Source organism: Pseudomonas morbosilactucae, assembly GCF_023241665.1.
Classification (GTDB): Bacteria; Pseudomonadota; Gammaproteobacteria; order Pseudomonadales; family Pseudomonadaceae; genus Aquipseudomonas; species Aquipseudomonas morbosilactucae.
Map to the genome: position 1 here is coordinate 170,063 of NZ_JALQCX010000004.1, position 54,261 is coordinate 224,323.

General features: G+C 64.3%; 54 protein-coding genes and 1 pseudogene (1 of these 55 running past the window's edge). 17 read left to right on the forward strand and 38 right to left on the reverse strand.

The window, feature by feature from the left end; genetic code table 11:
* Positions 1–113: the final stretch of a Gfo/Idh/MocA family protein gene (locus M1B35_RS01685; RefSeq protein ID WP_268261053.1), read on the forward strand. The gene continues 994 nt to the left of window position 1, outside the view; the window shows 113 of its 1,107 coding nt (coding positions 995–1,107); its start codon lies off the left edge, out of view; the stop codon is at positions 111–113.
* A 21-nt stretch (positions 114–134) separates the two neighbouring features.
* Here M1B35_RS01685 and M1B35_RS01690 read toward each other — a convergent pair whose 3' ends face one another.
* From M1B35_RS01690 to M1B35_RS01740, 11 genes are all read right to left on the reverse strand, one after another.
* Positions 135–1,568, reverse strand: a complete 1,434-nt coding sequence (locus M1B35_RS01690) for an FAD/NAD(P)-binding protein (RefSeq protein WP_268261054.1) — start codon at positions 1,566–1,568, stop codon at positions 135–137.
* Positions 1,569–1,581: 13 nt separating this feature from the next.
* Positions 1,582–2,349, reverse strand: coding sequence for an ABC transporter ATP-binding protein (locus tag M1B35_RS01695; RefSeq protein WP_123332137.1), 768 nt, complete (start codon positions 2,347–2,349; stop codon positions 1,582–1,584).
* Between the two features lie 3 nt (positions 2,350–2,352).
* Positions 2,353–3,693, reverse strand: coding sequence for an ABC transporter substrate-binding protein (locus M1B35_RS01700; RefSeq protein WP_123332135.1), 1,341 nt, complete (start codon positions 3,691–3,693; stop codon positions 2,353–2,355).
* A 27-nt stretch (positions 3,694–3,720) separates the two neighbouring features.
* Complete coding sequence (locus M1B35_RS01705) at positions 3,721–4,770, reverse strand: branched-chain amino acid ABC transporter permease (protein WP_268261055.1); 1,050 nt, start codon at positions 4,768–4,770, stop codon at positions 3,721–3,723.
* Positions 4,771–4,774: 4 nt separating this feature from the next.
* Entirely contained in the window at positions 4,775–5,656 is an 882-nt protein-coding gene (locus tag M1B35_RS01710) for a branched-chain amino acid ABC transporter permease (RefSeq protein ID WP_268261056.1), read from the reverse strand.
* Entirely contained in the window at positions 5,656–6,432 is a 777-nt protein-coding gene (locus tag M1B35_RS01715; RefSeq protein ID WP_268261057.1) for an ABC transporter ATP-binding protein, read from the reverse strand. The genes M1B35_RS01710 and M1B35_RS01715 overlap by 1 nt, the downstream gene beginning before the upstream one ends.
* The gene (locus tag M1B35_RS01720; protein ID WP_268261058.1) at positions 6,429–7,418 is read right to left on the reverse strand and encodes an AMP-binding protein; all 990 of its coding nucleotides are present in this window, start codon (positions 7,416–7,418) and stop codon (positions 6,429–6,431) included. Before M1B35_RS01720 ends, M1B35_RS01715 begins: the two co-directional genes overlap by 4 nt.
* A gap of 129 nt (positions 7,419–7,547) precedes the next feature.
* The gene (locus M1B35_RS01725; protein ID WP_123332125.1) at positions 7,548–8,951 is read right to left on the reverse strand and encodes an LLM class flavin-dependent oxidoreductase; all 1,404 of its coding nucleotides are present in this window, start codon (positions 8,949–8,951) and stop codon (positions 7,548–7,550) included.
* Positions 8,951–9,415: an acyl-CoA dehydrogenase gene (locus M1B35_RS01730; protein WP_268261059.1), complete on the reverse strand. Its 465-nt coding sequence runs from the start codon at positions 9,413–9,415 to the stop codon at positions 8,951–8,953. Before M1B35_RS01730 ends, M1B35_RS01725 begins: the two co-directional genes overlap by 1 nt.
* Before the next feature lie 10 nt (positions 9,416–9,425).
* Entirely contained in the window at positions 9,426–10,628 is a 1,203-nt protein-coding gene (locus tag M1B35_RS01735) for an SfnB family sulfur acquisition oxidoreductase (protein ID WP_268261060.1), read from the reverse strand.
* A 195-nt stretch (positions 10,629–10,823) separates the two neighbouring features.
* Entirely contained in the window at positions 10,824–11,387 is a 564-nt protein-coding gene (locus M1B35_RS01740) for a helix-turn-helix domain-containing protein (protein ID WP_268261061.1), read from the reverse strand.
* 94 nt (positions 11,388–11,481) lie between these two features.
* Here M1B35_RS01740 and M1B35_RS01745 point away from each other — a divergent pair, with 94 nt between their 5' ends.
* Positions 11,482–12,408 carry a DMT family transporter gene (locus M1B35_RS01745; protein WP_268261062.1) on the forward strand — a complete coding sequence of 309 codons (927 nt, stop codon included), beginning with the start codon at positions 11,482–11,484 and terminating at the stop codon, positions 12,406–12,408.
* 49 nt (positions 12,409–12,457) lie between these two features.
* Here M1B35_RS01745 and M1B35_RS01750 read toward each other — a convergent pair whose 3' ends face one another.
* Positions 12,458–12,856: a hypothetical protein gene (locus tag M1B35_RS01750; RefSeq protein WP_268261063.1), complete on the reverse strand. Its 399-nt coding sequence runs from the start codon at positions 12,854–12,856 to the stop codon at positions 12,458–12,460.
* Between the two features lie 177 nt (positions 12,857–13,033).
* On the opposite strand from M1B35_RS01750, the gene M1B35_RS01755 reads away from it, so the two are divergent.
* The 6 genes from M1B35_RS01755 to M1B35_RS01780 are packed head-to-tail and all read left to right on the forward strand — an operon-like array spanning position 13,034 to position 19,106.
* Positions 13,034–15,955 (forward strand): monovalent cation/H+ antiporter subunit A, encoded by a 2,922-nt coding sequence (locus M1B35_RS01755; protein ID WP_268261064.1) that lies wholly within the window; start codon positions 13,034–13,036, stop codon positions 15,953–15,955.
* Complete coding sequence (locus M1B35_RS01760; protein ID WP_003202835.1) at positions 15,955–16,299, forward strand: Na+/H+ antiporter subunit C; 345 nt, start codon at positions 15,955–15,957, stop codon at positions 16,297–16,299. Before M1B35_RS01755 ends, M1B35_RS01760 begins: the two co-directional genes overlap by 1 nt.
* Positions 16,296–17,981: a monovalent cation/H+ antiporter subunit D gene (locus M1B35_RS01765; RefSeq protein ID WP_268261065.1), complete on the forward strand. Its 1,686-nt coding sequence runs from the start codon at positions 16,296–16,298 to the stop codon at positions 17,979–17,981. Before M1B35_RS01760 ends, M1B35_RS01765 begins: the two co-directional genes overlap by 4 nt.
* Positions 17,978–18,466, forward strand: coding sequence for a Na+/H+ antiporter subunit E (locus M1B35_RS01770; RefSeq protein ID WP_268261066.1), 489 nt, complete (start codon positions 17,978–17,980; stop codon positions 18,464–18,466). The genes M1B35_RS01765 and M1B35_RS01770 overlap by 4 nt, the downstream gene beginning before the upstream one ends.
* Positions 18,463–18,741: a K+/H+ antiporter subunit F gene (locus M1B35_RS01775; protein ID WP_123332107.1), complete on the forward strand. Its 279-nt coding sequence runs from the start codon at positions 18,463–18,465 to the stop codon at positions 18,739–18,741. Before M1B35_RS01770 ends, M1B35_RS01775 begins: the two co-directional genes overlap by 4 nt.
* Positions 18,738–19,106 carry a Na+/H+ antiporter subunit G gene (locus M1B35_RS01780; protein ID WP_268261067.1) on the forward strand — a complete coding sequence of 123 codons (369 nt, stop codon included), beginning with the start codon at positions 18,738–18,740 and terminating at the stop codon, positions 19,104–19,106. The genes M1B35_RS01775 and M1B35_RS01780 overlap by 4 nt, the downstream gene beginning before the upstream one ends.
* Positions 19,107–19,160: 54 nt before the next feature.
* On the opposite strand, the gene M1B35_RS01785 is transcribed toward M1B35_RS01780, so the two are convergent.
* The 4 genes from M1B35_RS01785 to M1B35_RS01800 all read right to left on the reverse strand — a co-directional run bounded on the left by M1B35_RS01785 (position 19,161) and on the right by M1B35_RS01800 (position 21,450).
* Positions 19,161–19,598, reverse strand: a complete 438-nt coding sequence (locus tag M1B35_RS01785; protein ID WP_123332103.1) for a DUF3995 domain-containing protein — start codon at positions 19,596–19,598, stop codon at positions 19,161–19,163.
* Between the two features lie 43 nt (positions 19,599–19,641).
* The gene (locus M1B35_RS01790) at positions 19,642–20,655 is read right to left on the reverse strand and encodes an ABC transporter substrate-binding protein (RefSeq protein WP_123332100.1); all 1,014 of its coding nucleotides are present in this window, start codon (positions 20,653–20,655) and stop codon (positions 19,642–19,644) included.
* 121 nt (positions 20,656–20,776) lie between these two features.
* On the reverse strand, positions 20,777–20,974 hold the full coding sequence (locus M1B35_RS01795) for a hypothetical protein (RefSeq protein ID WP_268261086.1): 198 nt from the start codon (positions 20,972–20,974) through the stop codon (positions 20,777–20,779).
* Positions 20,975–20,979: 5 nt separating this feature from the next.
* Entirely contained in the window at positions 20,980–21,450 is a 471-nt protein-coding gene (locus M1B35_RS01800) for a hypothetical protein (protein ID WP_268261068.1), read from the reverse strand.
* 656 nt (positions 21,451–22,106) lie between these two features.
* On the opposite strand from M1B35_RS01800, the gene M1B35_RS01805 reads away from it, so the two are divergent.
* From M1B35_RS01805 to M1B35_RS01815, 3 genes are all read left to right on the forward strand, one after another.
* Positions 22,107–22,337: a hypothetical protein gene (locus M1B35_RS01805; protein ID WP_123332096.1), complete on the forward strand. Its 231-nt coding sequence runs from the start codon at positions 22,107–22,109 to the stop codon at positions 22,335–22,337.
* 67 nt (positions 22,338–22,404) lie between these two features.
* Positions 22,405–22,782, forward strand: coding sequence for a hypothetical protein (locus M1B35_RS01810; protein ID WP_185039211.1), 378 nt, complete (start codon positions 22,405–22,407; stop codon positions 22,780–22,782).
* Between the two features lie 111 nt (positions 22,783–22,893).
* Positions 22,894–23,133 carry a DUF2789 domain-containing protein gene (locus M1B35_RS01815; RefSeq protein WP_123332094.1) on the forward strand — a complete coding sequence of 80 codons (240 nt, stop codon included), beginning with the start codon at positions 22,894–22,896 and terminating at the stop codon, positions 23,131–23,133.
* Between the two features lie 84 nt (positions 23,134–23,217).
* Here the strand turns inward: M1B35_RS01815 and M1B35_RS01820 are convergent, their stop codons facing one another.
* From M1B35_RS01820 to M1B35_RS01885, 14 genes are all read right to left on the reverse strand, one after another.
* Complete coding sequence (locus M1B35_RS01820; RefSeq protein ID WP_268261069.1) at positions 23,218–24,822, reverse strand: methyl-accepting chemotaxis protein; 1,605 nt, start codon at positions 24,820–24,822, stop codon at positions 23,218–23,220.
* A gap of 226 nt (positions 24,823–25,048) precedes the next feature.
* Positions 25,049–25,453, reverse strand: a complete 405-nt coding sequence (locus tag M1B35_RS01825) for a TraR/DksA family transcriptional regulator (protein ID WP_123332090.1) — start codon at positions 25,451–25,453, stop codon at positions 25,049–25,051.
* Between the two features lie 427 nt (positions 25,454–25,880).
* Complete coding sequence (locus M1B35_RS01830) at positions 25,881–26,903, reverse strand: ABC transporter permease (protein ID WP_123332087.1); 1,023 nt, start codon at positions 26,901–26,903, stop codon at positions 25,881–25,883.
* Between the two features lie 70 nt (positions 26,904–26,973).
* Positions 26,974–28,539: a sugar ABC transporter ATP-binding protein gene (locus M1B35_RS01835; RefSeq protein ID WP_268261070.1), complete on the reverse strand. Its 1,566-nt coding sequence runs from the start codon at positions 28,537–28,539 to the stop codon at positions 26,974–26,976.
* A gap of 84 nt (positions 28,540–28,623) precedes the next feature.
* Positions 28,624–29,550, reverse strand: coding sequence for a sugar ABC transporter substrate-binding protein (locus M1B35_RS01840; RefSeq protein ID WP_268261071.1), 927 nt, complete (start codon positions 29,548–29,550; stop codon positions 28,624–28,626).
* Positions 29,551–29,933: 383 nt separating this feature from the next.
* Positions 29,934–30,986, reverse strand: coding sequence for a Gfo/Idh/MocA family protein (locus M1B35_RS01845; RefSeq protein ID WP_268261072.1), 1,053 nt, complete (start codon positions 30,984–30,986; stop codon positions 29,934–29,936).
* Between the two features lie 250 nt (positions 30,987–31,236).
* A complete protein-coding gene (locus M1B35_RS01850; RefSeq protein ID WP_268261073.1) occupies positions 31,237–32,097 on the reverse strand; it encodes a sugar phosphate isomerase/epimerase family protein in 861 nt (286 codons plus the stop codon).
* 127 nt (positions 32,098–32,224) lie between these two features.
* Positions 32,225–33,235, reverse strand: a complete 1,011-nt coding sequence (gene iolG, locus M1B35_RS01855; protein WP_123332077.1) for a bifunctional inositol 2-dehydrogenase/D-chiro-inositol 1-dehydrogenase — start codon at positions 33,233–33,235, stop codon at positions 32,225–32,227.
* Positions 33,236–33,269: 34 nt separating this feature from the next.
* Entirely contained in the window at positions 33,270–35,207 is a 1,938-nt protein-coding gene (gene iolD / locus M1B35_RS01860; RefSeq protein ID WP_268261074.1) for a 3D-(3,5/4)-trihydroxycyclohexane-1,2-dione acylhydrolase (decyclizing), read from the reverse strand.
* A gap of 132 nt (positions 35,208–35,339) precedes the next feature.
* Positions 35,340–36,161, reverse strand: a complete 822-nt coding sequence (locus M1B35_RS01865; protein WP_268261075.1) for a TIM barrel protein — start codon at positions 36,159–36,161, stop codon at positions 35,340–35,342.
* A gap of 36 nt (positions 36,162–36,197) precedes the next feature.
* Positions 36,198–37,697 (reverse strand): CoA-acylating methylmalonate-semialdehyde dehydrogenase, encoded by a 1,500-nt coding sequence (locus M1B35_RS01870; RefSeq protein WP_123332071.1) that lies wholly within the window; start codon positions 37,695–37,697, stop codon positions 36,198–36,200.
* A gap of 82 nt (positions 37,698–37,779) precedes the next feature.
* The gene (iolB, locus tag M1B35_RS01875; protein WP_123332070.1) at positions 37,780–38,586 is read right to left on the reverse strand and encodes a 5-deoxy-glucuronate isomerase; all 807 of its coding nucleotides are present in this window, start codon (positions 38,584–38,586) and stop codon (positions 37,780–37,782) included.
* The gene (gene iolE / locus M1B35_RS01880) at positions 38,583–39,491 is read right to left on the reverse strand and encodes a myo-inosose-2 dehydratase (protein ID WP_268261076.1); all 909 of its coding nucleotides are present in this window, start codon (positions 39,489–39,491) and stop codon (positions 38,583–38,585) included. The genes iolB and iolE overlap by 4 nt, the downstream gene beginning before the upstream one ends.
* Before the next feature lie 134 nt (positions 39,492–39,625).
* Positions 39,626–41,566 carry a bifunctional 5-dehydro-2-deoxygluconokinase/5-dehydro-2-deoxyphosphogluconate aldolase gene (locus M1B35_RS01885; protein ID WP_123332066.1) on the reverse strand — a complete coding sequence of 647 codons (1,941 nt, stop codon included), beginning with the start codon at positions 41,564–41,566 and terminating at the stop codon, positions 39,626–39,628.
* Between M1B35_RS01885 and M1B35_RS01890 the strand changes: the two genes are divergently transcribed.
* Together M1B35_RS01890 and M1B35_RS01895 are read left to right on the forward strand one after the other, a co-directional pair.
* Positions 41,565–41,801 carry a hypothetical protein gene (locus M1B35_RS01890; protein WP_268261077.1) on the forward strand — a complete coding sequence of 79 codons (237 nt, stop codon included), beginning with the start codon at positions 41,565–41,567 and terminating at the stop codon, positions 41,799–41,801. The two genes, M1B35_RS01885 and M1B35_RS01890, sit on opposite strands and share 2 nt — an antisense overlap.
* A gap of 76 nt (positions 41,802–41,877) precedes the next feature.
* On the forward strand, positions 41,878–42,798 hold the full coding sequence (locus tag M1B35_RS01895) for a MurR/RpiR family transcriptional regulator (protein ID WP_123332064.1): 921 nt from the start codon (positions 41,878–41,880) through the stop codon (positions 42,796–42,798).
* Positions 42,799–42,808: 10 nt separating this feature from the next.
* Here M1B35_RS01895 and M1B35_RS01900 read toward each other — a convergent pair whose 3' ends face one another.
* The 5 genes from M1B35_RS01900 to M1B35_RS01920 form a co-directional block, all read right to left on the reverse strand.
* A complete protein-coding gene (locus M1B35_RS01900; protein ID WP_268261078.1) occupies positions 42,809–43,141 on the reverse strand; it encodes a DUF2388 domain-containing protein in 333 nt (110 codons plus the stop codon).
* Between the two features lie 100 nt (positions 43,142–43,241).
* Positions 43,242–44,504 carry a cyanide-forming glycine dehydrogenase subunit HcnC gene (gene hcnC / locus M1B35_RS01905; protein WP_268261079.1) on the reverse strand — a complete coding sequence of 421 codons (1,263 nt, stop codon included), beginning with the start codon at positions 44,502–44,504 and terminating at the stop codon, positions 43,242–43,244.
* A complete protein-coding gene (hcnB, locus tag M1B35_RS01910) occupies positions 44,497–45,906 on the reverse strand; it encodes a cyanide-forming glycine dehydrogenase subunit HcnB (protein WP_123332058.1) in 1,410 nt (469 codons plus the stop codon). Before hcnB ends, hcnC begins: the two co-directional genes overlap by 8 nt.
* Positions 45,903–46,220: a cyanide-forming glycine dehydrogenase subunit HcnA gene (gene hcnA / locus M1B35_RS01915; protein ID WP_078471483.1), complete on the reverse strand. Its 318-nt coding sequence runs from the start codon at positions 46,218–46,220 to the stop codon at positions 45,903–45,905. The genes hcnB and hcnA overlap by 4 nt, the downstream gene beginning before the upstream one ends.
* Positions 46,221–46,600: 380 nt before the next feature.
* The gene (locus M1B35_RS01920; RefSeq protein WP_268261080.1) at positions 46,601–47,530 is read right to left on the reverse strand and encodes a hypothetical protein; all 930 of its coding nucleotides are present in this window, start codon (positions 47,528–47,530) and stop codon (positions 46,601–46,603) included.
* Positions 47,531–47,893: 363 nt separating this feature from the next.
* On the opposite strand from M1B35_RS01920, the gene M1B35_RS01925 reads away from it, so the two are divergent.
* Positions 47,894–48,577 carry a response regulator transcription factor gene (locus M1B35_RS01925; RefSeq protein WP_123332054.1) on the forward strand — a complete coding sequence of 228 codons (684 nt, stop codon included), beginning with the start codon at positions 47,894–47,896 and terminating at the stop codon, positions 48,575–48,577.
* Positions 48,555–49,949, forward strand: coding sequence for a sensor histidine kinase (locus M1B35_RS01930; protein ID WP_123332052.1), 1,395 nt, complete (start codon positions 48,555–48,557; stop codon positions 49,947–49,949). Before M1B35_RS01925 ends, M1B35_RS01930 begins: the two co-directional genes overlap by 23 nt.
* Positions 49,950–49,989: 40 nt before the next feature.
* Here the strand turns inward: M1B35_RS01930 and M1B35_RS01935 are convergent, their stop codons facing one another.
* From M1B35_RS01935 to M1B35_RS01945, 3 genes are all read right to left on the reverse strand, one after another.
* Positions 49,990–50,265 (reverse strand): DUF1652 domain-containing protein, encoded by a 276-nt coding sequence (locus M1B35_RS01935; RefSeq protein ID WP_123332050.1) that lies wholly within the window; start codon positions 50,263–50,265, stop codon positions 49,990–49,992.
* An 11-nt stretch (positions 50,266–50,276) separates the two neighbouring features.
* Positions 50,277–50,528: a CsbD family protein gene (locus M1B35_RS01940; RefSeq protein WP_268261081.1), complete on the reverse strand. Its 252-nt coding sequence runs from the start codon at positions 50,526–50,528 to the stop codon at positions 50,277–50,279.
* Between the two features lie 129 nt (positions 50,529–50,657).
* Positions 50,658–52,154 (reverse strand): helix-turn-helix transcriptional regulator, encoded by a 1,497-nt coding sequence (locus tag M1B35_RS01945; RefSeq protein ID WP_268261082.1) that lies wholly within the window; start codon positions 52,152–52,154, stop codon positions 50,658–50,660.
* A gap of 256 nt (positions 52,155–52,410) precedes the next feature.
* On the opposite strand from M1B35_RS01945, the gene M1B35_RS01950 reads away from it, so the two are divergent.
* The gene (locus M1B35_RS01950; protein ID WP_268261083.1) at positions 52,411–53,295 is read left to right on the forward strand and encodes an MBL fold metallo-hydrolase; all 885 of its coding nucleotides are present in this window, start codon (positions 52,411–52,413) and stop codon (positions 53,293–53,295) included.
* Between the two features lie 108 nt (positions 53,296–53,403).
* Positions 53,404–54,221, forward strand: a pseudogene (locus M1B35_RS01955) (sulfite exporter TauE/SafE family protein).
* Positions 54,222–54,261 lie beyond the last annotated feature (40 nt).

Below are 54,261 nucleotides of genomic sequence, written 5' to 3' on the forward strand. Positions count from 1 at the left end.
CCCAAGTGGGCCAAGGCCAGCGCGGCACGGATTTCCAGGAAGCCCTGGAAGTCGAGCGCCTGGCCACGGCCATTCGTGTGGCCGCGCGGGAGCAACGCTGGGTCAACCTATAACCACCTGCTGGCCGCCGACGCCTAGGCCAGGGCGGCCAACCGGGCGGCCAGGGCCTTGGCCTGGAGGGCTACGTCGGTCACCGCGGTGCTCTCCCACCACAGGCCACGCAACGGCGGCCCCATGGCAAACAAACGCGCACTGACCTGCCCCTGGGCATCCCGCACGGCGCCACCGGGGTCTGCGGCAATCCCCAACGCCAACGGCCCCGGCTGGATCAACCCGCGCGCCAGCAATTGCCGGGGCAAAGGCCGCGCCACCCGCCGCCAGTCGTACTCGATGCCACTGGAGTTGATCAAGGCATCCCCGCTGACCCAACTCACCTCCTTTTCACCCCGCCGACGCAGGGCAATCGACAGGCGCCCATCGCCGCTCGGTTCCAGGCCCTTGAACGAAGCGGCATGAATGCGCAAACGTCCCTCATCGTGCAAACGCGCCACCAGCTCGGCACTCAAGGGCGGCGAACGATGGTGATGGCTCTCCCACCAGGGCCTGACATGGCGCACGAACTGCCGCCGTTGCAGGTCCGTGGCCTGGCTCCATAAACGGCCGATATGGGCGCGCACCGTGTCCAGCGGCGCTTGCCAATCCACACCCTGTGCCAGGGCCAGGCGACATTGCCGACGCAGTTCGCGCACCAGTTGCCGCGGGCTGCGCAAGCTGTGGTCGGCCGCCAGAAAGTCCTCCCAGGCCGGCGGCTGACGGCGCACATGGGGCAACAGGCCGTGACGGGAAAACACCTCGATCGGCCCGCGATGCCCGGCCTGCTCCAGGGACACCACTGCATCCACCATGGTCAGCCCGGAGCCGATGATCAGCACCGTGCCTTGCGGGTCCAACTGAGCCATGGCGTTCAGGTCCCAAGGGTCCACTGCCGCTGCGTTCAAGCCGCTGGATTGGGTCTGCGGGGTCCGCGCCGCCGGGAACATGCCCGTGGCCAGCACGGCCAAGGTGCCGTGCAGTTGCCGACCGTCACCCAGGCTCAACTGCGTCCCGTCCTCCGTCACTTGCAGGTCCACCACCTCGCCCTGCACATGTTCGACGCTGGAGCCGTATTGCGCGCCGACTTGCCGGGCCTCTTCCAGGCGTTGCTGGACATACAGGCCAAAGATCCCCCGGGGCGGAAACAACTCGCTGACCGGCACCGCCTGCTGCTGGGACTCCGGCCAGCCGCCTGCGTCGATATAGGCCTGCAACCACTGAGTCAGGTCGTCGGCGTTATCCGGGTCGACGCTCATGCGCGCCGCGTTGCCATTGAGGGTGTGCCCCAGCTCCACCGCACTGTAGGCCTCGCCACGCCCCAACTCGCTGCGCGGTTCGATCACCCGCAGCTGGCGCCGGCCCGGCAGGCGCAGCAACTGCAGCGCCAGCAAGGCACCGCTGAGGCCGCCGCCGACGATCAGGATCTCGTCGCCACGGGTGGCGGGGTTCGCCTGTCCGCTCTGTGTTTCGCTCATGGGGTTCTCACGGTCAGTGTTTGCCTAGGTAGAAATCGTGCAGGTCGCCCCGGGCCAACAAGGCCTCGGCCGTCCCGGACAGGGCCACGCGGCCGGTGTCGAGCACATAGGCATGGGAGGCGTACTTGAGCGCCACATTAATATTTTGCTCGGCAATCAGAAAGCTCACCTGAGCCTCGCGATTAAGCTGAGCCACGATCTGAAAAATCTCTTGGACGATAATAGGCGCCAAACCCATGGACGGTTCATCCAGCAGTACCAAAGTAGGACGGGTCATCAGCGCCCGGCCAATGGCGACCATCTGCTGCTCGCCGCCAGAGGTCAGCCCGGCCTGGGTCTTGCGCTTGGTCTTGAGCCGCGGGAACCAGGCATAGATCCGCTCCAGGTCCTGCTCCATTTCCCGCCGCCCCAGGCCACGGACAAAACCGCCGCTGCGCAGGTTGTCTTCCACCGTCAACTGGGAGAACACATGGCGCCCCTCCAGCACGTGGACCATGCCCTGGCGCACACGCTGGCTGGGGTCGGCGCTGGCGGTGTCCGCGCCCTGGAAGTGGATGCTGCCGCGGCTGACCTCGGCCCGTTCGGCCCGCAGCAACCCGGACACGGCCTTGAGGGTGGTGCTCTTGCCGGCGCCGTTGGCCCCCAGCAAGGCGACGATGCCGCCCTTGGGCACGCTCAGGGAAACACCGGCCACGGCGAGGATCGCCCCGTCGTAGATCACCTCGATATCCCGTACCTGCAACAGTTCATCGACCCCGGGGGCCGTGGCGGCGTGGTTCATGGTTTATTCATCCCCGGTGCAAGTGCGTGGCGTGAGGTTTTTCTCCTTGGCGAACGCTGCGGATTTCTCGTCGATCAACGGCCGCAGCAGCGCACGGTCGGCGGCGATCCAGTCGCTGACCAGGGTCCAGTTGGCCCCGTCCCACTGCTGCACCCGCGCCGAACCGCCACCTTCATGGTCGCTGCAAGACAGCTTGAGGTTCTGCATCAAACCCAGGTAGCCCATGTCCTTGAGGCGCGCATCGTCGATGTTCAGGTGTTCCAGGCCCCAGCGCCCTTCCTCGCCATTGAGTGGGCGCTTGCCGAACTTGCCCTGGGCGGTGCGGATGGCTTCCACCGCTACGGCCGCGTTCACCAGGCCGGAGTTGTAGTAGACGCTGCCGAAGTTCTTCTGGTCCTTGAGGTCGCTCAGGCCCTTGTCGAGGATGTATTGCTTGAGGCGCTTGTGAATCTCGAAATCCGCCCCGGCCGGGTACGGGGTCAACGCCAGGTAGCCTTTGGCCGCAGGGCCGGCGGGCAACACGTCTTCGCTGGAGCTGGCCCAGATGTCGCCGACGATGTGGTCCACCGGGAAGCCGAAACGGGCCGCCGTCTTCACCGCCACCGGAGTCGAGACGCCCCAGGTCCGCAGGAACACCCAATCCGGGTTCAGCTGGCGCACCTGGCGCCACTGGGCGGACTGTTCGTTGCCCGGGTCGGCCACAGGGATCTGGATGTTCTCGAAGCCGTACTTCTCGGCCAGCAGCTTCAGCGGCCCGAGGGTTTCCCGGCCATAGGCGGAGTCGTGGTAGACGGTGGCGATTTTCTTGCCCTTGAGCTTGTCGAACCCGCCCTCACGCTGGGCGATGTAGTTCACCAGGGCCGACGCTTCGCTGTAGAACGTCAGCATCACCGGGAAGTTGTAGGGGAACACCTTGCCGTCGGTGGCTTCGGTGCGCCCGTAACCCAAGGTAATCAGCGGGATCTTGTCCACCTCGGCCCGCTCGCTCAGGGCATAGGCCGCCGGCGCGCCATTGGGCTGGTAGACCGCCACCGGGGCGCCGTCCAGGCCCTTCTTGAAGCGCTCGTAGCATTCGATGCCCTTCTCTGCGGTCCACTCGGTCTCGCATTCCTGCCACACCAGCTTGACCCCGTTGATCCCCCCTTCAACCCGGTTGATGTAGTTCAGGTAGTCGATCATCCCGGCCCACACCTGCACGCCACTGGAGGCGTAGGCGCCCACCCGGTAGGTGGCCAGGGGGAAGAATTGCTGATCGGCCGCGGCCTGGGCCGCCGGCACCGCCGCGCCGAACACCGTCAGGGCCAGGGCAGCGCCGGCCAGGGATTTTTTCAAGGATGCACGCATAGGTTTTCTCGAATAAGGGTGAAGGATTCAGAAGCGCAGCGGCCACTGAGCCAAACGTTGAGCCAGGTTTTTCAACAGGCGAATCAGGCCTTCCGGCTCCTTGATCAGGAACAGGATGATCAACACGCCAAAAATGATTTTCTGCAGGTTCTGCAATTGCCCGGCATCCACCGAACCGCCCAGCAATGCTTGCCCGGCGTGGCTGAGGAAGATCGGCAGCAGGCTGATAAAGGCCGCACCGACGAAGTTGCCGGCCACGCTGCCCATGCCGCCGATAATGATGATGAAGAGGATCTGGAACGAGCGATTGATATCGAAGCTGCCGGCGCTGGCCGTGCCCAGGTAGGCGAAGGCCCACAGCGCCCCGGCGATCCCCAGGTAAAAGGAGCTGACGGCGAACGCCAGGCGCTTGTAGCGCGCCACCGGGATGCCGATCACCGCTGCGGCGGTGTCCATGTCGCGGATGGCCATCCAGTTGCGCCCGGTCTGGCTTTTCACCAGGTTCAGCGCCACCCAGGTCAGCAGCACCACCGTGACCAGGGTCAACAGGTAGCGGCCCTGGGGGGTGTTCAGGTCATGGCCGAACAGCTCCAGGCGCGGCGCGGAAATGGTCCCCGAGGAGCCGTAGTTGTAGAACCAGGGAAACTTGACGAACAGCCACTCCAGGAAGAACTGCGCCGCCAGGGTGGTGACCATCAGGTAGAAGCCTTTGATCCGCGAACTGGGCAAGCCGAACAGCAAGCCCACCACGGCGCTGATCAGGCCGCCGCCGAGCAGCGCCACCGGCAGGCCCAACTCCGGCAACCGCAGGAGAAAGCCATAAGTGGCGAAGGCCCCCACCGCCATGAAGCCGGCGGCACCCACCGAGGTCTGGCCGGTGTAGCCGGTCAGCAGGTTGAGGCCCAGGCCGGCCAGGGACAGCACCAGGAACGGAATCAAAATAGCGTTCAGCCAATAGTCGTTGCCCAACAGCGGCACCAGCACGAACGCCAGCAGCAACAGGCCGATCAAGCCCCAAGGCAGGCGGCGCTGGACCAGCAGCAGCGGCGCGGTGGGATGGGTCAAGGGAATGGACATGGGTTCACACTCGTTCGATGGCGCGCTCGCCGAACAGGCCGGCGGGACGGATATAGAGGAAGGCCAAGGCCAGTGCATAGGCGAACCAGGGGGTGATGCCGCCACCGATCAACGGGCCGATATACACCTCGGCGAGGTTCTCCGCAGCGCCGACGATCAGCCCGCCGACAATTGCCCCGCCAATCGAGGTGAAGCCGCCGATGATCAGCACCGGCAAGGCCTTGAGCACCACCAGCGACAGCGAGAACTGCACACCCTGGCGCGCGCCCCAGAGCAGCCCGGCCACCAGCCCCACCACCCCGGCCACCGCCCAGACGATCTGCCAGATGCGGTTGAGGTTGATGCCGATGGACAGCGCCGCCGTGGTGTCATCGGCCACCGCCCGCAGCGACACGCCGATCCGGGTCTTGTTGAACAGCAACGCCAGCACCGTCACCAGCACCACCGCCGACGCTGCGGCCACCAGGTCGAACTGGCTGACCATCAACGGCCCGAGAAACAGCGGCACGTCGTCGATGCCCAGATCCAGGGCGCGTACCTGGGAGCCCATCAGGCCCTGGGCCAGGCCTTCGATGATGAACGACAGGCCGAGGGTCGCCATGAACAGGGTGATCTGCGAGCGATTGACCAGGGGCCGCAGTACCAGGCGCTCGATCAGCCAGGCCCCGGCGATCATCACCAGCACCGTCAACAGCAGCGCCAGGACGAAGGGCACCCCTTGCTCGTGCAGGCTGACAAAGGTCAGGGCAGCGAACAGCAGCATCGCGCCCTGGGCGAAGTTGAACACTCCGCTGGCCTTGTAGATCAGCACAAAACCGATGGCCACCAGGGAATACAGGGTGCCGGCGAGCAAGCCGCCGAGCAGGGTTTCGAGGAAGAAATTCATTAATGCACCGCTCCCAGGTAAGCCGCGATCACCTCGGGGTTGGCCTGCACCTCGGCGGGCGTGCCGTCCCCCACTTTGCGTCCGTAGTCCAGCACCACCACGTGATCGGACAGTCCCATGACCACGCCCATGTCGTGCTCGATCAACACCACGGTGGTGCCCAGGTCGCGGTTGATGTCGGCGATAAAGCGCGCCATGTCCTGCTTCTCCTCGGCGTTCATGCCGGCCATGGGCTCATCGAGCAACAGCAACTGCGGCCCGGCGATCAGCGCCCGGCCCAGCTCCACGCGCTTTTGCAGGCCATAGGGCAGGTTGCCCACCAGCACGTCGCGCTGGGCCTGGAGGTCGAGGAACTCGAGAATGCCCTGGGCCTGCTCGCGAAACGCCTCGGCCTCGCGCCGCGCCCGGGGCAGCCCCAGGGCTTGCTCGATAAAGTGGCTGCGGCTGTGCCGCGACAGCCCGGTGAGGATGTTGTCGATCACGCTCATCTTCTTGAACAGTGCGTTGTTCTGGAACGTCCGGCCAATGCCCCGGCGCGCGGCGCGCAAAGGGTCGATGCGCTTGAAGGGTTCGCGGTCAAAGACAATCGAGCCTTCGTCGAAGCGATAGACCCCATTGAGCAGGTTGAGCAGCGAACTCTTGCCCGCTCCGTTGGGGCCGATCAGGGCGCAGATCTCGCCGCGCCGGACGTCGAACGACAGTTGGTTGATCGCCTTGACGCCCTTGAACGACAAGGACACGGCATTGACTTGAAGGATGGAGTCGGCTGCGCTCATGCGATATTCCGTTTGAATTCAGCCAGCCACACCGGCGCCGAAGATGTGCCGGGGCTGGCACTGGGGGCCTGCCAGATAAAGTGCAGGCGCTGGAAACCCAGCAGCCGGCGCACACGGTTCTTCAGGAGGCGTTGCAGGGGTTGTTCCGGGTGGGCAAGGGCCCATTCGCACAGCCGGCGCCGCCAACTGCCCTGGGGCGCCAGGCGACCCTCGATCTCGTCCGCCACCCCTTGCAGGCGTTCGGCGGACAGCAACAGGCCGCTGGGCGCCACTTCACGCCGATCTCGGCTGGCCGCGCTGCGGCTTTCCGGGAAGGCCAGGCTGTGGCCGCTGTTCAACCATTGCTCCAGCAGCACCCCGAGGCCGCCTTGCCATTCGGTGCCCTCCTCGCTCCACAGCTGGGCGGCCGGAGCGGAATGGCGCCAGCGGGTCTGGCGCTGGGGCGCTTCACTGGCGCCCAGCAATTCGGAGAACTCCAGCACCGCCTGTTGCACGCCTTCGGGCAGGCGCGGCGCCCGTTGATTGGCAATCAGCAACTGCGGGGCGACGCTGTTCTGCCCGACGCTCACCCATTGCAGCAGTTGTTGTCGGCTCTGGATAAACGCATGGCTGGGTTGCAGGCGCCACAGGGCCTGACGCAGGGCTTCGGGGCCCAATTGGTCGCTGACACTGAGGACCTGGGCACCGATGCTCTGGGCCGCCAGGGCCAGCAGCAACAGGTTGGGTTCGAAGGCGCCACTGAGCGCCAGCCGGGATTGCGCACTGAAGCCTTGCTGGCGCAGGCCATCGGCCAGGCGCTCGACGTCACGCAGGGCGTCGATCCAGCGCCAGGCGTACCACTGGCCGTGACGTTTGTGGCGCAGCGCGGTGTGCAGCGGGCTGATCTGCGCCCAGTGCTGCAACTGTTCCAGGGCCGCAGGCAGCCCCAGGTGGGTCGCCGCTGCCGAGTCCGCGACGGGCGAACGCTTGAGTTCATGCACGCTCATTGAGTACCTCGCTTACGTGGGCAAAAAGCGTGCGGTGGTCCGCTGGCTGAAATGGCAGGGGCTGCTCAGCCCCTGCCTGGGAAACCGGTGCCGACCCCGCCGGGGCCGGCGAATGGGCGCTGCCGGCAATCAGGCCGAGGCCGCGCGCTTTTCCTGCTCGCGCCAGGCCGCCAAGTCACGGTAGCCGGCGCCCGGGTGATTGGCCGCCAAGCGCGGCCCTTCGCCAAACAGCTTCTCGCGCAAGGTCCCGGGGGCGTATTCGGTCTTGTACACGCCGCGCTTCTGCAACTCCGGCACCAGCAACTCCACGGCATCGACAAAGGTTTCGTGGGTCAGCGCGTAGGCCAGGTTGAAACCATCGACGTCGGTGTCTTCCACCCACTCCTGAAGCAGGTCGGCCACGGTCTCCGGGCTGCCGACAAACAACGGCCCGAAACCACCGATGCCTACCCAGTCCGCCAATTCGTGCGGGGTCCAGACCTTGTTCGGGTCGGCCGTGGAGAACGCCTCCACCGCCGACTGAATGGCGTTGGTGTGCACGTGCTTGAGGGGCTCATCGGGCTTGAACTGGCTGAAGTCGATGCCGGTCCAGCCAGAGATCAGGGCCATGGCGCCCTCGTAGCTGACCCAGGATTTATATTCCTCGAACTTGGCCTTGGCCTTGGCGTCGGTCTCGCCGAGGATCACCGTTTGCAGGTTGAAGATGAGGATTTTCGACGGGTCGCGCCCGGCCTCGGCGGCACGCCGGCGGATGTCGGCCACGGTCTTTTTCAGCAGCACCTTCGACGGCGCGGCGACAAACACGCACTCGGCCTGCTCGGCGGCGAACTGCTTGCCACGGCTGGACGCACCGGCCTGGTAGAGCACCGGGGTGCGTTGCGGCGACGGTTCGCAGAGGTGGATGCCGGGCACTTGGAAGTGTTTGCCGACGTGCTGGATCTCGTGGATTTTGCTCGGGTCGCTGAAAATCCGCCGCTCGCGGTCGCGCAGGATCGCGCCGTCTTCCCAACTGCCTTCCCAGAGCTTGTAGCAAACCTCCAAGTACTCCTCGGCGAAGTCGTAGCGGGCGTCGTGCTCGGTGAGGCTTTTCTGCCCCAGGTTCTTCGCCCCGCTCTCCAGGTAGGAGGTGACGATGTTCCAGCCGGCGCGGCCCTTGGTCAGATGGTCCAGGGTCGACAGGCGTCGGGCGAAGGGATACGGGTGCTCGAACGACAAGGACGCGGTCAGGCCAAAACCCAGGTGCTCAGTGACCAGGGCCATGGGCGGGATCAGTTGCAGCGGGTCGTTGACCGGCACCTGGGTAGCCTGGCGGATCGCCGCGTCACCGTTGCCGTTGTAGACGTCGTAGATGCCCAGCACGTCAGCGATAAACAGGCCGTCGAATTTGCCGCGTTCGAGGATCTTCGCCAGGTCGGTCCAGTACTCCAGGTCCTTGTACTGCCAGGAGCGGTCCCGGGGGTGAGCCCAAAGACCCGGCGACTGGTGGCCGACGCAGTTCATGTCGAAAGCGTTGAGGCGGATTTCACGGGCCATCAGTGGGCGCCTCCGAGGTCAGCCGGCAGCACGTCGTTGAGGCGGTAGTTGCCGATCAATTGGTACTTCCAGCGCAGCGGGTCTTGCAACGCGCCCAACTGTGGGCTGCGTTGCCCGGTGAGTTCGAACTCGGCGTTACTGGCGGCGAGCAAGGCGTCGGCGCTGGCGATGGCCGCCTCGGCCTGGGCCACGGCGATCTCTGCCGGGTCCTGGCTGTTGCTGCGCAAGGCGTCGGCCCGCTCATGCAGGGCCGCCGCGACTTCGATACGGATATGCAGGTCACCGAAACGGCTGATGACATAGGGGTCGTCACTGGCGTTGGCCAGGCCGCTGCCGGGCCAGGGTTGGGCCTGCTCGCGGACGAATTCCAGGGTCTGCTGCAACAGCCGACGGGCGCGTTCCAGATCATTGCCGCTACGGGCCAGAGACGGCTGGGCGGCGGTGGATTGAGTCAATGCATTCATCGCGAATTCCTTAGTTCCAGGCGTGACGGGCCGGCTTGACGCCGTTGAGCAGGAAGTTGCCGATCAGGTGGTATTTCCAGCGGGCAGGGTCATGCAGGGTGTGAGTGCGGGCGTTGCGCCAGTAACGGTCGAGGTTGTATTTGCCCAGCACGGAGCGGGTCCCGGCCAGTTCGAACAGCTTGCTGCTGGCGAGCAACGCGCTTTCCGCCGACAGCACCTTGGCCTGGGCCACCACCACCGAAGCGTGGGCCACGGTGTCTTCATTGGGGTTGAGCAAGGCCTGGTCGATGGCCCGGCCGGATTTTTCGAGGATCGCCTCGGTGCCGTGCACCCGCCACTCCAGGTCGCCAATCGCGGCGATGGTGAACGGGTCCTGCCAGCCATGGTCCAGGCCGCTGTCGATCCAGGGCCGGGATTGCCGGGCGTAATGCTTGGTTTCTTCCAGGGCGCCAAGGGCGATGCCGGTGTCCACCGCGGCCTGGATGATCTGCGAGATCGGGCCATCGGCGGTGGGCTCGTCAAAGGCCCGGTGCGCCGGGATCACGGCACTCAGGGGCACCTTGACCGCGTTGAGGGTGACACCGCCGCTGGCGGTGGTGCGCTGGCCGAAGCCGTCCCAGCTGTCGATCACCGTCAGCCCCGGGTTGTCACGCTCGATAAAGGCGATAAACGCCTGGTTCTGCTCATTGACCGCCACCGCCGGCACGATGTGGGCGAACAAGGCGCCGGTGCAGTAGAACTTCTCGCCGTCGATTTGCGCACTGTCGCCGTCGAAGCGGATGGTGGTCTCAAACGCCCCGGCGTTCTTGCTCTTGGCTTCCGAGAAGGCGTTGCCGAAACGGTAGCCCTGCAAGACCTTGGCGAAGTAGTAGTGCTTCTGCTCTTCAGTGGCGGTCTGCAGCAAGATGTCGAGGACGCCGAGGTGGTTCTGCGGGATTTGGCCCAGGGACGAATCGACAGCGGAGATGATCTTGATCACCTCCGCCACGGTCACGTAGGACACCCCGGCGCCGCCGTAGGCTTTGGGAATGGTGATGCCCCACAGGCCGCTGGCGGAGAATTCGTCCAGCTCGGCGACCGGCAGGCGACGCTCGCGGTCGCGCACGCTGGCCTCGACGGCGAAACGTTGGGCGAGGTCCTTGGCGACCGCGATCGCCTCGGCATCCGAGCGGATGATGTGGGCAGTGCGGGTGGGTTGGGCAGAGGCTGTCATGGGCCGACTCCGAGTCCTGAAAGTGACGACTGAGGTCCGTGAGGACCGGTCTTCCAGGGGTATTGCAGAAGTCGTGCCGAAGTTTAAAAGCCTTGTTTATCAGGCTCTTGGCGAAGCCTCAGAGAAACGGACCGAAGTGAAAACAGGCAAAGTGTTCAAGCACTGTTGCTCAGCCAACAGTGCCCGCAGCAACACTCAGAACACCACGTTGCGCACAAACCGCGTGGCCACCGGGCCGTCATTGCGATAGGCGTGGGGCACATGGCTGGAGAACATGAAGAACTCGCCGGTGCCGATCTGCTGGTCGTGCGCTTCCAGCACCAGGGTCAGGCAGCCTTCGAATACATACAGCTGCTCGCTCCAGCCCTCGGCATCGCATTCCGAGTGGTAGGTCTCCCCCGGTTCCAGCCGCCACTCCCACAATTCCACCTCACGGGTCGCCACCGCCTTGGCCAGCAACACCGCCTTGCTCCCGGGGATGGTGCCGGCCCAGGCCAATTCGTTGATGCGGCTGGGATCGCGCACGTCCGGCGCCTGGATCAGGTCGCTGAACGCTACACCCAGGGCTGCGGCGACCCGGTCCAGGGTGCCGAGGCTGACGTTGGTTTCCCCCGACTCGATGGCCACCAGCATCCGCCGGCTGACCCCAGACTGTTCCGCCAGGGCGCTTTGACTGAGTTTTGCCGCGTGGCGCAGGCGCCGTACGTTGAGGCTGACGTGTTGCAGGACCGAAGCCCGCTGACCGATTTCTTTGTGCACTATATTGCTCGCTCCTGGGCATTGCGCAGTATACTGCCCAAATTTCGCGCCCAATTGTGCGTCCCACTCTCCCCGTACGCAAGGCCATGCCCCCGTGAACCCAGGTAAATCCCCCCTGCCATTGCTCAAACTCAGCAAAGCCGAATGCGTGCTGGTGCTGATCACCATGATCTGGGGCGGCACCTTCCTTATGGTGCAGCACGCCATGACCGTCAGCGGCCCGATGTTCTTCGTCGGCCTGCGCTTTGCCGCCGCAGCCGCCATCGTCGCCCTGTTTTCCTGGCGCCACCTGGCCGGGTTGACCCCACTTGAACTCAAGGCCGGGGGCTTTATCGGCACCGCGATCATGCTCGGCTACGGCTTGCAGACGGTGGGCCTGCAAACCATCCCCAGCAGCCAGTCGGCCTTTATCACCGCGCTCTACGTGCCCTTCGTGCCGCTGCTGCAATGGCTGTTCATGGGCAAGCGTCCGGGCCTGCTGCAGAGCATTGGCATCATGCTGGCCTTTACCGGGCTGATGCTGCTTTCGGGGCCCAACGGCGCATCCCTGAATTTCAGCCCTGGTGAGATCGCCACCTTGATCAGCACCGTGGCGATTGCCGCCGAGATCATCCTTATCAGCAGCTACGCCGGCCAGGTGGATGTACGCCGGGTCACCGTCGTGCAGTTGGCGGTGACTTCGGTGCTGGCATTTTTGATGGTGGTGCCGACCCAGGAAAGCCTGCCGGGGTTTTCCTGGCTGCTGTTGGGCAGTGCCCTGGGCCTGGGCGCGGCCAGCGCCGCGATCCAGGTGGCGATGAACTGGGCGCAGAAAAGCGTCTCGCCCACCCGCGCCACCCTGATCTACGCCGGGGAGCCGGTGTGGGCCGGCCTGGTCGGGCGCCTGGCCGGTGAGCGCCTGCCGGCGCTGGCCTTGCTGGGTGGCGGGCTGATTGTGGCGGCGGTGATCGTCAGCGAACTGAAGACCCGAGGCAAAGGCCAGGCCCAGGCCGAGACACAGGCTGCGGATTGCCGGGATTGAACACCGCACCCGGGCCAGCGGCCGAGGTGCGGTGTTCAGCGAACGGCGCTTAGTGTGGCGTGGTGACGCTTGGGGAGGCATCCGAATCGTCGGTCAGCGTCTCCAACCACAACGGCGCAAACAGCCTGCCGCCGTATTCCGGCTTCATCTCCACCGGCTCATGGGCAATCGGCCCCTTGTGGTTGAAGTAAGCGCGGTAGCGCACGTGCCCCTCGGCAAACGCCTGGTCGAAATACAGCACCGTGCCCGCCGGCAGCCGATAGTCGACGCCATCGTCCTGCGGCCCGTAGATCCGCAGCGCTTCAGTGGTGCGCATCATCTGAAAGCCCGACGGGTCGAAAAACCGCAGCCAGCCCGCCATCAGCCCCGCCCCCAGGGCCATCAACAATAAGGCGCTGAGCAGGCGGCGCAGCAAACGAAAGAAAAAGGCAGCCGGGGTCACGGGCACGGGAAGCAGTCCTTGCAAAGGGCGAATGGCGGGTTTTTTACCGGGCGCGAGGGGGCGTTGTCTCCTACTTTGAAAGCGTATGTAACATTCTTTGTAGGATTCTGGCACAGCTTGGCGGTTGGTGATCCGGGGTCCGGCACGTATTATTCCTCACTATTTTCCGCAGATTAGAAGCCTATGTCCCTGATAGTTCTACTGCTTCTGCCTTTCATTGGCAGCTGTCTGGCGGCCCTTTTGCCGCATAACGCGCGTAACAGCGAATCCTTGCTGGCCGGCCTGGTCGCCCTGGTGGGCACCATTCAAGTGGCCCTGCTGTACCCGCAAATCGCCGACGGTGGGGTCATTCGTGAAGAGTTCGCCTGGCTGCCCAGCCTGGGGCTGAACTTTGTCCTGCGCCTGGACGGCTTTGCCTGGCTGTTCTCGATCCTGGTCCTGGGCATCGGCACTCTGGTGTCGCTGTACGCCCGCTACTACATGTCGCCGCAAGACCCGGTGCCGCGTTTCTTCGCCTTTTTCCTGGCCTTTATGGGGGCCATGCTCGGCCTGGTGCTGTCCGGCAACCTGATCCAGATCGTGTTCTTCTGGGAACTCACCAGCCTCTTCTCCTTCCTGCTGATCGGCTACTGGCACCACCGCTCCGATGCCCGCCGCGGTGCCTACATGGCGCTGATGGTCACCGGTGCCGGTGGCTTGTGCCTGCTGGCGGGGGTCATGCTGCTCGGCCATGTGGTCGGCAGCTACGACCTGGATCAGGTTCTAGCTGCAGGCGATGCCATCAGGGCCCACGCGCTCTACCCGGTGTTGCTGCCTTTGATCCTGATCGGCGCCTTGAGCAAGAGCGCACAATTCCCCTTCCACTTCTGGCTTCCCCACGCCATGGCCGCACCGACTCCGGTCTCGGCCTACCTGCACTCGGCGACCATGGTCAAGGCCGGTGTATTCCTCCTGGCACGGCTCTGGCCATCGTTGTCCGGCACTGAAGAATGGTTCTGGATCGTCAGCGGCGCCGGGGCCTGCACCCTGTTGCTGGGCGCCTACTGCGCCATGTTCCAGAACGACCTCAAGGGCCTGCTGGCCTATTCCACCATCAGCCACCTGGGCCTGATTACCCTGCTGCTGGGCCTCAACAGCCCGCTGGCGGCGGTGGCCGCGGTGTTCCACATTCTCAACCACGCCACGTTCAAGGCCTCGCTGTTCATGGCCGCCGGGATCATCGACCACGAAAGCGGCAGCCGCGACATCCGCAAGCTCAACGGCCTGATCAAGCTGATGCCCTACACCGCGACCCTGGCCATGGTGGCCAGTGCGTCCATGGCCGGGGTGCCGCTGCTCAACGGTTTCCTGTCCAAGGAAATGTTCTTCGCCGAGACCGTGTTCATCTCTTCCAGCGCCTGGGTGGAAATCGCCCTGCCGGTGATCGCCACCCTGGCCGGCACCTTCAGCGTCGCCTACGCCCTGCGCTTCACCGTCGATGTGTTCTTCGGCGAACCAGCCACCGACCTGCCCCACACGCCCCACGAACCCCCGCGCTGGATGCGCGCGCCGGTGGAACTGCTGGTGTTCGCCTGCCTGCTGGTAGGCATCTTCCCGGCGCAGATCATCGGCCCGCTGCTGGCCGCTGCGGCCCTGCCGGTGGTCGGCGGAACCCTGCCCGAGTACAGCCTGGCCATCTGGCACGGCCTGAATGCGCCCATGATCATGAGCCTGCTGGCCATGTGCGGCGGCATCGTCCTCTACCTCCTGCTGCGCAAGCCCCTGGTGCGCGGCAGCTTCGCCTACCCGCCGGGCGTTGGGCGCTTCAACGGCAAGCGCCTGTTCGAGCGCAGCCTGGTGAGCATGACCCGCCTGGCGCGGCGTGTTGAACGACGCCTGAGCACCCGGCGCCTGCAGACCCAGTTGTTCCTGCTGGTGCTGGTGGCGGTGCTGGGCGGGCTGATCCCCATGCTCTACAGCAACAACCTGAGCTGGGGCGATCGCCCGAAGATCCCGGGTTCGATCGTCTTCGTGACCTTCTGGTTGCTGGCCATTGCCTGCGCCCTGGGCGCCGCCTGGCAAGCCAAGTACCACCGGCTGGCCGCCCTGACCATGGTCAGCGTCTGTGGCTTGATGACCTGCATCACCTTCGTCTGGTTCTCGGCGCCGGACCTGGCCCTGACCCAGTTGGTGGTGGAAGTGGTGACCACGGTGCTGATCCTGCTCGGCCTGCGCTGGCTGCCGCGACGCATCGAAGACGTCTCGCCGCTGCCCAGCAGCCTGGCCAAGGCGCGCATCCGCCGCCTGCGCGACCTGCTGCTGTCGATTGCCGTGGGCCTGGGCATGGCGGTGCTGTCTTACGCCATGCTGACCCGGCCGACGCCCAACGACATCTCCTCGTTCTACCTCAGCCGCGCCCTGCCCGAAGGCGGCGGCACCAACGTGGTCAACGTGACCCTGGTGGACTTCCGCAGCTTCGACACCCTGGGCGAGATCACCGTGCTGGTGGCCGTCGCCCTGGCCGTGTTCGCCCTGCTACGACGCTTCCGCCCACCGAAAGAAAGCATGCAGTTGCCGGCCCAGCAGCGCCTGCTGGCCCCGGACGTGGTCACCGACTTGGTCAACCCGCGCCAGGCCAGCGACACCGCCCTGGGCTTCATGATGGTGCCGGCGGTGCTGGTGCGCCTGCTGCTGCCGATTGCCCTGGTGGTGTCGTTCTACCTGTTCATGCGCGGGCACAACCTGCCGGGCGGCGGTTTCGTCGCCGGGCTGGTGATGTCGGTGGCCTTTATCCTCCAGTACATGGTGGCCGGCACCCAGTGGGTCGAGGCCCAGATGAGCCTGCGGCCGCTGCGCTGGATGGGCACCGGTCTGCTGTTCGCCACCCTGACCGGGCTCGGCTCGCTGGTGCTCGGCTACCCGTTCCTGACCACCCACACCCTGCACGTCGATTTGCCGCTGTTCGGTGATATCCACATCGCCAGCGCGCTGTTCTTCGACATCGGCGTGTACGCCGTGGTGGTGGGCGCGACCTTGTTGATCCTCACCGCCCTGGCGCACCAGTCGGTGCGGGCCCACAAACCCGTGACCCCGTCCAAATCCCTTATCAAGACAGGAGCCGCCTGATGGAAGAAGTCATCGCAATCGCCATTGGGGTACTGGCGGCCTCCGGCGTCTGGCTGGTGCTGCGCCCGCGGACCTTCCAGGTGGTGATGGGCCTGTGCCTGCTGTCCTACGGGGTCAACCTGTTCATTTTCAGCATGGGCAGCCTGTTTATCGGCAAGGAGCCGATCATCAAGGACGGCGTTCCCCAGGACCTGCTGCACTACACCGACCCCCTGCCCCAGGCCTTGGTGCTCACCGCCATCGTCATCAGCTTCGCCATGACCGCGCTGTTCCTGGTGGTGCTCCTGGCGTCACGGGGCCTGACCGGCACCGACCATGTGGATGGCCGGGAGCCTAAGGAATGATCTTGCTGCCGCACCTGATTGTCGCGCCCATCCTGCTGCCCCTGCTGACGGCCGCGATCATGTTGATGCTCGGGGAGAAACACCGCCCCCTCAAGGCCCGGATCAACCTCTGCTCCAGCCTGCTGGGCCTGGGCTTGTCCATGTACTTGCTGTACTGGACCCAGGCCCAGGGCCTGACCGGTTCCATCGGCGTGTACCTGCCGAGCAACTGGCAGGTGCCGTTTGGCATCGTGCTGGTGGTGGATCGCCTGTCGGCGCTGATGCTGGTGCTGACCGGAATCATCGGCGTCAGCGCCCTGCTGTTCGCCATGGCCCGCTGGGACCGCGCCGGGGCCAGCTTCCATGCGCTGTTCCAGATCCAGTTGATGGGCCTCTACGGGGCCTTCCTCACGGCCGACCTGTTCAACCTGTTCGTGTTCTTCGAAGTGCTGCTGGCGGCCTCCTACGGCCTGATGCTCCACGGTTCGGGCCGCTCCCGGGTGTCCTCGGGCCTGCATTACATCGCCATCAACCTGTTGGCCTCGTCGCTGTTCCTGATCGGCGCAGCGATGATCTACGGCGTGACCGGCACCCTGAACATGGCCGACCTGGCGCAGAAGATCCCCCTGGTCAGCGCCGACGATCGTGGCCTGCTGCACGCCGGGGCGGCGATCCTGGCGGTGGCCTTCCTGGCCAAGGCCGGCATGTGGCCGCTGAACTTCTGGCTGGTGCCGGCCTACTCGTCGGCCAGTGCACCGGTGGCCGCGCTGTTCGCCATCATGACCAAGGTCGGCATCTACACCCTGCTGCGCCTGTCAACCCTGCTGTTCTCCGAGCAGGCCGGCGAGTCGGCGCACTTCGGCGGCCCGTGGCTGGTCTATGGCGGCATGGCGACCATCGTCTGCGCGGCCCTGGCGATCCTCGCCGCCCAGCGCCTGGAGCGCATGGCCAGCCTGAGCATCCTGGTGTCGGCCGGCATCCTGATCGCGGTGATCGGCTTCGCCCAGACCGCCCTGATCGGCGCAGGGCTGTTCTACCTGGTCAGCTCGACCCTGGCCATGAGCGCGCTGTTCCTCCTTGCCGAGCTGATCGAACGCTCGCGCTCGGCCAATGAAATCCCTCTGGAGGATGAAGGCGAAGTCTTGCCGCGCCCCCTGGAATCCCTGCAACCGCAGCGCGGCACCAACCTTGACGACGAGCAGAAGGCCGTGGTCGGCCAGGTGATTCCCTGGACCATGGCGTTTCTCGGCCTGAGCTTTATCGCCTGCGCCCTGTTGATCATCGGCATGCCGCCACTGTCGGGCTTCATCGGCAAGCTCGGCCTGATCAGCGCCCTGCTCAACCCCCTGGGCCTGGGCGTCGAGGGTTCGCCGCCGATTTCGCCGGCGGCCTGGGCCATGCTGGTGCTGCTGATCCTCTCGGGCCTGGCCTCGCTGATCGCCTTCTCGCGCCTGGGCATCCAGCGCTTCTGGACCCCGGAGGAGCGCCCCTCGCCCCTGCTGCGGCGCTATGAGTGCATCCCGATCATCACCCTGCTGGGCCTGTGCCTGCTGCTGACGGTGAAGGCTGATGCGCTGATGCGCTTCACCCAGGCCACCGCCGAGACCCTCGGCCAGCCCCAGCATTACGTGCAGGCCGTGCTCGGCACTCGCGTGGTGCCCAGCCCCGAAGCCCGTGCGGCGCTGGTGGAGGTGCAACCATGAAGCGTCTGTTCCCTGCTCCTTGGCTGTCCCTGGCGCTGTGGCTGCTGTGGCTGGTGCTGAACCTGTCGGTGAGCCCCGGTAACCTGGTGCTGGGGGCCTTGCTGGGCTTTTTCGCACCGTTGCTGATGCGCCCGCTGCGGCCGCTGCCGATCCGTATCCGCCGCCCGGGCACCATCCTGCGCCTGTTCTTCCTAGTGGGGCGTGATGTGCTGGTGTCGAACCTGATCGTGGCCTGGGGCGTGCTCAACAACGGTCGGCGCCCGGTGCGCTCGGCGTTCGTCAAGATTCCCTTGGACCTGCGTGATGCCAACGGCCTGGCGGCCTTGTCGATGATTACCACGGTGGTACCGGGGACGGTGTGGTCGGAGCTGTCCCTGGACCGCAGCATCCTGTTGCTGCACGTCTTCGATCTCGACGACGAGGCCCAATTCATCCAGCACTTCAAGGCGGCCTATGAACGTCCATTGATGGAGATCTTCGAATGAGCGCCCTGCTGTCGAACGCGATTCTGGCGAGCCTGTTCATCTTTTCCATGGCCATGGCCTTGGCCCTGGTGCGGCTGTTCAAAGGCCCCTCGGCCCAGGACCGGGTACTGGCCCTGGACTACCTGTACATCCTGGCCATGCTGATGATGCTGGTGCTGGGCATCCGCTACGCCAGTGACACCTACTTCGAAGCCGCCCTCCTGATTGCCCTGCTGGGCTTCGTCGGCTCCTTCGCCCTGGCCAAATTCCTCCTACGTGGCGAGGTCATCGAATGAACAGCCTCACTGAACTGCCCCTGTGGGTGGAAATCCTGGTGGCGATCCTGCTGCTGCTCAGCAGCCTGTTCGCCTTTATCGGGGCCCTGGGCATGTTGCGCATGAAGGACTACTTCCAGCGCATGCACCCTCCGGCCCTGGCCTCGACCCTGGGCTCCTGGAGCGTGGCACTGGCCTCAATCCTGTACTTTTCGGCGCTCAAGTCCGGGCCGGTGCTGCATGCCTGGCTGATTCCGATCCTGCTGGCCATCACCGTGCCGGTGACCACCCTGCTGCTGGCCCGGGCAGCGTTGTTCCGCAAGCGCATGGCGGGCGACGACGTACCGGCCGAAGTCAGCAGCAAGCGTCAAGAAAGCGGTAATTGAACGGCACGTGCAGGCACCGGCCCACCGCTGCCTGCATCTCACCTGCCTGCGGCTTCAGTTCCAGGCCACCACCAGCAAACCGGCGCCCAGCAGTACGCAGAGCGGCGAGTAGACCAGGGTGTCGAGTCGGGCAAACTTCGAAGCGCTGGGCTGCTTGAAAAACCCCACCCATTCCGAATCGCCAATGGCCCGGGCAAACATCAGCACCGCCAGGGCGCTGATCACCCACTGCAGCCAGCCATGGGACACCGACGGCAGGTACAGGCCCACCCGCAGGCACACCAGCATGGCGCAGAGCAGCAAGCCCAAGGCCACCAGCAAGGTGATCAGCCCCGAGGGCTGAAACGCCGGCTGCAGTTCGCCGGGCAGTTGCCCCGGCACCTGAGGCACCACGGCGTCACTGCCCAAGGTGCCGCCGGCCGCCCAGTAGAGATGAATCAGGCTGATCGACAAGAAGGTGACGGCAATCCATCGCGCTATCAAAAAACTCATGTCGGAACGTCCCTGGCTAAAGGTCGGTGAAGGCTAGCAGCGTCTAGAGGCCGGCGCTGACTTTACGTGCGACCTCTTCCGGCACCCAGGCCTGCCAGATGTCCGGGTGCTCACGCAGAAACGCCAGGGCCGCTTCACGGGGCGCCGTGTGGTTTTCGCTCATGCTCGCCAGGGCCTTGTTCAGGGGGTCGATGGGCAAGTCCACCTTGCTGAAGAACGCCACCAACTGCGGGTAGTCGCGGTGGAACGGCGCGGACACGCCAATGGACAGCTTCGAGGCCAGGGAGCGGGTAGGCCGTGGTGCGGGGTTGTCGGCGTCGGTCAGGGTCTTCCAGGCCTCGGCATCGAACGGCGGCTCTTCCAGCTGGATCAGCTTGAAGCGCCCCAGCAACGGCGTGGGCGACCAGTAATAGAACAACACCGGCTTGCCGCGCCGAATCGACGAGGTGATTTCCGCGTCCAGGGCCGCGCCGGAACCGCTGCGAAAGTTCACAAAGCTGTCTTCCAGGCCATAGGCACGCAGCTTCTGTTTGTTCACCACTTCCGAGGTCCAGCCGATGGGGCTGTTGAGAAAGCGCCCCTTGTCCGGGCTTTCCGGGTCCTTGAACACGTCTTTGTAGCGCGCCAGGTCGCTGACGCTGCGCAAGTCCGGCGCCAGGGGCTTGAGGCCCCTGGCCGGGTCGCCCTTGATCACGTACTCCGGCACCCACCATCCCTCGGTCGCGCCCTTGACCGTGTCGCCCAGGGCCAGCACCTTGCCCTCGGCGGCGGCCTTGACCCACACCGGGCTGCGCCCTGCCCACTCCTCGCCGATCACCTGGATATCGTTGTTGGCCAGGGCGGTTTCCAGGGTGATGGTGGTGCCGGGCAGCGTGTCGGTGGGCAGGTCGTAACCGCGCTCGACGATAACCCGCAGGATATCGGTGATCAGGCTGCCGCTTTCCCAGTTGAGGTCGGCGAAATGAATCGGCGCCGGCGCGGCCTGGGCCGGCATTGCCGACAGCCCTCCGGCACAGGCAACCCAGGTACCCAGGAGTAAGGCTCGTAGTCCTTTCATGCGTTGACACCCCGTGCGTGACGCAACATTGGCAGGCGGGGCATCGAGCACGACAGCGCCGGCCCCTGACTACTTGAGTCACTGACTGTAGTCGAGGTTCCAACGGGTCAGGCGCCGGGGCTTATTTTTCCGCGAGGTCCTGCAGGCGCTGCAATTCGCGGCGCACCATGCTGGCGAACTCCGCCGGGCGCAAGCTGTAGATCTGCGCACCGACCCAGGCCAGCCACGCGCCCTGCATCGACGCCTTGCAGGCAAACAGGCGCTGGGCTTCTTCTTGGGCGCGCAACAGGTGTTGCTGATGAAACTCGGCGCGGCTCAGGCTGTTCACTCGCTGGCCTTGAAGCTCACCAGCTCGCCCTTGCGCCACTTGGCGGCCTTGGCGGTCACGGCCTTGAGGGTCTTGCTCAGGCCTTCCTGCAACTGCTCGTTGGCGGCGAACACCAACACCACGCTGTGACCTTCCTTGAACACAATCCCCTTCCCCTGGGGGCTGCTGACAAAGGCGTAGTCGCCCAGGCCGTAGACGGTCAGCTTGATCTCGCGGAACTTGATCTCCATTTTGCCGCCTTCACGGCTGGGCAAGACCGCCGCGCGGAAATGATCGCCGACCTTGAGCTCAAGGCGCGGCTTGTCGTCCACCACCATGGCTTCGGCGGTGTCGATCTCGGCAATGTAGATGCCTTCAGCGGATTGTTCGGTAACGTAGACAAAACGAGATTGAAACTGCTTGACCAGTTTTGCGCGCAAATCACCCAGGACAAACAGGGCATGCATTTCAAGATTACTTACTGCCAAGGAAAAGTCCCCGAAACTGAAAAAATCGCCTTCCGCGAATAAAAACGGACGGCACAAAAAACCGCCAAAGCGGCGTAATCACCCCAATGAAGCCATCCTGAAATCTTGACGTGAACCCGGCATACCCTCGGCATCGGTCCTGAAAACCGCGCAGGCTGTGCCTGAGGTTTTCAACCTGGATCAATCACCGAAGGGGTCGGCTCTGGTAGCCGAAAGACAATCAATACCCGGAATCCGGGCACTTACGGGACCTGTTGTTTAACCCTTCACTGCTCGGTCAAACATGCCGGCCCCACCATCAGCCTGTGGCTGCAAGGGCAATTCTAGAGCAACTGCGCCCTTTGCGACCATGCGCAGCGGTGGAAATATATCGCCCCGCCCTTCAACCGTCCTGAGGCCATCCCGTTACCTGGCCCAAGCCGTCAATGGGCTGGAGGCCGATTCTAACCATTGGCTTGGGTTCGTGAATATAAGACAAGTTCGCTTTGTCCGGTAATAGAACACTCTGAATGCCAATAGAAACATCTGTCGACGGCCGCGCAATGACTTAACTCAGCCGCCATGGTGTAACAACTGCCATACTCCCCCGTTCAATGAAAACCAGCCGACATGGCCGGGCTTCGTACCCATGAAGATCTCCAAGGGAAGGCTAGCAAGTGACGGAATTAGATATAGGCGAGTTTTTTATCCGTGGCGAGTCCAGAGAAGTCCAGGGTGAATTCCAGGCGGTCATCGCCATGCGCGCCAAGCCCCCGCTGACCACGGTCACCTATCACCAGGTTGAACGGGACCGCTGGTTCAAGACCCCGGAAGAAGCCGCCATCGCCGCCCGGGCCTCGGCCAAGGCCCTGAAGCTGGCGGTCGACCAGGGCGCCTTGAACTCCTGATCACCCCGCAGCCATCAAGGACCGGGCTGCCCGACCGATACAAAGGCGAGTGCCATTTGAGAGCATCATGATGATTAACTTGAATCCCCTGGCTCGCCTGTCCCTTCTGCAACCGGTTGCCGACAGCACGGCGTCCAAGGAAAGCGCAGCCACCTCGACGGATCTGAGCCTGGGCCTGCGCAGCAACAGCGGCGTCAGCGTCGACGCCACCCTGGAAGCCAAGCGCAAACGCGTCAGGCAACTGAAAAAACAAGTCCAGCAATTGCAGCAGAAACTGCAACGGGCCAACGCCCGCCTGGCCTCGGCCAACAGCGCAGTTTCCGGCTCGGCCACCGGGCGTTCGCTGATGCTGTCTGCCGCCCGGGCCCAGGTCCTGGCCGCCAGCAATGCCCTGTCCATGGTGCAGACGGCGCTGTTCCAGGCCGAGGCCGCCGCCTCGTCCTGACCCAAACCTGATCGGCAGACTCGATCGAACTCTGGCGCCGCCGGTGCCTCAGATACAGGGTGGCACCGGCCACGCTCCGCAATCGCGGAGCTCACCTGCAAGGAGATCGCCATGGATTCGCCGACGCATGACCTCAAAGGCCTGTTCGATCAACTGGGGCTGGATTCCGAACCGGCGGCCATCGACCGCTTCATCGCCCAGCACTCGCCCTTGCCCGAAGGCCTGAAGCTGATCGAAGCACCGTTCTGGAGCGCCCAGCAAGCCGCCTTCCTCAAGGAGCAACTGCGCGAAGACGCCGACTGGGCGCGGGTGGTGGACGAACTCAACCTGCGCCTGCACCAGGCCGATTAAGCACCCGCCCCACCCGAGGCCCGGCCCGCAGGGCTTCCCCAGGCCCTGCCCTCTATCCTTGATGACCTGGCCGAGCAGCGCGACCTAGCGGGCGCGTTCCGGCTTGTAGCCCAGGCGCAGACCACCCCAATGCTGGCCCTTGACCATGATCGGCACCGACAGGTCATGCATCAGTTCGCCGGTGTCACGGGTGTAGGTCTGCAGCAACAACGGCTGCTGATGGCTGCCACAGCGAATGCCGGTGCGATCCTCGAACTTGCGCTTGGTGCGATTGTGCAAGGCGTCGTGCTGGGCATCGCCGGTCAGGGGTTGACTGAACGCCTGGTTGTGGGTCGGCACGTAGCCCTGGGGGGTACAGGCAATGGCGAACACCAGGCCATCATGGCGCGGCAGCAGGGACTCCTGGATCGCCGGCAGCACCTGGTCGGTGTAGCGGTCGAAGCGCGTCTGGTACTTGGCCGGCGTGGTGTTGGGGATCAACTGGTAATGGCGGTCGAACAGGTCCTCGGTGCTGATGCGATTCTGTGCCAGATCGGTCTCGAACTGCTCGGCAATCCGCCGTGCGCCCTCCCGGGCCAAGTCATAGATACGCTGGTGATAGTCATCCAGCCCCACCGCCGCCAGACGCTCGCTGATGGTCTCGGCCTGCCCCTCCATCTGCACCGCAGCCTCGGCCAGGCTGCGGGTCTGCTGGTCACTGACCGCCAGGTCGCTGCGCATCTGCTCCACGGCGTGGAACAGGCTGTCCAGTTGCTCACGGTTGGTGTCGGCGCCCCGGGCGATCTCGCTGACCTGCTCTTCAACCCCGGCCGCCAGGCGGGCGATGGTGTCCAGGCTTTGTCCGGTGTGCTCCACCTGCTCCAGGCCGCTGTTGAGGTCCGCCGACAGCTGGCGGATCTGCTCCACCACCTGAGCGGTGCGCTGCTGGATGTCGGCGACCATCACCCCAACCTCGTCGGTGGCCGTAGCGGTGCGCCCGGCCAGGCCGCGCACTTCGTCGGCCACCACGGCAAAGCCACGCCCGTGCTCCCCGGCCCGGGCCGCCTCGATGGCGGCGTTCAGGGCCAGCAGGTTGGTCTGGCTGGCAATGGACTGAATCACCAACGTCACCCGCTGGATTTCTTCACTGCGCTGGCTCAAGGCCTCGATCAGCTCGCGGCTGTTGTTGGCGCGCTGGCTGAGCTGGTGCATACGGCTGATGGACTCGGCCAGAACGCTACGCCCTTCGGCGCTGCTGCTGTGGGCTTCACTGGCAGCGCCCAGGGCCTGGCGGCTGAGTTGGGAAGTGGCCTGTTCAGTCTTGATCATCACTTCGGCGCTGCCGACGATGCGCGCGGCGGCGTCCAGCTGGGACTGCAGCTTGCCCGCCAGTTGCTTGACCGAATAGGCCACGCCTGCGGCGGACAGGGCGTTGTGGGTGGTGCTGTAGGACAGGTCGCGGGTCAGCGCGGCAATCTCACTGCCTTCGCTCGACGCACTGACCGGTACCACGGCGCGACTGCGCAAACGTGGCAACCAGATAATCAACACCCCCAGGGGCAGGCACAGGTACAACGGCCATTGGCCCAGGGCCAGGCCGCACAACACCCCAACCTGGGCGATGCTCTGCAGGGTCGGCGCCCACCAGCGAGCCTTGGCGGCCTGGGTAGAGGGCAATTGGGCAAGCGGTAGAGATCCGTCTCTGTTCATGTTCAACACCCCGCACTGTTTTAATTGTTTGCAGGCATTAAACGCCACTACAAGGCCATTATCTATGGGCCATTGGTAGGAGACGGGCAGTGGGAAGCGGCAAATGGCGAGCGGTCAGTTAAAGCGGGGGGGTGCAGGCGGGATAGATCAGTCAGGCATCGGCTTCAGGGCCGCGCGGTGCGGCCCCTCTTGCAGCTTGCAGCTTGAAGCGCTCAGCTGCTCGTCTTCACGCCTGCCGTTGGTGCTTGTCGATCTGCTCGTGGCGCTCTTGGGCTTCGATGCAGTATTTGGTGGTCGGGCTGATCAGCAGGCGCTTCAGGCCGATGGCCTCGCCGCTGTCGTCGCACCAGCCAAAGCTGTCATCGCTGATGCGGCCCAGGGCCTGCTCCAGTTGCGGCAGCATGCGCTGGTCGCGATCAATGGCGTTGACCAACCAGGTGCGCTCTTCTTCGACGGAAGCGGCGTCGGCCGGGTCAGCCGGGGTGTCCAGGCTTTCAATGGCGATCCGGTTCTGTTCGATGCGCTCGTGGGTTTCCACCTTCATGGCTTGCAACAGCTCGCTGAAAAAAGCGTGTTGCTCGGCATTCATGTAGTCATCCGCCGGCATGGCCAGCAACTTATCCTTTGTCATTGATTTCTCTATAAAAAATACGTGCGTTAAGGCGAATTCAAGCTGTTTCCGATTGGCCCGTCAGGCCAGCGGAAAGGCGCCATTCCTTCCAAGCGCCACCCGGCACTCAATTTACGAGGGGCGGCAGTCTAAGGCCGGTTTGAGGGCGCAGCAACTGAAATGACAGCGAATCTGTCCGACAAAGCCGACAAAGCCCGCAAATGCGGGCTTTGGTGGTGCTTATCGGAGTGTGGTTATAACAAAAAATTCCATAGCAGTGGGTCTATTAGAAGACAAACGGCAGTGTCAGAGGGCGGATAACCGCTCAAATCCATTCATTTGCAGGAGCCGGCTTGCCGACGATGGCTGCCTGGGGGGCGCTATCGCCGGCAAGCCAGCACCTACACCAATCAGCCCCTACATAAGAACGGCTACGGGGACCTCAAGATTAGCGTTTGAGTTTGCGTTTGTTGCGGTATTGGTCGATGACCACCGCCACCACAATGATCAGGCCCTTGATGATGTCCTGGATGTAGGCGTCCACCCCGACAAAGGTGAAGCCGCTGGCCATGACGCCGAGGATCAGCGCGCCGATCACCGTGCCGGTGATGCGCCCCACCCCGCCCGCCAGGCTGGTGCCGCCGATGACCGCCGCAGCAATCGCGTCCAGCTCATACGACATGCCCATCCCCGCCTGCCCGGTAGCGGCCCGTGCCGACGCCACCACCCCGGCCAGCCCGGCCAGCAGGCCGGCGATGCTGTAGACAATCACCAGGTGACGCTTGACGTTGATCCCCGAGGTCCGCGCCGCCTGCATGTTGCCGCCGATGGCGTAGGTGTACTTGCCGTACTTGGTGTAGCGCAGGGCAATGTGGAAGATCACCGCCACCACCAGGAAGATGATCACCGGCATGGCCCCGTGGCCGATGGCCGTGTAGGAATCCGAGAGCATGCTCACCGGCTGGCCTTCGGTGTAGTAGCGAGCCAGGCCGCGGGCCGAAACCATCATGCCCAGGGTGGCAATAAAGGGTGGGATGCCGGTGATGGCGATGATGCTGCCGTTGATCGCCCCCGCCAGCAGGCCCACGCCCAGCCCCGCCACCACCGGTATCCACACCGGCAAGTCGGTCAGGGACGGAAACACCGCCCGGGCAAAGTCCGAGGTCTGGGCCAGGCTGGCGGCAATCATCGCCGACAGCGCCAGCACCGAGCCCGAGGACAGGTCGATGCCCGTGGTGATGATCACCTGGGTCACGCCGATGGCCAGCAGGCCGATGATCGACACCTGCAGGATCATCAGCACCAGGCGCTGGGAGTTCATCAGGAAGCTCTGGTCACGAACGATCCAACCGAACAGCTCGAAGACCAGGCCGATGCCGATCAGGACCAGGAAAATACTCAGCTCGGTGGGAAAGCGCCGACGTGTTCTAGCGGGCGCCGCGGCAGGTTTGTTTTCAGACATCACGTTCATAACCACTCACCTTTGTTATTGCCTGGCCGCGGCGAAGCACTGCGCCGTCGGCCGCCATCGATTGAAAAATTCAGTGCACCGCCGACATTCCTGACGCCAGCTGCATCACCCGTTCCTGGGTCGCCTCACTGCGGTCGAGGGTGCCCATCAGTTCACCTTCGTGCATGACCATGACCCGGTCGCTCATGCCCAACACCTCGGGCAGCTCCGAGGAAATCATGATCACCGCCATGCCCTCGCTGGCGAGGAAGGAGATCAAGCGGTAGATCTCGACCTTGGCACCAACGTCGATGCCCCGGGTCGGCTCGTCGAGAATCAGGATCCGTGGGTTGGTCATCAGCCAGCGCGCCAACAGGGCCTTCTGCTGATTGCCGCCGGACAGGGTGTCGATGCATTGCTCCAGGGACGGGGTCTTGACCCGTAGCTTCTTGCACATGTCCTCGCACAGGGCGCGCAAAGCCTTCTGCTGGACAAAGCCACCGCCGGCGTAATGGGGCAGCACCGCCACCTCCATGTTTTCCAGGACCGACAGGCACGGGAACAGCCCGCTGAGCTTGCGATCCTCGGTCAGCAGGGCAAAGCCCTTCTCAATCGCCATGTGCGGGTCGCTGATGCGCAGGGCCTGGCCGTCGAGGCGAATTTCCCCGGCGTCGCTGGGGGTGATGCCGAACAGGGTTTCCGCGACATTGGTCCGGCCCGAGCCCATCAGCCCGGCGATGCCAAGGATTTCTCCGGCATGCAGGTCGAAGGACACGCCGTCGAACACCCCGTCCAGGCGCAGGTCGCGCACCGACAGCAGCAGTTCGCCGATGGGCTTCTCGCGCTCCGGGAACAGCTGGCTCAGCTCGCGGCCGACCATCATCGAAATCAGGCTGTCGCCGTCCATGCTGTCGGCCCGTTGCAGGCCGATGTAGGCGCCGTCGCGGAACACTGCCACTTCATCGGCGATGGCGAACACTTCGTTCATTTTGTGGGTGATATAGATGATGCCCTTACCCTGGGCCTTGAGGTCGGCAATGATCGAGAACAGGTGCGCCACCTCCTTGTCGGTGATGGCCGAGGTCGGCTCGTCCATGATCAGCACGTCGGAGTCATAGGACACCGCCTTGGCGATCTCCACCATCTGCCGCTCGGCGATGCTCAGGTTGCCCACCAGTTCCTCGGGGTCGAGGTTGATGCGCAGGCGTTCCAGCAACTGCGCAGTGCAACGGTGCATGGCGCGGTGATCGATCATGTGCAGGCCATTGAGCTGCTCACGGCCGATCCAGATGTTCTCGGCGATGCTCATGTGCGGCATCAGGTTGAGTTCCTGGTGGATCATGGCGATGCCCGATTGCAGGGCCGCTAGGGGCGTCTCGAACACCACCGGCCGTCCCTTGAGGCGCAACTCGCCAGCGTCCGGCTGGTAGATGCCGGCAATGATTTTCATCAGGGTGGACTTGCCGGCGCCGTTCTCGCCCATCAGCGCCAGCACCGTTCCCGGGCGCACCCGCAACTGCACATCGGACAAGGCGACAACGCCGGGAAAGCCCTTGCTGACGTTGATGACTTCCAGCAGATACGGTTCTTCAATCGACGTGGCGGCGGGCTGGATACCCGCCAGCGGGGTGCTCGAAGCAGTCGCGGAAGCGAACATGATCAGGTACTCCATCGGCAAGGCTGCCCGGGGCCGCCTTGCCACTTATTGTTGTTATGGAACAGCTCTGGAAAGTGAGCAGCGTTACTTGAACTGATCGACGTTTTCCGGGGTGATCAGACGATACGGAACCCACACCGCCGACTCCACCGGCTCATGCTTGATCATCTTCACCGCGGTATCGATGGAACCGTCCGCCTGGCCCTTGGCATCCTGGAACACCGAGACCGCCAGGTCGCCCTTCTTCACTGCACGCAAGCCATCCGGGGTGCCGTCGACACCGGCGATCAGCACACTGCCCTTCTCGACCCCGGCCTGCTTCAGCGCCATGGAGGCGCCGATGGCCATTTCATCGTTGTTGGACACCACCGCGTCGAACTTGCGGCCCTGGGTCAGCCAGTCGTTGACCAGGGTCATGCCCTTGTCGCGGGACCAGATGCCGGTTTGTTCCTGATCGACCTTGATGCCCGGATATTGGGTCAGGACGTCCTTGACCCCTTTGGTGCGGTTGGTGGTGGAGTTGTTCGCCAGGTCACCCAGCAGGATCACGATGTCGCCCTTGCCGCCCATCTTTTCGGCCAGGTACTGCATCTGCATTTTCCCGGCTTCCAGGTCGTTGGAGGCCACGGTGACCACGCCCTTGGGCAGGTTCTGGTCATCCGGGCGGCGGTTGACGTACACCAGGGGGATGCCGGCCTTCACCGCGGCTTCGGTAATTTTCTTGGTGGCGGCAGTGTCCACCGGGTTGACCACGATCGCGTCGACTTTCTGGCTGATGAAGTTCTCGACCTGGCTCAATTGCTTGACCACATCGCTGCGGGCGTCTTCGAACTGCAGCTTGACGCCATCGGGCAGGGACTTGGCTTTCTGGTCCATCGACTCGCGCAGATAGGTCAGCCAGGTGTCATCGAACTGCGACATGCTCACGCCAATCTTGATGTCGGCGAGCGCGGCGCCACTGGCCAGCATCATCGACAGCGCAAGCGAGGCAAAACGGATCTTGGTGTTCATAAAAGGTCTTTCTCCACATTCTTGTAGGTTTTATGGATAAAGCGCAGAAAAAACTCAGAGCGGCAGATGCACGATGGGGGCACCGGGTACGCAGCACACCAGTGAACCGTTGCGCTCTTCGCACAGGAAGCCGAGGCAAGTCAGGAGGACGGCAGAACGGCTGGCCCGAGGCAAAACGGCGGCCGGCGCGTGAGGATGGCGAAACAATGAACGTACAGCCTGTACAACAGATTTGAAGGTTTTCATCGACGGTACCTGTTTGTTTTTGTTGGTCGGCCCGCACCGGTCTCAAGGCGTGCTTGAGGGGTTTGGAACCTAGCTAGTCGGCAACCTGGAAATGACTTTATTAGAAAATAATTTCTATATCAACTCATTTTAGAATTTTATTCTAAATCTGTTTTTCCCTCGGAAAACGTCGTCATCGATACCACCCGAGACTGCTGCGCACTCAAGCGCGCGGCGTCTAGCACCTGGGTGGTGGCCAACGCGTCGGCGGCCGGGACCGGCAGCGCACCCTGGCCTTCCAGGGCCTGTTGCAGCTGCTGATAGAACTGCTGCCAGGCACCTCGCTCCGAAGTTACGCGCTCGCGCTCATCCCCCTGTTCGAACCAGCCCCAGCGCCGATGCTCCTCCACGCCCCAGCGTTCGCCCTCGGTTTTCGGCGAGCGACCCGCCACCAACGCCTGCTCCTGGCCGTCGAGGCCGTCGACCGTATAACAACCGGCGGAGCCGCTGACCCGAAAACGCGGGGCCTGGCTGTTTTGCAGGCAACTGCCCCATAAATGCGAAACCACGCCGTTGGCGTGGGTCAGGGAAACAAAAAAGCCGTGGTCAACCACGGCTTCTTCAGGGGTGTACTGCAGCTCGGCATAGACCCGAGCCACCGGCCCGAATAACTGCAGGGCCTGGTCCACCAGATGGCTGCCCAGGTCCCGCAGGAACCCACCGCCACTGGCATTGCCCACGGATTGCGGGGCATAACGCTCGACCCGCGACTCGTAGCGGGTGATCCGGCCCAGCGCGCCGCTGTCGATGAGTTTGCGCAAGGTCAGGAAGTCCGAATCCCAGCGCCGGTTCATATAGACGCTGAGCGGCACCCGGCGCGCAGCGGCAGCCTGGATCATTCCCTCGGCCTGGGCCGCATCGGCGGCGAAGGGTTTGTCGCTGACCACGGCGATGCCCCGTTCAATGGCTTCCAGCGACCAGGGCCGGGCGCCGTCCAGGGGCGTGGAAATCACCAGGGCATCGACCCCTGCCTCCGCCAACTGGCCCATGCTGTCGAACGCCCTCACCCCCGGGTGATCCGCCGCCAACAACCGCCGGCGTTCTGCGGAGCGAGTCACCACCCCCACAAAACTCGCACCGGCCAGACTGGCAATCAGTGGCGCATGAAAATGACGACCGCCATGGCCGTAACCCACCAAACCTATACGCATAGAGCCTCCATCCATTCATTCCCCACCATCGCCCACCTCGCGCCAACCCTCGTAGGAGCTGGCTTGCCAGCGAAAGCGTCCTCAAGGCATTCACACCCTCCACAGGCCCCTTCGCCGGCAAGCCGGCTCCTACACAAAGATTCCCACGCCATCCCATGTAGGAGCTGGCTTGCCAGCGAAGGCGTCCTCAAGGCATTCACACCCTCCACAGGCCCCTTCGCCGGCAAGCCGGCTCCTACACAGCAAACCGCTAGCGGCACAATTCGCTTTTGATCCGTTCCAGCATCATCAGGTTGGACTGATCCGGGCGGTCTTCCCAGGCGAACACCGACACCGTGGCGATGCCGTCGAACTGGATCTCGCGCAGGGTGCCGAAGAACGCGTCCCAATCCACCTCACCCTGACCGATGTCCAGGTGCTGGTGCACGGTGGCGGTGACGCCCGGTGGGTTGACGATGTAGCGCAGGTTGGACGACGCCCGGTGGTTGTAGGTGTCGGCGATGATCAAGTGGCTGAGTTTGGAGCCCGCGTACTTGAGCATCGAGGCAATGTCGCCTTTGCCGTCGTCGTAGAAGAAGGTGTGGGGCGCGGCGTAGAGGTAGTTGATCCAGTCGCGATCCAGACCGCGAATGATGTCCACCGACTCGTTGTTGCGCTCGCAGAAATCATAGGGGTGGGCCTGGATATCCAGCTTGATGCCTTCGCGTTCGAACTCGGGTATCAGCTCGTCCATGGAACGCATGAACTGGTTTTCACACACCAGCGGGTTATCCGACTGGCCGGTGAACTCGGTGTTGACCAGCTCACAATCCATCTCCACAGCGATCTGGATCGCCCGCTTCCAGTTGCGCACCGCCGCTACCCGCAAGCCTTCATCGGCGCTGGCCCAGTGGTACATCGGCAACAGGGACGAGAGCTGCACGCCGCTGTCGCTCAGGGCCTTGCGAAATTCCTTGATCCGCGCCCGGTCGACCCGGGGCGCCTTGTAGAACGGCATGAAGTCTTCACGGGGCGACAGCTCGATGTAGTCGTAGCCCAGCTCGGCGGCCTTATCGGTCATCTTGCCCAGGGGCAGATGGCGGTACATGTAGGGGTCTAATGCAATACGCACAGTGACAGCCTCCCAAATTAACAATCGTGCCCCTCCGTAGGCGCTGTCTTGCCAGCGAAAACACCTTCAAGACGTGCTTAGCATCCAAAGGCCCCTCGCCGGCGAGCCGGCTCCTACAGAGTGGGGGTTAGCCGTAGAAACGCGGACGGTCTGGCAGGTCGATCTTGACGATCTGGCCGCTGCCCTGTGCTTCGATGCAGGCATCGGCTGCCACGGCGGCGGCAAAGCCGTCCCAGGCCGATGGTCCGCCCACCTGGCCGGCGCGCACGCCGTCGATAAAGGCCTGCAACTCCACGTCATAGGCGGCGATAAAGCGGTCCTTCCAATCCATCAGGATGGCGTTGGACAGCTTGGCTTCGCTGCGCAATTGCACCTGGGACGGCTCCGGCAGCTTGGCGATGCCGCTCTCCCCCACCACTTCACACTGGATGTCGTAGCCGTACTGGCAGTTGACGAACACCTCGACGTCAATGCGCGTGCCACGGGCGGTTTCCAGCAGCACGATCTGCGGGTCCTTCAAATGAGCGTGGGCCTTGCTGGTCTTGCGCGGGAACACCACTTGCACCGACACGTAGTCGTCAGCCAGCAACCAGCGCAGCACGTCCAGTTCGTGGATCAGGGTGTCGGTGATGGCCATGTCGGTCTTGTAGTTCTCACCCACCCGCGGGTTGCGGTGGGCGCAGTGCAGCATCAGCGGCTCGCCGATCTGCCCGCTGTCGATCACCGCCTTCAAGGCCTGGTAACCCGAATCGTAGGGGCGCATAAAACCCACCTGCACCAGGCGCTTGCCGTGGGCCACTTCGGCGTCGACGATGCGGCGGCAGCCGGCGGCGGTCACCGCCAGGGGTTTTTCACAGAACACCGGCTTGCCCGCGGCAATCGCCGCCAGCACGAATTCCTCGTGGCTCGGGCCCCAGGAGGTGACCAGCACCGCGTCGACGTCCGGCGCCTTGATCAGCGCGTGGCCGTCCGGGTAGACCTCGGCAGTGAGCTTGAGGTCGCTGACCACCTTGGCCGCCGATTCCAGGTTGATGTCGGTGACCGCCACCACCTGGCTGCCCAGCAGGGTCTGGCTGCAACGACGGATGTGATCCTGGCCGATGGCGCCGGTACCGATAACACCAAGTTTCAAAGACATGCAGATACTCCTGTTGTTGTTCGTTGCAGAGCAATCAGTACTGCCGGGCCTTGGCCAGGCGTTCATTAAGGGTCTTGGCTACCGCATCGGTGCGCTCGCTGGTGGACACCTGGGCCACGCCCACCCGCCACCAGGACAGGTACTTGTGGATCATGGTCTTGGGCAGGACCTTGATGTCGATCAGGGTCGAGACCGTCTGGGTCCGGGCATCGGCCAGGGCCGCCAGCAGTTGCTCCTCGGTGCTGACCTTGTAGGTCTTGCAGCCGTAGGCCGCAGCGCTCATGGCGAAGTCAACCGGCACAAAGCCGCCGTCGAGCTTGCCGGTCTCCGGGTTGCGGTAGCGGAACTCGGTGCCGAAGCTGTCCATGCCGTGTTCCATCTGCAGGTTGTTGATGCAGCCGAAGGTCATGTTGTCCAGCAGCACCACGTTGATCTTGCGGCGCTCCTGGATCGAGGTTGCCAGCTCCGAGTGCAGCATCAGGTAGGAGCCGTCGCCCACCAGGGCGTACACCTCGCGATCCGGCTCGGCGAGCTTGACCCCCAGGGCCGCGTTGACCTCGTAGCCCATACACGAATAGCCGTATTCCACGTGGTAGGTGTTGACCCCCTTGCTGCGCCAGCTGCGCTGCAGGTCGCCGGGCAGGCTGCCGGCGGCGGCGACGATGATGCCGTCCTCGGGCAAGGCCTGGTTGAGCACCCCGAGCACCCGGCTCTGGGTCAGGCAGGAGCCGGTCAGCTCGATGAATTCCCGCAGCACCGCCGGGTCCATGTGGTCGTTGATCTCCGGGACAAAACCATCGTCCTGGTACTGCACCTGGTAAACCCGGTCCACCTCGGCCTCCAACTGGGCCTTAGCGTCAGTGATCTGCCCGCCCCAGGCCGCCTGGTAGCCGCTGCGGCCCAGGGTTTCACTCAGGGCCTGCAAGCCGACCTTGGCATCGGCCAGCAACTGCACGCCATCCAGCTTGAGGCCGTCGCAGGGGCTGATATTGAGGTTGAGGAACTCCACCTCGGGGTGCTGGAACAGCCACTTCGAGGACGTGGTGAAGTCGGTGTAGCGAGTGCCGATGCCGATGATCAGATCGGCGTCCTTGGCCAACAGGTTGGCCGCCAGGCAGCCGGTCTCGCCGATCCCGCCGACGTTCAACGGGTGCTCGGAGACCACCGCGCTCTTGCCCGCCTGGGTTTCGGCAAAGGGGATGCCGAAGCGTTCGGCAAAGGCCTGCAACGCCCGGTTGGCCCCGGAATACTTGACCCCGCCGCCACAGATAATCAGCGGTTTGCGCTTGCCCTTGAGCAGCGCCAGAGCATCGCCGAGCATGGCCTCGGTGGCAGGGCGGCGGTCGATGCGATGCACGCGCTTGGCGAGGAAGTAGTCCGGGTAATCGTAGGCTTCGCCCTGCACATCCTGGGGCAATGCCAGGGTCACGGCGCCGGTTTCCGCCGGGTCGGTGAGCACACGCATGGCGTGGATCGCCGCGCTCATCAGTTGCTCGGGGCGGTTGATGCGGTCCCAATATTTGCTCACGGCCTTGAAGGCATCGTTGGTGCTGATGCTCAGGTCATGGAACTGTTCGATCTGTTGCAGCACCGGGTCCGGCTGGCGGCTGGCGTAAACGTCCCCAGGCAGCAACAGCAAGGGAATACGGTTGGCGGTGGCGGTGGCCGCCGCGGTCAGCATATTGGCCGCGCCGGGGCCCACCGAAGAGCTGCAGGCGTAGATCTTGCGCCGCAGGTGCTGCTTGGCGAAACCGATGGCAGCGTGGGCCATGCCCTGCTCGTTGCGGCCCTGGTGCACCACCAGGTCGCCACTATCCTGCTCCAGGGCCTGGCCCAGGCCGAGCACGTTGCCGTGGCCGAAAATGGTGAAGACCCCAGCGATGAACTTGCTCTGGACCCCATCCACCTCGACGTATTGGTTATCGAGGAATTTCACCAGGGCCTGGGCCATGGTCAAGCGTGTCGTACTCATGGTTTGCACCTTATTCATGATGTGAGGCCAACGGACCTGTAGGCGCTGGCTTGCCAGCGAAAGCACCCTCAAGGTTTGCGCCCCATGCAAGGGTCCCTTCGCCGGCAAGCCGGCTCCTACACGAGGGCGGCGTCAAGTCAGGGATTGCTGCAGGTGGGCAATGCTCGCGCCAATCGCCTGCTGGATATCCGCCAGCCCGTGCACACTCTCGGCAAAGGGTTCGAACGACAGGTAGCCGCTGTAGCCACTGCTCAGCAGGGTGTCGATCTGCGCTGCATTGCCGAGGATGTCCGCCTCGCCCACCAGCACCCGATGGCCGTCGCGAATGCTGTTGAGCGGCGCTTCACGGTCCTCGACACCGGAGATGTGCACCAGCCCGGTCAGCTCGGGGAAGAATTCATGCTCGCTGGCCAAGTGGTGGTGGAAGGTGTCGTGCACCAGGCGGAACACGTCCAGGCCGCCGATGGCCCGGATCGCGTCCACCGCCGTACGCTTGCGGCGCAGCGAGCACTCTTCGAAGCCCAGGGGCTCGATAAACCCCAGCAGGCCGTGATCCCGCAGGATCGGCGCCAGCTCGCTCAAAGCGGTGCGCAAACCGCTGATGCGCTGGGCCTCAGTGCGCGGGTCGGCACGGTCATTGAGCGGGCACATCACCAGCCCCTCGGCCCCACAGGCACGGGCATAGGCGGCGAGTTTCAGGGTCTGTTGGCGACGCTCGTCGCTCCACACGTCGAAGGGGTACAGGGCGTTGATCGACAACACCTTGATGCCCTGGGCCGCGCACAATTCGCGGACCCGTTCCGGCGGCGTGCCGTCCTCGATTTCCACGCCCGCAAGGTCGTTGCGGATCTCAATGGCATCGGCCTTCAGCGTCACCGCCAGGTCGATAAACTCCGGCAGTGACAAACGCGGTGCAACCATACGATTCAGGGCGAAACGCAGGGGCTGGCTCATTCTTGTTGTTCTCCAAAATCCATCGCGTTGAGAAAGTTACTTGGCCGTCGGCATGCTGAATTCCGGGCCCTTGGCGATGCTGTCGGGCCAGCGCTGCATCACGCTCTTGTAGCGGCTGTAGAAGCGCACACCTTCCTCGCCGTAGGCATGGTGGTCGCCGAACAGCGAACGCTTCCAGCCGCCGAAGGAGTGCCAGGCCATGGGCACCGGGATCGGTACGTTGATGCCGACCATGCCCACCTTGATGGTGCGGGCAAAGGCCCGGGCCACGCCGCCATCGCGGGTGAAGCAGGACACGCCATTGCCGAATTCATGGGCGTTGATCAGCTCCACTGCGCTGGCAAAGTCGGGCACCCGCACAATGCCCAGCACCGGCCCGAAGATTTCCTGCTGGTAGATGCTCATCTCGGTGGTGACGTGATCGAACAGGGTGGCGCCGACAAAAAAGCCCTGCTCCGCCCCCGGCACCTTGAAGCCGCGACCGTCCACCAGCAACTCCGCACCCTGGGCCACGCCCTGGTCGATAAAACCTTCAACCTTGGCCTTGTGCTCGGCGGTCACCAGCGGCCCCATGTCGCTGTCGCCCTGCAAGCCGTTGCCAACCTTGAGCTGGTCGATGCGCGGCAGCAGCTTGGCGATCAATTCGTCGGCCACGTCACCCACCGCCACGGCGATGGAGATCGCCATGCAGCGCTCGCCAGCCGAGCCGTAGGCCGCACCGATCAGTGCGTCGGCGGCCTGGTCCAGGTCGGCGTCGGGCATCACGATCATATGGTTCTTGGCCCCACCCAGGGCCTGCACACGCTTGCCTCGGGCGCTGGCCTGCTGGTGGATGTACTCGGCAATCGGCGTCGAACCGACAAAGGAAATCGCCTCGATGTCCGGGTGCTGGAGCAAGCCGTCCACGGCGCTCTTGTCGCCCTGGACCACGTTGAACACCCCTTCGGGCAACCCGGCTTCCGTCAGCAGGCGCGCCATCAGCAGGCTGGCGGACGGGTCGCGCTCGGACGGCTTGAGGATGAAGCAGTTGCCGGTGATCAGGGCAATGGGGATCATCCACAGCGGCACCATCACCGGGAAGTTGAACGGCGTGACCCCGGCGCACACGCCCAGGGGCTGGCGCAGGTTCCAGTTATCGATGCCGCCACCGATGTTGTCGCTGAAATCGGTTTTCAAAAGGTTCGGCGCGCCACAGGCGTACTCGACGATCTCGATGCCGCGGGTCACTTCGCCCATGGCGTCGGACAGCACCTTGCCGTGCTCGCGGGTGATGATCTGCGCCAGTTCCTTGTGGTGCTGGTCCAGCAGTTCCTTGAACTTGAACATCACCCGCGCGCGGCGCAGGGAGGACTGTTCGGACCAGGCCGGGAAGGCCTTCAGCGCCGAGGCCACAGCTTCGTCCACGGTCTTCTGGCTGGCCAGGGCAACACGGGCCTGGACCGCCCCCGTGGCCGGGTTGAACACCTGGCTGAAACGCTCGCCGGCGTCCTGCACCTGGCCGCCGATGTAATGACCTATTACCGGGGTATCGCTCATTGTTCTTGTTCTCCGTGAAAGGTTGCAGTCTCAATTCAGAAATTCAGTTTCCAGCAAGTCAGGGCTTCAGAAACTCGGGGGTTCAGAGATCCAGCAGCCAGCTGTGCTGCGGGTCGTTATGGAACTGCCAGACCCGCTTCGGCCCGGCCATGACGTTCAGGTAATAAGACTCGTAGCCGTAAGGCACGCTGACCGGGTGATACCCCTTGGGCACCACCACCAGATCGCTGTTTTCCACGGCCATGGCCTGGTCGATGCTGCGGTCGTCGGTGTAGACCCGCTGGAAGACAAAGCCCTGGGGCGGGTTGACCTGATGGTAATAGGTCTCCTCCAGAAAGCTCTGGTGCGGCAAGTCATCGGTGTCGTGCTTGTGCGGCGGGTAGCTGGAGGAATGCCCGGACGGCGTGCGCACCTCCACCACCAGCAGGGAATGGGCCGGCTCGCTGTCGGGCAGGATGTCGCAGACATAGCGGGTATTGGCGCCCTTGCCGCGCACGCTGCGCTTGCACTGCTCCGGGCGGATCAGCCGTGGGCCGAGGCCAGCGGCGGCATCACCCGGGGCGGCACACACGGCGATCTGCACGTCGCTCAAGGCGGTGACCTGAGCCTGGCTGCCCGGCGGCAGGTAGGCGGCAAAGGGTGATTTGTCTTCGAACACCGATTGCCGGTCGCCCAGGTTGTCCCACTTGAAGGCGCCCTGGGGGGCTTCGCCCTGTACGTCGATGCGGCCGCTGAGCAGCACCAGGCACAACTCCTTGTCGCCGGCGCTGACCGGCAGGCTTTCCCCCAGGCTCAGGCGGTAGGCACTGAACCCCACATACTCCAGGGCGCCCTCTTGCAGCTGGACCATGGTCCGGCCCTTGGCGGCGCTTTTAACCAGCAGGCTCATTGGGCAGTCCTCGTACGTTGCAGGCCGGCGTCCAGCAGGGCCCGCAGGGTGTCGTAACCTTTTTTCGCGTAGACGTAGCTCGGCGCCACGGCCGGGTCCTGCTCGGCTTCCACCACCAGCCAGCCGTGGTAGTCGGCGGCCAGCAGCACATCGAGCAAGGCGGAAAAGTCGATGTCGCCATCGCCGGGCACGGTGAAGGTGCCGTTGACGATGCAATCCGGGAAGCTCCACAGGTTGTTGCGCGCCAGTTGCACCACCGGCTTGCGCACGTCCTTGAAGTGCACGTGGCAGACGCGCTGGATATGCTTGCGCAGCACCTCCAGGGGTTCGCCGCCGCCCATGTAGCAGTGGCCCGAATCGAAGAGCAGGCCGACTTCCTCGCCGGTCAGGCTCATCAGCTTGTCGATGTCCGCCGGGGACTCGACGTAGGCGCCCATGTGGTGGTGATACGCCAGCCGCACGCCCTGGGACAGGGTGAAGCGCGCCAGCTCTGTGAGTTTGTCGGCGTAATCCTGCCAGGCCTGTTCGCTGTGGAAGCGCGGGCGCTCGATCAGGCGCACCGGTGAACCCTGGATCGAGTCGGCCACTTCGCCGTAGACCAGCACCGAGGCGCCGTTGCGTTTCAGCAGTTCGACGTGGCTGGCAATGGCGTCGATTTCCTCCGCCACCGAGCGCCGGGCCAGGCGGCTGGAGTACCAGCCCGAGACCAGTGCCAGGTCATAAGGGCGCAACACATCGCCCACGCCCTTGGCGTCCTTGGGGAACTTGCCGTTGAGTTCAAAGCCTTCGTAACCGATGTCCTTACCTTCGCTCAGGGCGGTGCTCAGGGGCGTTTCACCGCCCAGGGCCGGCAGGTCGTCGTTGCTCCAGGAGATCGGGTTGATGCCAATTCGGATGGCGGGCATGGCTGCACCTTTTGTTGTTATTCATGAAAGCGTGGAGAACGGCCTTGTACTTGTAGGAGCGGGCTTGCCAGCGATGACGTCGTGTCAGGCACACAACCTCATCTGCCAGACCGTGATCGCCGGCCAGCCGGCGCCTACAGGGGGCGGGCGCTGCGCCAGGCGTTGATCAGTTGTTCGAAGGTGCCCTGGACTTGCTGGATCAGGGTTTCGTCGTTGATCTCACCCGCCAGCCACGCACGGCTCGGTTCCTGGAAAATCGTGCGGCCCACGGCAAAACCACGGCAGGTCTGGCTGTGGCTCGCTTGCCGGAAGCCCTCGGCCAGGCACTCGGCCGACGCATTCAGGCCCAGCAGCACCACGCCACGGCAATACGGGTCGCGCTCCTGGATCAGCTCGTCGAGCTTTTTCCACTCCTCGGCCGACTGCGCCTCGATCTTCCACCACGCCGGGTAGATGCCCAGGTTGTACAGGCGCTTGAGGCTGCGATAGAGCACCTCGGGATGAGCGCCGGGCAGGTCCTTGGGCGGGATGATTTCCAGCAGCAGCTCATGGCCGCTGACCTGTGACGCCTGGTACAGGCCCATGATCTGCGCCTCCTGCTCCAGGCGCAGCAAGGGTTCGTCGTCCGGGTGGAATTGCACCAGGCACTTGATGATCTGCTCCTTGGGCCAGGCAATCAGGTTGCTGCCCACCGAGCGCCCGTGCTCGAAGGCCAGGGGCCGCGAACCCTGGACTTCCACCGGGCGCGCCACCCACCAGCCGCGACCGGTGGCGGCGTTCAGCGCGTCCTGGCCAAAGCGCTGGTCGGCCAGCAGGCCCACATCGGCCTCCACGCCCTGCTCGCCCAGCTTGTGCTCGACCCGCTCCACCGCCTGGATAAACAGCTGCTTGAGGGCGCTGATGCGCGCCGGGTCCTGGCCGCCCTTCTGCGCCAGTTCCACCAATTGCCCACGGTGATCGAAGGCAAAAATGAACAGCTGCTTCCAGCTTTTACGCGGCACGGTGACCTGGTGCAGGCGCTGCAGGATCGGGTCCTGGTCGGGACGGGTAATGGGCACCGGGCTGCTGAACAGGTAGTCCAGCTCGGCACGGGTCGGCATCGCCGGAGCACAGGCATGGCGCGACACCACCAGGCCGCCGCAGGCGTTGGCCAACTGGCAGCAGCGCTCATCGCTGGCGTCTTCCAGCCAGCCACTGAGGAAGCCAGACATAAAGGCATCGCCGGCACCCAGCACGTTGAGCACCTCCACACGCACACCGGGGTAGATCGCCCCGTCTTCCAGGCGCGGCGGAATCTCGCCGTGGATCACCGTGCAGCCTTGCGGGCCGAGCTTGACCACCAGGGTTGCACGGCTCAGGGAACGCACGGTGCGCAAGGCCGTCAGCAGGTCTTCGCTGCCGCCGGCAATCAGGAATTCTTCTTCGGTGCCAACGATCAGGTCGAAGCGCGGCAGGATCTTCTGCACGTGCTGGCTGACCTGGTGGTCGGCGACAAACCGGGTCTCGCCGTCAGCCTTGCCCGCCAGGCCCCAGAGCACCGGCCGGTAGTCGATGTCCAGGACCCGCTTGACCCCGTGTTTTTCCGCATAGTCCAGGGCCTGGATGCTGGCCTGGTAGACGCCGTCGGTGGAGAAATGGGTGCCGGTGATCAGTAAAGATTTGCTGGAGGCAATAAAGGCTTCGTTGATGTCTTCGGCGCGCAGCGCCATGTCCGCGCAGTTCTCGCGGTAGAACACCAGGGGGAAGGTTTCGCGGTCCTTGAGGCCCAGCAGGACCATGGCGGTGAGGCGCTGCGGATCGACCTTGATGGCGCTGACGTCACAGCCTTCACGCACCAGGGACTCCACCAGGAAGCGCCCCATGTGATCGTCGCCGACCCGGCTCAACATCGCCGACTTGAGGCCCAGGCGCGCGGTGCCGAAGGCAATGTTCGCCGACGAGCCGCCGAGGTACTTGGCAAAGCTGCTGACGTCCTCCAGCCGCGCACCGACCTGCTGTGCATAGAGATCGACGCCCAGGCGTCCGAGGCAAATCAGATCCAATTGACGCCCACTGGCAAAACGAGTCTGGCCCATGCTGGCTCCTGTTATTTTTATCAGCCTGTGCTCGCCGCCGTTGGGGGCGCTGAGCACTCTTGGTGGATGCAGACTAAAACGTCTCTCGGCGCCAATCAATATTTTTTCTATAAATTTTTTACGTGGAATATTTTTTCCATTAAACTTTTTCAAGCCGGAACCAGACACCGTGCATCGTTTCAGCAAAGCCCCGGCCAGCATCAGCCCCAAGATTTTATGGGCCCCTACCCTGTAGACTGCCGGCTGCCCACCTATTGTCAGGGGACGGGTCCACAGGCCGTTCCCATAAGCACAAGCCAGAAGGATTTTCTATGTCCCGCACCGATCAGCCGGCCATGACCGAGAGCACGCCAGAGAGCGACCTCGACAGCCCCCCGATCACTGCCGAGCGTCTGCTGCAACTGATCACCCATGAATATGAAAGCCTGCCCCGCCAGCTCAAGCGCATCGCCAGCTACATGAGCCAGCAGAGCGACCGGATCATGGTTGACCGGATCAGCGACATCGCCCGGGAATGTGAAGTGCACCCCTCGGCCATCGTGCGTTTTTCCCAGCGCTTCGGTTTCAGTGGTTTCAGTGAAATGCAGGCGCTGTTTCGCGAGGCCTACACCCACAAGACCACGCCGGTACAGAACTACCAGCAGCGCATCCGCAGCATGATCGCCAACAAGTCGCAGAAAGCCAGCGGCGGCGACCTGGCCCGCGAGTGCGTGAACGCCACCCTGTCGGGCATCGAGCGCCTGGGCCTGGAACTGGATGACGTGGCCTTCGACAAGGCCGTGGACCTGGTGGTCAATGCCGACAACATCTACGTGGTCGGGGTGCGCCGTTCCTTCGCCGTGGCCGACTACCTGGTGTACAACCTGCAGCACACCAACAAGCGCATCCACCTGGTGTCGGGCCTGGGCGGCAGCTACCGCGAGCAGATGCGCAGCATCCGCCCCAACGACTTGGTGATCGCCATCAGCTTCACGCCCTATGGCAAAGAGACCCAGCACTGCCTGCGCATTGCCCAGCACAACCAGGCCAAGACCCTGATCATCACCGACAGCAACCTGTCGCCCCTGGCCAAGCGCGCCAACAGTGTGCTGCTGGTCAATGAAGGCAGCTCCTTCGCCTTCCGTTCCCTGAGCGCCACCCTGTGCCTGTGCCAAGCGCTGTTTATCGCCGTGGCGTACCGCCTGGAATTGAAGGTGGACGAGATTCACGAACAGGTGGGATTCGACGACTGAGGCGCCTGCTTCAGCGCGCGCTGGCGAACTGCAACGCCCAGTGCCTGTCACTCAGTGCCGCCGCTGGATAAAGACTGCGGGCCCGGGCCAGGGCCTGCTCGAAAAACACCCCGCGAATCGCTCCGTCCGAAGCGATGAACAGGCAGGCCTCTTCCCGGGCCTGGCTCCACTTGAGCATTTTTTCCTCGCTGCTCAAGTCGGTGGTAAAAATCGTGGTGATGCTGGGCGCGACCCCGGTCATGGAAAACGCCTTCTCCAGGCTGTTCGGCGGGTCGTGGGGCACCTCGGCCAGCGCGTTGCCGGCCAGGCCCCCAATGAGGATTACCGCGAGTTTCAGCGCCATGTGGCACCTCCTTGTGCCAAGTGGCGATGCTCAGCAGCATAGCCCGCCCCCACGGCGTGCAAGACGCTGAAACTCGCGGCGCGCAAACGCCGCGCCAGCCTTAGGCCGGGACAGCCTCGGGCCGCTCGGACAGATGAGACACCAGGCCGAAGCGCTCGGCCAGGAACGGCGTGATGTCCAGCGGCAGTGGCTCGTCGTTCACCAGTTTGTCCAGCAGCACCCCGGTGATGGCCGACGTCAGGATGCCGGTGCGAAAGTGCCCGCAGGCATTGAGGTAACCCTGGACCCCGGCCATCGGCCCGAGGATCGGCAGCTCATCCGGCGAGCCCGGACGCAAGCCGGCCCAGCAGCGTTTCAGGTTGACCTGTGCCAACTGCGGAATGCAGCGCACCGCCCCCTGCACCAGGCCGTTGATTTCCGGGTAGGTGGTGCTGACGTCGAAACCTTTGTCTTCGGTGGTGCTGCCGATCAGGATCTCGCCGTTGTCCTTTTGCGCCATGTAGCAATCGCTGGTGGTCAGGCAGCCGTTGAGCAGCTTGGGCATGCGCTCGGTGAGGAGGATCTGGCCCTTGACCGGGTTCACCGGAATGCTCACGCCCGTGGCCATCCGGCTCAGCTCCGCAGCCCAGGCCCCGGTGGCGTTGATCAGGGTGTCGCAACTGAACAGCCCGGCCGCGTCGGTGCGCACGCCCCTGACCCGGGTGCCTTGATGCAGCACCTCGTTGACGTTGGTGTTGAAGTACAGGTCGACACCGTTCTGCCGCGCGCCCTCGGTGTAGGCATCGGCCAGGCGGAACGGGTTGACCTGGTGATCGCAGAGAAACTCCAGGGCGCCCTGGGCCTCCTGGCTGACATTGGGCTCGGCGGCCCGCAGCGCCGCCTGGTCCAGCCAGCGCACCTGGTCAGCCAGGTGCGGGATGCAGCCGACGATGTGCTCGGCATAAAGCCGGTCCTCATCGTCGTAGATCACAAACTTGAGACCGGTTTCCTCGAACTTGAAATCCATCCCGTGCAAGCCCTTGAGCTCGCGGTGCAACTGCGGGTACAGGGCATTGGATTGCAGGGCGAGGTCGAAGAACGACTGCGGCAGGATATGCGGCGTGGTGGCATCGACCACCACCGCCGAGCCTGCGGCCTCACGCTTGCGGTTGGCCGACATCATGCGAAAGAAAATCACCCCGCAGCCCAGGCCCACCGACTCGCCGATGGCCCACAGGCCGCCGGCCGAGGCGCGGGTCGCATTGCCCGGGCGCTTGGCGTCGATCAGCGCGACCTTGAGGTGTTTGCGCTTGGACAACTGGTACGCACAAGAGGCGCCGATCACACCGCCGCCAGCAATAATCACGTCGTAGAACTTACTCATGGGTCGAAGCATCCTTGCCAAGTGGGGAAAACGCCGAGAACGGAATCGGGTCCAGGGGGAAGCGCGGCCGCAGCCAGCCGACATCCTGGCGCCCGGTGGCCTGGCGCAGGCGGTCGCTGCAATAGCCGACGCACATGCGCCCCTGGCAATCGCCCATGCTGACTCGGGTGCGCATTTTCAGGCTGGCCATGTCCTGCACGCCTTGGGACAACGCCAGGTCGATATCGCCCCGGGTGGCGTGCTCGCAGCGGCAGATCACGGTATCGGCCGCCGGCAGGCTGGTCTGGCCACTGCCCCGCTCGGTGTAGCGGTCCACGGCGGCGCGAAAGCGCACAATCGCTCCCAGCTTGTTGAGCAACACCTGACGCCGCTGCAAGGCGCTTTCGCTGCTCAGCACATTGCGCTGGACCAGGATCGACAACGCCGCAATCCGCCCGGCGAGCATGGCGGCCTCGCCCCCGCGGATCCCGCCCATGTCACCGGCCAGGTGGATGTGCGACTCGCTGCTCTGCTGCCAGATATCGGCCGTGGCCCGCAGGTAGCCGTCATCGCTGAAGCCGTGTTCCAGGCCCATCTGCTGGCTGAGCTGGGTCCTTGGGATAAAGCCGTAGCCCACCGCCAGGGTCTGGGCGGCCACGTCCTCGGCCCGGGCCAGGTCCGGCTGCCAATCGGCCGAATACGGCGCCACCCGCACACAGGCCACTCCGCCTTCGCCCTGTGCCTCGACCACGCCCCAGCCGTAGCGCAGGCTGATGCGGTGCAGTTTGAGGTAGGCGAGCATGCTCAGGCCGTCGAGGAATAGCTGCGGTTTGTTCAGCAGGGCCAGGCTCTGCTTGGCGATCTTGCCGAAGGCGCTGGCCTCGTAGACCCCCGCCACCGCCACACCGGCGGCGTGCAGTTGGCAAGCCACCAGCGGCAGCAACGGCCCGGTGCCGGCAATCACCACCGGCCCCTGGGGCTTGACCACGCCGCTTTTGATCTGCAACTGCAAACCGCCCAGCAACATCACCCCGGGCAGGGTCCAGCCGGGGAACGGCACGCTGCGCTCATGGCAACCGGCAGCCAGCAACAGTTGCGGATAGGCCACTTCATGCAGTTGTTCGTCGGCGTCGAGCACCATCAACGAATGGGTGGCTTCGGCGCCGATCACCCGACTGTTGAGGCGGACTTCGATCATCGATGCGTGCCGGGCAAAATCGCCGTGCAGCCGGGCCAGTACTTCGCAGTAACGCGGGCCCAGGTAGTCCAGTTGCACCCCATCCCGTAGCGGGCCGCGATAGACCACCCCGCCCAGGCGCGAGGCCTCGTCGATAAGCAGGCTGCGCACGCCATGCTCCGCCAACTCGATGGCGGCGGCCATCCCCGCCGGGCCACCGCCGACAATCACCGGGTAGAGGTTCATAGGGCGTGCTCCGGCTGGTCGATGCGGTTGACGGCGGTCTGCACCTGCATCCCCGGCCTGACCAGGGTCTGGCAGGCGCGGCGCTTGTGCCGGCCATCGATCTGCACCAGGCAGCAATGGCACACGCCCATGCCGCAATAGGCACCGGCCAGTTGCCCGTGGTCATTGCGCGCCACCTGGCGCAAGCCCAGCGACTGGATCACGCTGAGTACGGTTTCGCCAATGGCCGCGCTGACCGGCTGGCCATTGAGGCTGATCGTCATGTCTGCCTGGGGCAGCGGCTGAATGTCGAAGGTGCGGTCTGTTGGACCCATGAGTGTGTTCATCCGTGAAAATTAAAGGGGGGTTTGCCAGCTTCATGCCGTGCCATGTCTTGCCGATGCTCGTCCCAGGCCGGCTTACGGCCAGGACGACAACGCGTCGCCGCTGAACAGTCAGGGCTGAAGCGTGGCCAATCTAGAAGGTTTCACGGGCAAAAGTATTGATCTGCGCCACGACGCGGTGTTGCGAATCTGATGCATCACCACCCCCGGAAACGCCAAGGCGCGACTACTTGCGTAGCCGCGGCCCTGGTGTCAGGCGGGTCAGTTCATCGGTGCATCAGTGCATGAAGATGGCGATCAGGATAATCACCGGGATCGGTACACCGAGGAACCACAAGAGTAGTGAGCGCATGGCCGTTCTCCTTTTTTAATCAACGAATGGGGGTGGTCACGTAGGCGTCGCTTTCGAGATACACCACGGCATCCCGGCGGCGACCGCCAAAGGTGGCTGCCAGGCTGGCGAAGAACGCGCCGCACAGCAGAGAGATAAAGGTCCACAGCGAGGTCCAGGCGGCGACTTTAGTAGCCGTGTCAGCCGCTTGCTTGGCGGCCAGTTTGGCTTCCTCGACGGCGGCGCGGGTCTTGGCAAACACCTCGTCGACCCGGCGTTCGGCATCGGCCTGGGTCAGGTTGGTACGTTGTGCTACCAGTTGCGCCAGGTAGCTGCGGTCTTCAGGCGCCAGTTGCCCGTCGTTGCCCAGGGTGCGGACGAAAATCCGCGTCACGGTGCCGCGGGCGGCGTCATCACTGACGGCCACTGGGCGGTCATCGCGAAACAGGCTGTCGACGAAGTAGCCGTACTGATCGCCATTGGTGTTGGCAGCCGCGCTGCCAGCCACTTGGGTCACAGCACTGGCGGCACCGGACGCCACGCTGGCACCGGCCTGCACACCGCCACTGATCAGGCTGCCAACCGAGCCGACCACCAGGGTAGCGGTGACCAGGGTCGCGACGGCCCAGGCCAGGAAGCCGTGGGCGGTGTCGCGGAAATAGACCTCGTCACCGTGCATGTTGGCCCACTTCACCCGCAGGCGACCGGCGATGTAGCCGCCCAGGCCCGATGCAAGAATCTGCGTCAGCGCGAGCCAGACGATCGTCGAGATTCCCAGGCCCTTGGCACTGATGCCCTCGTTGGCCCAGGGCGACACGGCCGAAAAGCCCAGGCCGAAGCCCAGCAGGATCAAAATCAGCGACACGGCCGCAGCGGCCGCCGCACCGGCGAATATCGCGCCCCAGGACACTCCCGAGCGGCTGCTCGACTCATCCACGGCAGGCAGATAGGCATCAGAGGATCTATTCATTGTTGTTCGGCTCCAGGCAGAAAAATGGTGTTACAAGTCTCGAAGGGAGAATTGCAGCCACCGTGCCAGCCGCCCCCATAAAACAAACTTTTTAAATTCAATAACTTACAAAAAACAAACCGATCAATCACCGTGCATTTTGCCGTCCATCGCCCGCAACGGCGGGCGTTCTGCACGGTGACGCTGGTTGTTTCAATCGGTGGTTCAGAGACAGGTCATGCCGCTTGCTAATGCCCGCTCAGCCTGCGGCGCTGTCAACCGGCTGCCCCCTCTTCGGCAACATGAAAGTTTTTTTAGGAACCGCCACAGCGTTTCTTGGCAAAATGCCCGCCTGAGTCATGAATTCCCAACCAGGTACATCCTATGACCCGCATTCTGACCATCGAAGACGACGCCGTGACCGCCCGGGAAATCGTCGCCGAACTGAGCAGCCACGGCCTCGACGTGGACTGGGTGGACAACGGTCGCGAAGGCCTGGTGCGCGCCGTCAGCGGCGACTACGACCTGATCACCCTGGACCGCATGCTCCCCGAGCTGGACGGCCTGGCCATCGTCACCACCCTGCGCACCATTGGGGTGGCCACGCCGATCCTGATGATCAGCGCCCTCTCCGATGTCGATGAGCGGGTGCGCGGGCTGCGCGCCGGCGGTGACGACTACCTGACCAAGCCCTTTGCGTCCGACGAGATGGCGGCCCGGGTCGAGGTGCTGCTGCGGCGCAAGAGCACGGTCAAGGAATTTGAAACCTGCCTGCGGGTGGCCGACCTGGAACTGAACCTCATCAGCCGCGAAGCGACCCGTGCCGAACAACTGCTGAGCCTGTTGCCCACCGAGTACAAGCTGCTGGAATTCCTGATGCGCAACACTGGGCAGATCCTCTCGCGGATGATGATTTTCGAGGAAGTCTGGGGCTACCACTTCGACCCAGGCACCAACCTGATCGACGTGCACATCGGCCGCTTGCGCAAGAAGATCGACCCGCCCGGCATGACCCCGCTGATCCGTACCGTGCGAGGCTCGGGCTATGTCATTGCTGAACCCCTCTAAGGGCTGGCGCTCGTCCAGCAGCCGCCTGCTGGCGCTCTACAGTTCGCTGTTCGTGGCCTGGAGCGGCCTGCTCATGGGGGTCATGTATTACGAAGTTTCCGGCTACCTGGACACCCTGGCCAAGCACTCGCTGATGCAACGCCAGCACCTGTTCTCGCGCTTCCAGGGCGAGCAACTGGTGGAGGCCCTGGCCACCAGCATGACCTTCGACATGCGCGGCATCGACGCCTACGGGCTGTTCGACGAACAACGCCGGCACCTCAGCGGGCCGATCCGCGAAATCCCCGAGGGCCTGATCCTCGATGGGCAAATCCACGAGCTGAAGAACTGCATCGACTCCGACGACCCGGACCTGCCCCAAGACAGTTGCGACGCCATCGCCACCCACACCCAGGACGGTCGCTGGCTGTTGCTGGTGCGCGACAACGGCTCGTTGTTCGCCGTGACCCGGATCATTCTGCATGCGCTGCTGTGGGGCGTGTCCCTGACCATCATTCCGGGGATCGCCGGCTGGCACCTGCTCCGGCGCCGGCCATTGCGACGCATTCGCCAGTTGCAGGCCAGCGCCGAGGCCATCGTCACTGGCGACCTGACCCACCGCCTGCCGCTGTCCAACCGCCGTGATGAGCTGGACATGCTGGCGGCCATCGTCAACGCCATGCTCGAACGCATCGAGCGCCTGATGCATGAAGTCAAAGGCGTGTGCGACAACATTGCCCACGACCTGCGCACCCCGCTGACCCGCCTGCGGGCGCAGTTGTACCGGATCCAGCAACAGGCCGCCGAGGGTTCCCCGGAGGCGCTGCAGATGGACCAGGTGCTGGCCGAGGCGGACATGTTGATGGCGCGTTTTCGCGGGTTGTTGCGGATTTCCGAACTGGAGGACCAACAGCGGCGCTCGGGCTTTGTGCTGCTCGACCCGGTGCCCTTGCTGCATGAACTGCACGACTTCTACCTGCCCCTGGCCGAAGAGGGGCAATTGACCCTGCGCCTCGACGTGCCCGAGCACTTGCCACGCCTCACCGGCGACCGCGCCTTGCTGTTCGAGGCCCTGGCCAATCTGTTGAGCAACTCGATCAAGTTCACCCCGCCGGGCGGCGAAGTGATTGTGCGCGGCACCGACGATGGCGGCAGCACACGCCTGGAGGTGCTGGACAACGGCCCGGGGATTCCCGCGTCAGAGCGCGTGGCGGTGTTCCAGCGGTTCTATCGGGTGGATGACAGCAATGCCCACAGCGGCTTTGGCCTGGGCCTGTCGATCGTCGCGGCGATCGTCAACCTGCACGGCTTCAAACTCGACGTGGGCAGCAGCGAATCGGGCGGCGCACGTCTGTCCCTGGATTGCCGCCCCAACTTGATGACCGAGCACTGACAGCCGGGCACTGCAGCCGAGCATCGCGCCGCAGCCCGGCTCAGGAGTTCGCCCTATCGTCTTGAGTGGCCTTGTGGGTGCTGCGCCCCAGGGTGTTGCTTTGCAGCTCGTAGCGCAGCTCCTCGATCAGCGCGGCCCACTGGTCCTCGCTGCGCAGTTTCTGCGGGTTGAGGCCGCTGACCACCAGGTCCACCCGGCCGCTTTCCCGGTCGTACAACCGCACCGTCAGGGAGCCGTCGCCCACCAGGCTGCAATCACAGGCCAGCGGCGCGAAGCTCTGCTCCAGGCGGGTGCGTAACGGCGCAAGAATGCCCATGGCGCCCCCCATCAGCGACGACGCAACAGCAGGCCGAGCAACAGCCCTGCCTCGGCCAGTACGGCCACCGTGGTCAGCGGCTGGCGGCGGACGCTGGCCGCCGCGTTGTCCAGCAGGTGCCCGTAACGTTGCTGCAACTGGCCGGCGGCTTGGCGTGCGGCCCCCTGCAGGCGCAGTTGCTCGTCATCCAGCCACTCACCGGCAGCGCCTTGCGCCTGGCCGGCCAGTTTATCCAGCGTGCCTTTGATCTGTTCGCGACCCATCGTGGCGTTCCTTTGGCTATTGAGGGGTGGAAGCGTCCGGGGACGCCGATCCAGAGTCACAGCCTAAGAAAAGCCCGGGGCACGCAGAAGCCCCATTTGCACCGTCAGGACCAGTGCATTTGCACGGGATTAAAGTTCCCTTGAACGTCGCTCCCCGGCGAACAAACCGCGCTCACGGGCCCAGACAATGGCGGCACTGCGGCTGTGCACATTGAGCTTGGAATACACCGTGGCCACGTAGTTGCGCACGGTATTGGGCGCCAGTTGCAGGCGGGCGGCAATTTCCTTGTCGGCCAGGCCTTCGCAGATCAGCCCCAGCACATCGCGCTCACGGGCCGTCAGGTCGGTAAAGGAGGCGCTGGGGCCTTCCTGAGCTTTCACGCTTTTCACGTTGGCGAGCTTTTCGATCAGGGTCTGGCTGAACCAGGACGCATCCTTCATCACCTCTTCGATGGCCGCCACCAGCTCCAGCTCGGTGCGCTTGCGCTCGCTGATGTCCATCAGCACCAGCAAGTAGCTGGGGCTGTCCTGAATGCTCACGGTGTCGGCCGAAGCCACACAATCGAGCACCTGGGTGTCTTTCTTGCGCACCTTGAGGTCCACGCCTTGAATTGTGCCGGCCCGTTCCAGCGTGCCGAACAGGCGCGCCGCCTGGGCACGGTCGGCGATAAAGCCGATGTCATCCACCGGTTTGCCCAACAACTCTTCAGTGGCGTAGCCGGTGGTGTTGAGGAAGGCTTCGTTGACGTCGACGATCTGCTGGCTGTCGGCACTGCACACCAGGGTCGGCACCGGGCTCAGGCGAAACGATTTGGCGAAACGCTCCTCGCTTTGCCGCAGCGCGATCTCGGCTTTGCGCCGGGGCTCCAGGTCCATGAACGAGAACAACATGCAGTCCTCCTCGTTGATGTCCAGGGGCTGGCCGGCGACGATCACCAGCTTGCTGCCGCCCTCGGGCAGGCGCAGTTCGGCCTGCATCTGCGGAATGGTCGAGCCTTGATTCAGGCGCTCGATGGCCAGGTCCTTGCGCTCGGCCTGCTCCAGCACGTCCAGTTCATACACGGAGCGGCCGATGACTTGATCGCGGGTGTAGCCGGTCATCTCCAGAAAGCCCTGGTTGACCTTGATGTAGCGCAGGTCGCTGAGGCGGCAGATCACCGCCGGCGCCGGGTTGGCATTGAAGGTTTTCTCGAAGCGCTGCTCGGCGCTGGCCCAGTCGGTGGCGTCGCTGAGGATCAGCACCAGGGACTCCGGCTCGCCACTGCGGTCGGTGAGGATCATGCTGCGCACCCGGTGCACCCACAGCCGCTCCTCACCCTCGATCTCGGCCTGCACCTCCACCACCACATCGCTGAACGTCTCCCCCGCTGCCACCCGGCTGATGGGGTAATTCTGCTCGGGCAGGGAGTGGTTGTTGCGATAACGCAAGGCATAGCGCTGGGCGTACTCGTGGGCATTGGCCCCCAGTTCGCCGACCGTCTTCACCCCATGCATGGCCAGGGCCGCGTCGTTGGCCCAGAGGATGGTCTGGTCGACCTCGATCAGCATCACCCCATCGGACAGGCCGCTGATGATCTGCTGCAATTGGCGACGGTTGGTTTCTTTGGCGAGTACGGCCTGGCTCATAGGCTCTCCTGCTGCAGGCGGATGGGCACCTCGGCGCGGGGCGCTGAGGACGGGCGATGCAGGTACGACCGCAACGCAACGCCAGAGTGCAACCGGTTGACGGCCAGAGGCACCCACAGCCCCAAGCCAGGACCGCGCGTGGAGGCGGTCGCGCCCTGTTGGCGAATCGGGTAGCCTGCGAACCTGGCGCGGTGAATGACACGTCAATCCCCGATCGCCGCCTCAGGCCGGCACCCCGCAATGCCTGGAGAAGCCCATGATCGTCAGCGACACCTTGCGTGTAGAAGCCTTTTTCGACCCCCACACCTGGACCATCAGTTACCTGGTCATGGACCCGGTGACGTGCCACTGCGCCTTGATCGACAGCGTGCTGGACTACGACCCGAAATCCGGGCGTACGCGCACCGAGTCCGCCGACCGTCTGCTGGCCAGGGTGCGTGAGCTGGGCGCTGAGGTGGAATGGATTCTCGAGACCCACGTGCACGCCGATCACCTGTCGGCCGCTGCGTACCTCAAGCAGCAACTGGGTGCCCGGGTGGCCATCGGCAAGCACATCACCCGGGTGCAGCAGGTGTTTGGCGAGCTGTTCAACGAAGGCCAGGACTTTGCCCGGGACGGCAGCCAGTTCGACGTGCTGCTGGAGGACGGTGCGAGCTTCACCATCGGCCAGCTCCAGGCCCGTGCCCTGCACACCCCGGGCCACACCCCGGCGTGCATGACTTACCTGGTGCAAGCAGGCGAAGAACAGGTGGCCTTTGTCGGCGATACCCTGTTCATGCCGGACTATGGCACCGCCCGCTGCGACTTCCCCGGCGCCGACGCCCGGACCCTGTACCGCTCCATCGGCAAGATCCTCGCCCTGCCCGCCCAGACCCGGCTGTTCATGTGCCACGACTACCTGCCCAATGGCCGCGAACTGCAGTACATGAGCACCGTGGCGGAGCAGCGCACCCACAACATCCACCTCCAGGACGGCATCGACGAAAACGCGTTCGTCGCCATGCGCGAAGCCCGCGACGCGACCCTGGACATGCCAGTGCTGATCCTGCCGTCGGTGCAGGTCAATATGCGCAGCGGCCAGTTCCCCGAGCCGGAAGACAACGGCGTGCGCTACTTGAAGATCCCCCTGAATGCCCTTTGACCCCGCCACGCTGCCCGGAACTGAAGCGGCACACTCACCCATCGCCCGACCGCCGGCTGGCAACGGCCCACGGCTGGGCAACCTGTTGATCAAGGACTCTCCCCCGGCATGAACGAACACACCCTTATCGGCGGCGGCCTGGGCCTGCTTGTGGGCGCCATCCTGGCCCTGACCGGGGCCGGCGGCGGCATCCTTGCGGTGCCGCTGCTGGTCTTCGGCCTCGGCCTGAGCATGGTCGAGGCGGCGCCCGTCGGCCTGTTGGCCGTGGGCCTGGCTGCCGGCCTTGGCGCCGTGCTGGGCCTGCGCCAGGGCATCGTGCGTTATCGGGCGGCAGGCTTTGTCGCCGGAATCGGCATGCTCATGACCCCGGTCGGCCTGTGGCTGGCCCACCGCCTGCCCAACCCGCCCCTGGCGCTGCTGTTCGCCGTGGTGCTGCTGTATGCCTGCGGGCGGATCTTCCTCAAGCGCGCCATGAACTGAAACACGGCCGGCCCGCGCCACGCCCGGCGTTCCTGCCCTGTGTGCTCAACCCGAGCCAGGGCCGCCTGCGCTGGACCCTGCCCTGCGCCCGTGCGCTGACCTTCACCGGCATGCTCTCGGGGCTGCTCTCCGGGCTGCTGGGGGTGGGCGGCGGCTTCGTGATCATTCCGGCCCTGGGCCGCTACACCAACCTGGACAGCCGCAGCATCGTCGCCACCTCCCTGGCGGTCATCGCCCTGGTGTCCCTGGGCAGCGTGGTAACGGCCAGCATCAGCGGCGTGATGCATTGGGCCGTGGGCGCGCCCTTTGCCCTGGGCGCTGTGCTAGGGCTGTTGCTAGGCCGGCAAGTCGCCAGCCACCTCGCCGGCCCACGCCTGCAACAACTGTTCGCCATCACCGGCCTCCTCGCCGCCGTGCTCCTGGCCTGCAAGGCCCTGGGCCTGTAGGCCTGGCTTGCCAGCGATTCTGCCGACGCTATCGCCGGCA

Coding starts and splice junctions, on each gene's coding strand:
- M1B35_RS01690 (WP_268261054.1), bottom strand. CDS start 1,568: ATGAGCGAAACACAGAGCGGACAGGCGAACCCCGCCACCCGTGGCGAC.
- M1B35_RS01695 (WP_123332137.1), bottom strand. CDS start 2,349: ATGAACCACGCCGCCACGGCCCCCGGGGTCGATGAACTGTTGCAGGTA.
- M1B35_RS01700 (WP_123332135.1), bottom strand. CDS start 3,693: ATGCGTGCATCCTTGAAAAAATCCCTGGCCGGCGCTGCCCTGGCCCTG.
- M1B35_RS01705 (WP_268261055.1), bottom strand. CDS start 4,770: ATGTCCATTCCCTTGACCCATCCCACCGCGCCGCTGCTGCTGGTCCAG.
- M1B35_RS01710 (WP_268261056.1), bottom strand. CDS start 5,656: ATGAATTTCTTCCTCGAAACCCTGCTCGGCGGCTTGCTCGCCGGCACC.
- M1B35_RS01715 (WP_268261057.1), bottom strand. CDS start 6,432: ATGAGCGCAGCCGACTCCATCCTTCAAGTCAATGCCGTGTCCTTGTCG.
- M1B35_RS01720 (WP_268261058.1), bottom strand. CDS start 7,418: ATGAGCGTGCATGAACTCAAGCGTTCGCCCGTCGCGGACTCGGCAGCG.
- M1B35_RS01725 (WP_123332125.1), bottom strand. CDS start 8,951: ATGGCCCGTGAAATCCGCCTCAACGCTTTCGACATGAACTGCGTCGGC.
- M1B35_RS01730 (WP_268261059.1), bottom strand. CDS start 9,415: ATGAATGCATTGACTCAATCCACCGCCGCCCAGCCGTCTCTGGCCCGT.
- M1B35_RS01735 (WP_268261060.1), bottom strand. CDS start 10,628: ATGACAGCCTCTGCCCAACCCACCCGCACTGCCCACATCATCCGCTCG.
- M1B35_RS01755 (WP_268261064.1), top strand. CDS start 13,034: ATGTCCCTGATAGTTCTACTGCTTCTGCCTTTCATTGGCAGCTGTCTG.
- M1B35_RS01760 (WP_003202835.1), top strand. CDS start 15,955: ATGGAAGAAGTCATCGCAATCGCCATTGGGGTACTGGCGGCCTCCGGC.
- M1B35_RS01765 (WP_268261065.1), top strand. CDS start 16,296: ATGATCTTGCTGCCGCACCTGATTGTCGCGCCCATCCTGCTGCCCCTG.
- M1B35_RS01770 (WP_268261066.1), top strand. CDS start 17,978: ATGAAGCGTCTGTTCCCTGCTCCTTGGCTGTCCCTGGCGCTGTGGCTG.
- M1B35_RS01775 (WP_123332107.1), top strand. CDS start 18,463: ATGAGCGCCCTGCTGTCGAACGCGATTCTGGCGAGCCTGTTCATCTTT.
- M1B35_RS01780 (WP_268261067.1), top strand. CDS start 18,738: ATGAACAGCCTCACTGAACTGCCCCTGTGGGTGGAAATCCTGGTGGCG.
- M1B35_RS01785 (WP_123332103.1), bottom strand. CDS start 19,598: ATGAGTTTTTTGATAGCGCGATGGATTGCCGTCACCTTCTTGTCGATC.
- M1B35_RS01790 (WP_123332100.1), bottom strand. CDS start 20,655: ATGAAAGGACTACGAGCCTTACTCCTGGGTACCTGGGTTGCCTGTGCC.
- M1B35_RS01810 (WP_185039211.1), top strand. CDS start 22,405: ATGATGATTAACTTGAATCCCCTGGCTCGCCTGTCCCTTCTGCAACCG.
- M1B35_RS01815 (WP_123332094.1), top strand. CDS start 22,894: ATGGATTCGCCGACGCATGACCTCAAAGGCCTGTTCGATCAACTGGGG.
- M1B35_RS01820 (WP_268261069.1), bottom strand. CDS start 24,822: ATGAACAGAGACGGATCTCTACCGCTTGCCCAATTGCCCTCTACCCAG.
- M1B35_RS01825 (WP_123332090.1), bottom strand. CDS start 25,453: ATGACAAAGGATAAGTTGCTGGCCATGCCGGCGGATGACTACATGAAT.
- M1B35_RS01830 (WP_123332087.1), bottom strand. CDS start 26,903: ATGAACGTGATGTCTGAAAACAAACCTGCCGCGGCGCCCGCTAGAACA.
- M1B35_RS01835 (WP_268261070.1), bottom strand. CDS start 28,539: ATGTTCGCTTCCGCGACTGCTTCGAGCACCCCGCTGGCGGGTATCCAG.
- M1B35_RS01840 (WP_268261071.1), bottom strand. CDS start 29,550: ATGAACACCAAGATCCGTTTTGCCTCGCTTGCGCTGTCGATGATGCTG.
- M1B35_RS01845 (WP_268261072.1), bottom strand. CDS start 30,986: ATGCGTATAGGTTTGGTGGGTTACGGCCATGGCGGTCGTCATTTTCAT.
- iolG (WP_123332077.1), bottom strand. CDS start 33,235: ATGTCTTTGAAACTTGGTGTTATCGGTACCGGCGCCATCGGCCAGGAT.
- iolD (WP_268261074.1), bottom strand. CDS start 35,207: ATGAGTACGACACGCTTGACCATGGCCCAGGCCCTGGTGAAATTCCTC.
- M1B35_RS01865 (WP_268261075.1), bottom strand. CDS start 36,161: ATGAGCCAGCCCCTGCGTTTCGCCCTGAATCGTATGGTTGCACCGCGT.
- M1B35_RS01870 (WP_123332071.1), bottom strand. CDS start 37,697: ATGAGCGATACCCCGGTAATAGGTCATTACATCGGCGGCCAGGTGCAG.
- iolB (WP_123332070.1), bottom strand. CDS start 38,586: ATGAGCCTGCTGGTTAAAAGCGCCGCCAAGGGCCGGACCATGGTCCAG.
- iolE (WP_268261076.1), bottom strand. CDS start 39,491: ATGCCCGCCATCCGAATTGGCATCAACCCGATCTCCTGGAGCAACGAC.
- M1B35_RS01890 (WP_268261077.1), top strand. CDS start 41,565: ATGCTGGCTCCTGTTATTTTTATCAGCCTGTGCTCGCCGCCGTTGGGG.
- M1B35_RS01885 (WP_123332066.1), bottom strand. CDS start 41,566: ATGGGCCAGACTCGTTTTGCCAGTGGGCGTCAATTGGATCTGATTTGC.
- M1B35_RS01895 (WP_123332064.1), top strand. CDS start 41,878: ATGTCCCGCACCGATCAGCCGGCCATGACCGAGAGCACGCCAGAGAGC.
- M1B35_RS01900 (WP_268261078.1), bottom strand. CDS start 43,141: ATGGCGCTGAAACTCGCGGTAATCCTCATTGGGGGCCTGGCCGGCAAC.
- hcnC (WP_268261079.1), bottom strand. CDS start 44,504: ATGAGTAAGTTCTACGACGTGATTATTGCTGGCGGCGGTGTGATCGGC.
- hcnB (WP_123332058.1), bottom strand. CDS start 45,906: ATGAACCTCTACCCGGTGATTGTCGGCGGTGGCCCGGCGGGGATGGCC.
- hcnA (WP_078471483.1), bottom strand. CDS start 46,220: ATGGGTCCAACAGACCGCACCTTCGACATTCAGCCGCTGCCCCAGGCA.
- M1B35_RS01920 (WP_268261080.1), bottom strand. CDS start 47,530: ATGAATAGATCCTCTGATGCCTATCTGCCTGCCGTGGATGAGTCGAGC.
- M1B35_RS01925 (WP_123332054.1), top strand. CDS start 47,894: ATGACCCGCATTCTGACCATCGAAGACGACGCCGTGACCGCCCGGGAA.
- M1B35_RS01930 (WP_123332052.1), top strand. CDS start 48,555: ATGTCATTGCTGAACCCCTCTAAGGGCTGGCGCTCGTCCAGCAGCCGC.
- M1B35_RS01935 (WP_123332050.1), bottom strand. CDS start 50,265: ATGGGCATTCTTGCGCCGTTACGCACCCGCCTGGAGCAGAGCTTCGCG.
- M1B35_RS01940 (WP_268261081.1), bottom strand. CDS start 50,528: ATGGGTCGCGAACAGATCAAAGGCACGCTGGATAAACTGGCCGGCCAG.
- M1B35_RS01945 (WP_268261082.1), bottom strand. CDS start 52,154: ATGAGCCAGGCCGTACTCGCCAAAGAAACCAACCGTCGCCAATTGCAG.
- M1B35_RS01950 (WP_268261083.1), top strand. CDS start 52,411: ATGATCGTCAGCGACACCTTGCGTGTAGAAGCCTTTTTCGACCCCCAC.